This window comes from Mycobacterium sp. AT1, from assembly GCF_002043095.1.
In the GTDB taxonomy this organism is placed as follows: domain Bacteria; phylum Actinomycetota; class Actinomycetes; order Mycobacteriales; family Mycobacteriaceae; genus Mycobacterium.
The window spans coordinates 1-56765 of the sequence record NZ_MVOC01000065.1 but is presented as its reverse complement, the minus strand read 5'-3'; the positions used below and the strand labels follow the sequence as shown (position 1 = coordinate 56765).

The window sequence follows — 56765 nt, the reverse complement described above, 5'->3', positions numbered from 1 at the left end:
GTGCCGTCTCAGGTGCGAATCCTGCCGCCGTTCCTCTCGCGCAAGCATCTGCCGTCCCGGTTGGCGAAGCTTCGCGAGCTCGACGGCGCCATCCCCGTTCTGATCCGCGGCCAGGGCACCGAGTTCGACTCGCTGCGCGAATACGTCGTCGGCGACGACGTCCGGTCCATCGACTGGCGCGCCACGGCCCGGCGAGCCGACGTCGTGGTCCGCACCTGGCGCCCGGAGCGGGACCGTCGGGTGGTCATCGTGTTGGACACCGGCCGGACGTCCGCTGGGCGTGTCGGCGTCGACCCCACGTCGGGGGACCCGAGCGGCTGGCCGCGCCTGGACTGGTCGATGGACGCGGCACTGTTGTTGGCGGCGTTGGCATCCCGGGCCGGCGATCACGTCGACTTCATCGCGCACGATCGGGTGCCGCGGGCCGGGGTATACGGCGCGACGCGCTCCCAGCTGCTGCCTCAGCTCGTCGAGGCGATGGCGCCGCTTCAACCCGCGCTGGTCGAGTCGGACGCCGCGGCGACGGTCGCGACGGTGCAGCGGCGAATCCGGCGGCGCGCGCTGGTGGTGCTGTTGACCGATCTGAACTCCTCGGCGCTCGACGAGGGCCTGATGGGGGTGTTGCCGCAGCTGGCCGCCAAACACCAGGTGGTGCTCGCCGCGGTCGGTGATCCGCGCGTCGACCGCCTCGCGGCAGGGCGGGCCGACGCCGCCCAGGTGTACGACGCGGCCGCCGCAGAGCGGTCCCGCAACGACCGCGGCGCCTTGGCGGCACGGCTGCGGCGACACGGCGTCGACGTCGTGGACGCGATGCCGGAGGAGTTGGCGCCCGCGTTGGCGGACCGCTATCTGGCGATGAAGGCCTCCGGCAAGCTCTAGCGCGCCCCACCCCTCCCGCGAGCAGACGCAAACGGCCCTGAATTCGGGCGAATGAGGGCCGTTTGCGTCTGCTCACCGAGGCAGCGTCAGGACGTCGGCAGCAGATCCGGGGCGTCGTCGACGTCGCCCGTCTCGCCAGCCCGCACGGCCTTGCGGCCGAAGTGGACCACGTACGACAGGAACGCGAGCTCGGCGGCGACGCCGATCGCGATGCGCACGAACGTCGGCAACGGGGACGGCGTGACCAACGCCTCGATGAGACCCGACACCAGCAGCACGACGACCAGCCCGACGGCCACCGAGACGACGGCACGCCCCTGCTCGGCCAACACCTGACCGCGCGGCCGGTCGCCGGGTGACACCACCGACCATCCGAGCCGCATCCCCACCGCCGCGGCGAGGAATACAGCCGTCAGCTCGAGCAACCCGTGCGGGGTCAGCAGGCCGAGGAACACGTCGCCCTTGCCTGCGTCGAACATCAGCCCGCCGACGACTCCGACGTTCGCGGCGTTCTGGAACAGCACGTACGGGATCGGCAGGCCAAGGACCACGGCGTAGCCGATGCACTGCGCCGCCACCCACGAGTTGTTGATCCACACCCGCAGCGCGAACGAACCCGCTGGGTTCTCGCTGTAGTAGGAGGCGAAGTCGTGGTTGACCAGTTCTGCTACGTCGGAGGGGGTTCCGACGGCGGCCTGCACCTCGGGGTTGCCCGCCACCCAGCTCCCGATCAGAACCGCCACGACGAGGGATGCGACCGCCGCACCCAGCCACCATCGCCACGCGCGGTACGCCACGACGGGGAACGACACCGTCCAAAAGCGGGCGAACTCGCTCCACACCGGGGCGTGGGCGCCGGTGACCGCCGACCGCGCCGAGGCGACCAGGCCCGACAGCCTGCCGACGAGCACCGAGTCATTCGACGCGGTGCGCACCATCGACAGATGGGTCGAGACGCGTTGGTAGAGGTCCACCAGCTCGTCGACCTCGGCACCGGTTAGTTTGCGGCGACGTCTGACCAGAGTCTCCAGCCTGTCCCACGCGGGCCGGTGGGCCAGCACGAATGCGTCCACGTCCACACGGGCGAGCCTAGTAGCGTGGGGCGGCATGGTGGCCAAGCCCGAGCCGATGGTCACGGGTGACGCCGTCGTCCTCGACGTTCAGATCGCCCAATTGCCGGTGCGTGCCCTGGCCGCGCTGATCGACCTGACGGTGGTCTTCATCGCCTACATCCTTGGGTTCACACTATGGGCCGTCGCCGATCTCGACGACGCGCTGTCGGCGGCGGTGCTCATCGTCTTCACAGTGCTGAGCATCGTCGGCTATCCCGTCATCTTCGAGGTTGCCACCAGGGGCCGGTCATTGGGGAAGATGGCGCTCGGCCTGCGCGTCGTCTCTGACGACGGCGGCCCGGAACGCTTCCGCCAGGCCCTCTTTCGAGCGCTGTCGGGGTTCATCGAGATCTGGATGTTCGCGGGGGCACCCGCGGTCGTCTGCAGCATGCTGTCGACCAAGGGCAAGCGGATCGGCGACGTGTTCGCGGGCACCATGGTGGTCAGCGAGCGAGGGCCGAAGATGCCGCCGCCCGTTCCGATGCCGCCGGCCCTGGCGTGGTGGGCGTCGTCGCTGCAGCTTTCCGGGTTGCGACCCGAGCAGGCGGAGCTGGCCCGCCAGTTCCTCGTGAGGGCGAATCAGCTCGAGCCCGTGATGCGCGATCAGATGGCGCATCGCATCTACGCCGAGGTGGTCGCCCAAATTTCGCCGCCACCGCCGGCGTCGGCTCCCCCACCGCTGGTGTTGGCAGCGGTGCTGGCCGAGCGCCACCGCCGGGAGCTCGACAGGCTGCGTCCGCAGGCCCCCACCGCGTGGCCGCCCCATCCCCCCGGGCCGGCTGCGCCACCTCCGACCGTCTACTCGAGGCCGCCGGGGGGATTCACCAACCCCGACTAGTGGGACACTTATGTCCCACTATGGGGCAGGTGTGCTAATTTAGGTACATGACTGCGTCGCTGTCGGCCATCGGTGGCCCACGTTCGAGAACCCGCAAGGCGATTCTCGACGCGGCGATGGACGTGCTCGGCGCCAATCCGATCGCCTCGCTCGGTGACGTCGCCGCGGCGGCCGATGTGGGCCGCAGCACCCTGCACAGGTATTTCGCCGAGCGCACCGACCTGTTGCGGGCCCTTGCCCTGCACGTGCACGAGCTGAGCAAGTCGGCCATCGAGCGCGCGGAGCCCAACTGTGGGCCGCCGATCGAGGCGTTGCGCCGCGTGGTCGAGTGTCAGTTGGACCTGGGTCCGATCGCGTCGTTCATCTACTGCGACTCGTCGATCGTTCGCGACGAGGAGCTGACCGCCGAACTCGACACCGGCGACGAACTGATCGTCGAGGTACTCGACCGGGTGGCCACCAAGGGCACCGCCGGGCCGCCGGGGTGGCCCCGGCTCGTCTTCTGGGCGCTCCTGGATGCCGGCCACGACGCCGCACGTCAGGGCGCCCCCCGCGTGCAAGTGGTCGACGCCATCATGGCCAGCTTGACCCAGGGCACCATCAACCCGAATCAGTCTTAGCGTCAGGGGTTTTCACCCCGACCACGTTTCAGTAGTTCTCAGGAGCAGACCAATGTCCATCCGAATGGACGCCACCCCGACGTCCATCCCCACACCGCGGCGCGCCTGGTTCGCGCTCGGGGTTCTCATGCTGCCGGTGCTCCTCATCGCCGTCGACAACACCGTGCTCGCCTTCGCGCTGCCCAGCATCGCCCAGGACTTCCGCCCGCCCGCCACCACCCAGCTGTGGATCGTGGACGTCTACTCCCTGGTGCTTGCCGCTCTTCTGGTGACGATGGGCAGCCTCGGCGACCGGGTTGGCAGGCGTCGGCTGCTCATGATCGGTGCCGCAGGCTTCGCGGTCGTGTCGGCCGCCGCGGCATTCGCGCCAAGCGCGGAATACCTGGTCGCCGCGCGCGCACTCCTCGGCGTCTTCGGCGCGATGCTGATGCCGTCGACGCTGTCGCTGATCCGGAACATCTTCATCGACGCGTCCGCACGGCGGCTCGCCATCGCCCTGTGGGCGTCCTGCTTCACCGCCGGCTCCGCCCTCGGCCCCATCGTCGGCGGTGCGCTGCTGCAGCACTTCCACTGGGGCGCAGTGTTCTTGGTCGCCGTGCCGATCCTCTTGCCGCTTCTGGTCTTGGCGCCGCGACTGGTGCCGGAATCGCGGGATCCGAATCCGGGCCCGGTGGATCCGTTCAGCGTGCTGCTGACGCTGACCACGATGCTTCCGATCGTCTGGGCCATCAAGTCCGCCGCCCACGACGGGGTGTCGGGGCTGGTCGTCGCCGCGCTGGTGATCGGAGTCGGGTCCGGACTGGTGTTCATCCGCCGTCAGCGCCGCACCACAACCCCGATGCTCGACGTCGGGCTGTTCGCCAATCGCGCGTTCACGTCCTCGATCCTGGCGAACTTCCTGTCGATCGTCGGCCTGATCGGGTTCATCTTCTTCATCTCGCAGCACCTTCAGCTGGTGCTCGGGTTGAGCCCCTTGGCCGCCGGACTGGTCACCCTGCCCGGTGCCGTACTGTCGATGATTGCGGGCGTCGCGGTGGTGCCGATCGCGAAACGCATTGCGCCGCATGTCTTGATGATCATCGGACTGATCTTGGTGGCCGCTGGCTTCCTCGCCATCCTGCTGTTCCGGCACGACCTCACCGTGGTCGCCGTCATCGTCTCGTTCATCATCCTGGAGATCGGCGTCGGGATGTCCCAGACCATCTCCAACGACACCATCGTGGCGTCGGTCGAGCCCGCCAAGTCCGGTGCCGCGTCTGCGGTTTCGGAGACGGCCTACGAGTTGGGTGCCGTCGTCGGCACCGCGACACTCGGCACCATCTTCACGGCGTACTACCGCGCCAGCGTCGAGCTGCCGGGCGGTCTCACCGAGCTGCAGACCGCCGACGCCAGGGAGAGCATCGCAGGCGCCGCCTCGGTGTCGCAGACCCTGCCACCGGCGCTGAGCACGAGGCTGATGGACTCGGCGCGGGTGGCGTTCGACGCCGGGATCGCGCCGACGGCGACCATCGCCGCGGTACTGGTGTTGATCGCCGCGGGCGTGGTCGCCCTCGCCTTTCGCGGGGTCAGCGGCCGCGTAGCCCGACCAGCATCAGTACCGAGCCCAACAGTGGAGCCGCGGTCCGCACGTGATTCCACGCCGTCCACGGCCCCAGATACGCGTGCCATTCCCTCGTCGCGTCCGCTGCGGACAGACCCGACGAATCCACCGCGTCCAGGTGATCGTTCAGCGGAACGTTGAACGCCATCGTCACGACGAAGGCCACCAGCGCGAGTACGGCACCAGCCAGTACGTAACCGGCGCCCGGTTGCGACAGCCGGAACGCCGCGGCGACGCCGACGCCGAGGGCAAGCACCGCCGACCCGGCGAACATCACCAGGAACGGGACGTTGGCCTGCGCCTCGGCGTTGACGCCGCGCATCGCCGCGATCGCCTCGACGGGTCGTGCGCGGTCGAGTCCCGACATCACGAAGGTGGAGAACGGGTAGAAGATGCCGCCGACGACGGCGCTCGTCACGGCGGCTGCGGCGGTGGCGACCAGATACGGGCTGAAGGACATGAGCCCAGTCAAACGGTCGACGCCTAGACGATCCATCGCCAAGACTCCCGAATGCATACGCAGGCGTCTACATTCGAGGGCATGGACGCGCTCGGCGGACTACTCGACGGGGTGCGGGCCCGGGGAGCGTTCGTGCTGCGCCTCTCCCTGAACCCGCCGTGGTCGATGCGCATCCAGGACGACGCTCCGCTGACCCTGATCTGCATGACGCAGGGCAACGCGGTCATCGTGACGGATTCCGGCGGGTCGTTCGATCTCGGGCCCGGGGACGTCGCCATCGCGCGCGGCGTTGAGCACTACCTGTTCGCCGACCGCGCGCTCACCGCACCGCAGGTGGTCGTCCACCCCGGAAACCGCTGCACGACGCTGCACGGGGAGGATCTGCGCTTCGAGATGTCGGTCGGGGTGCGGACGTGGGGAAACACCACATCGGGGGACGACCGCGCCGTCGTGTGCGCCTATGAGGGGCACAGCGAGGTGAGTTCCCGGCTGCTGCAAGCACTTCCGACGGTGCTGGTGCTTCGATCCGACGAATGGCAGACCCCGCTGGTGGCGCTGCTCGCCGGCGAAGCGGGGCGCGACGGGCCTGGCCAGGCGGCCTACCTCGACCGACTGCTCGACCTGCTGTTGATGGACGTGCTGCGCACCTGGTTCGACCGCGACGAGCGGGCGCCCACCTGGTGGCATGCCGAGCACGATCCCGTCGTCGGTCCCGCATTGCGACTGATGTACGACAACCCGGCACACCCGTGGACGGTCGCCAATCTCGCTGCGGCCGTTGGCTGCTCACGCGCGGCCTTCGCCCGCAGGTTCGCCGAGCAGGTCGGCGAGCCACCGATAGCGTTCCTGACGGGATGGCGACTGGCGCTGGCCGCCGACCTGCTGCGGGCCGACTGTGCAACGATCGCGTCAGTCGCCCGCCACGTCGGGTACGGCACGCCGTTCGCGTTGAGCAGCGCCTTCAAACGCACCTACGGCGTCAGCCCGACTGTGCACCGGGCTGGGGCGTCGACCGGCTAGTTCGCGCGGCGATCACCCCGGCGGCCGAGGTGGCCGCGATGGTGATGAGCGCCCCCAACACCAGTGCCGCGGGCTCGCCGGGAAGCAGCAGGTGCCCCTCGGTGCCGACCGTCGCCGCCGCGACCGGGACGCCGAGCTGCGCCGCCGACAACACCGCCAGCGTCATGGACTGTTTGAGGATCCGCCCGACGGCGTGGGCGAGGATCGCGCCGACCCCAAGGGCCACGCCGAGCAGGATGAACTGCGGATCGTCGACGAGGTCGCGGACCTGCAGCGAGGCGCCCAGCCAGACGAAGAACAGCGGCCCGAAGAACCCCTCGGTGATGCCGAACAGCTGCCGTGTCAACCGCCGTGGTTCGCCGATCGACGCGACCACCAGACCCAGTGCGAAGCCTGCCAACATGATCGAGACGTGGGTGCTGATGGCCAGCGCTGCCAACCCGAACAGGATTGCCAGATTCACGCGCAGCTCGAGGGCGAACTTCTGCTTCTCCGAGTATTTGTGCAGCCGTTTGCGCAATCCCCTGTCGTTGGCCCACCGCAGCGCGAGGTAAAGAATCGCCGCACACGCCGCGATCGCCAGGGCACCGAGTGCCGCCCGCGGCGCCCGGGCCGGGTCGATGACCAAGGGCAGCAACACGATGCACGCGGTGTCGGCCACCGCGATCTGGGCGGTGAGCGACAGGATGGGAGGACCCGTCAGCTTGAGGTCGCCGATGATGGGCAACGCGAGCGCCGCGGACGACGACGCCATCAACACGGCGTAGAGAGCGGCGTGCCCCGTGCCGAAGATCTGCGCGAGGCCGACACCGAGGCAGGCGGCGACCGCACCCACCAGAATGGCGCGGACCAGCGCCGCAGGCACCGCCGAGCGTTGCGCACGGTCGCGGATGGGCACGTGCGTTCCGACCACGAACATCACCAGGGCGAAGCCGACGTTGGCCAGCAGTTCGAACGTCGGCTCGGTGTGGTCGACGACCCCAAAACCTGTCTTCCCCAACACGATTCCCACAGCAAGCTCGCCGATCACCACGGGGAGACGCAGCCGCGGCACCGACGCCAGCAGCGGACCCGCCAACCCGGCGACGACGAGTAGGGCCAGCGTGCCGAACCCCATGTGCGTCATCTCAGTTCGTGGCTTGCCAGGACACCAGACGACACGGGATGGGGGTGTTCTCGTCGGTCAGGTAGCTGGCGCAGACCCGGTGGTACCCGTCGGCGATCTGCAACGCCACGCCGTCGAGAACCCGTCCGCGGACCAGCAATACCGGTGAAAGTTTCTTTCCCGCATCGATCTTCGCGAGGTCGGTCGTGACGCGTGGATTCGTCGCGGGCAGCAGATCGAGGTGGGCGGCCCGAAGGACGTCCTTGGCCTTGCGCAGTGTGGTGTCCGCGGCCCGGAGCGCGTCGACCGTCGCGGCGATCGCCTCGGGCTCGCTGATCAGGCTCAGATAGTCGGCGGCCGCCTCGTAGTCGTGGTCCTCTGGATCGTCGAGCCACTTGACAGCCATCGGGACACCCTAAACCGAAGGGTTTTCCCCGATTCGCCGGACGCCGTCCCCCGTTAGCGTGAGGATGGATGCGTCTGGGGAGACGCAAGTGTTCGGGGGGATGTATGTACACATCTGGAGACGTGTTGTCGGCCGATGCGCACGTCGAGGCCGTGCTCGTCGGCATGACCCTCGACGAACTGAGCCACCTGCAGGACGCCTTGCTCGAAGAGCTCAGGACCGGTATGCCGTCCGCCGAGCAGATCGCAAAGGCCCTCGAAGGTCAGAGCGTCGAGGTGGCGGCCTGGTTTCGCTTTCGCCAGTCCACGGGTGAGGCCGTCAAGATCGTGATGCTGCTCGGGGCGCTCGCCGTCGCGATCGCCTGGATGACACACCGTCACGTGCCCGCGCCGGCCCACCGGCTGCAGGATGCGATGGCACGCGTCCGCGAGGACCACGTGTACATGCTGCCCATCCCCCGCAGCGACCCGTGCTTCTGCGGCAGTGGCAGCCGCTTCCGGTCGTGCCACGGCCGCCCGCCAATGGCTGCCCCTGCGGTTTGAGGTCAGGCGCCTATCCAGTTGCCGTGGAAGCCGAACGGCACCCGCTGCGGCAGCTTGATCGTCGCGACCGGAGCTCCGGCGAAGTCCGAGGCATCCAGGATCACCAGGTCGCTGCCGTCGCGCGCGGCGTCGTAGACGTAGCCGAGGTAGTAGCCGTTGGCCTCGTCGGCCGGCCCGCTGCCGGGGACGAAGACCGCCTCGCCGGGGACGCCGGGCGAGGCCGCCGTGCCGAACGGGTGCTCGATCGCGCTGCCGGTGGTGAGGTCGTGCCGGACGAGCCTGTCCTTGCCGACGGAGACGGAGTACCGAGCCGCAAGGCCCGCGAGGCGGTCGTCGATGCGGGGGAACTCCACGGCACGGTCGTCGAGCTGTTGCTCGCTGACGGTGCCCTTCGCCAGGTCGATCGTCCAGGTCCACATCATCGCGTCCTGGTCGAATCCGGCGTGTCCACGCCACAGCTCGGGGTACCGAACTGCCTGTAGCACAATCGAATTGCCGACGTCGTAGGAGTTCGCGACGTGGAACACGTAGCACGGGTCGACGTCGAACCAGCGGATCGGACCGAACGGGTCGTCGCGGCGCATGACGCCGAGGCGAGCCCCGTAGCCGTCGTCCCAGCGGAACGGCATGTCCCCGGCGCCAGCCGCCTCGGCGTTGAACACGATGGGCAGGTCCATGAATATGACGTGCTCGGCGGTGAGCGCGAAGTCGTGCATCATCGTCAGCGCCTTGACGTCAACCGGCCGGTTGACGGTGAGCGTCCCGTCCGCGTCGACGCGGTGGTAGGTGACGTAGGGCTCGAACAGGTTGCCGTAGCCGAAGAAGTGCATCTCACCGGTGGTCGGGCAGATCTTGGGGTGCGCGGTCATCGAGTCGACCAGCTGGCCACCAAAGTCGTAGGCGCCGACCGTCTCCAGGTCGTTGGTGACCTCATATGGAAGGGACGACTCCACCAGCGCCAGTGTCTTGCCCGCGTGGTTGACGACGTGGGTGTTGGACACCGCCGACCGCAGATTGCGGGTGCCGTCGGTGTTGTAGAGCGGGAAGTCGTTCTCGAAGCTGTCGGTGCGGACCCAGCGGTTGCGGTACCAGGCGGCACGTCCGTTCTCGACGCGGATGCCGTGGATCATGCCGTCGCCGCTGAACCAGTGCCCGGCGGGCTTTCGCGGGTTGGGTCCGTTGCGGAGGTACCAGCCGTCCAGTTCCGGAGGGATCGACCCCTCGACCGTCAGATCGAATTCGGTGAGTTCGTCGGCTACCGGCGCATAGTTGCCGCGCTGGAAGAACGTGCCGGTGCCGAACATTTCGGCCTGCTCGGCGTCCGTCGTCTCGGTGTGGGTGTCGGTCATGTCGAGTGCTCCCTGGGCTGCGGGTGGGACCTTTCCACCATGACACTCCATTACTGACATGTCAATAGTGGAATGTGGTTGCGTCGCCACCCAGCCGAAACCGGGGCAGGATGAAGCGATGTCGGTCCGCCGCCACTCCGCCTGGGCGCTGCCGCTCGCGGTCACCCGGGCCGGGTTCTCCCAACAGGGAATCGTCGACGAACTTCGTCGCGTCATCCTCGACGGCGCGGTGCCGCCCGGCACCCCGATCCCCGTCAGCGAGGTCGCCGAACTCTTCGGCGTCAGCCACATCCCCATCAGGGAGAGCCTGAAGACGCTGACGGGCGAAGGGCTCGTCGCGCATCAGACCAACGTCGGCTACGCCGTCGCACAGTTGACCGCCAGCGAGCTCGCCGAAATGTACATCGTCCGTGAGACATTGGAGTCCGCAGCGTTGGCGGCTGCCGTCGTCCGCGCGACCGACGCCGAGCGCGCGCACGTCACCCACGCCAATCAACTGCTCGAAGATGCCGTGACCGTGGACGATCCGCAGGCCTACCACCGCCAGAGCCGCATCTTCCACATGGGCCTGACCCGACCGTCGGGGATGCTCCGCCTCATTCACATGCTCGAATCAGCTTGGAACATCACCGAACCCGTCCAGGTGATGGTGCACGTCGAACACTCCCAACGCGCGCGGCTGCACGAAGACCACGGCGAGATGCTCGACGCCTTCCTCGCCCGCGACGTCGACCGGTTGTTGACCACCAGCGCCGCCCATCACCGACGACTCAACGAGGTGGTCGCGACGCTGCCGGTGGACACCGGTCTCGTCGCCGACGAGGGCTGACCAGAATATATTTTTGGCGCAACGGCACCGCAACAACTCGCCGCTAGCTTTTCCCAATCGCATTGCAACACGTGCACACGATCAGGAGCTAGCAATGACAGAGGTAAAGGAACCACCGCCAAGCGCGGTGATCGCCGTCGGCGACATCGTCGAGGCCGCAGGCCATCCGGTCGGCGGCGGAGTGATCAAGGACGGCTACGACCCCCAACTGACCAACGAGGATCTCGCGCCGCTCGGCAAGCAAACCTGGTCGTCGTACAACATCTTCGCCTTCTGGATGTCCGACGTGCACAGCGTCGGCGGATACGTCACCGCGGGCAGCCTGTTCGCCCTCGGCCTGGCCAGCTGGCAGGTGCTGATCGCCCTGTTGGTCGGCATCGTGATCGTCTACTTCCTGTGCAACCTGGTCGCCAAGCCGAGCCAGCAGGCCGGCGTGCCGTACCCGGTGGTGTGCCGCAGCTCGTTCGGCGTGCTCGGGGCCAACATCCCGGCCATCATCCGCGGACTGATCGCGGTGGCCTGGTACGGAATTCAGACCTACCTTGCCTCCGCGGCGCTGGACGTCGTGCTGCTCAAGCTGTTCCCGGGCCTCGCGCCGTACGCCGACGTCGACCAGTACGGCTTCACCGGCCTGTCGCTGCTCGGCTGGGGCAGCTTCACGCTGCTGTGGATCCTGCAGGCGGCCGTGTTCTGGCGCGGCATGGAGTCCATCCGCAAGTTCATCGACTTCTGCGGCCCCGCCGTATACGTGGTGATGTTCATCCTCTGCGGCTACCTGCTGTGGAAGTCGGGGTGGCACGTCAGCCTGAACCTCGGCGGTGAGAAGAAGGGCAACACTCTCGTCGTCATGCTCGGCGCGATCGCGCTGGTGGTGTCCTACTTCTCCGGCCCGATGCTCAACTTCGGCGACTTCGCCCGCTACGGCAAGAGCTACTCGGCGGTGAAGAAGGGCAACTTCCTCGGCCTGCCCGTCAACTTCCTGGTGTTCTCGTTGCTCGTCGTCGTCACGGCGGCCGCGACGGTGCCGGTGTTCGGCGAGCTGCTCACCGACCCGGTCGCCACCGTCGCCCGGATCGACAGTGTGACCGCAATCGTGTTGGGCGCCTTGACGTTCACCATCGCCACCATCGGCATCAACATCGTGGCCAACTTCATCTCGCCCGCATTCGACTTCTCCAACGTCAGCCCGCAGAAGATCAGCTGGCGGATGGGCGGCATGATCGCCGCCGTCGGTTCGGTGCTGCTGACGCCGTGGAACCTCTACAACAATCCCGAGGTCATCCACTACACGCTCGAGACCCTTGGCGCGTTCATCGGTCCGCTGTTCGGTGTGCTGATCGCCGACTTCTACCTGATCCGCAAGCAGAAGATCGTCGTCGACGACCTGTTCACCATGTCCAAGACGGCGAACTACTGGTACTCGAAGGGCTACAACCTGGCCGCCGTCACGGCGACCGTCGTCGGCGCGGTCCTGGCGATGGCGCCAGTGTTGCTCGGCGGCATCGTGTTTGGGATGGCGGGTGCCGCGCAGTACAGCTGGTTCATCGGCTGTGGCGTGGCCTTCGTCCTGTACTACCTGCTGGCCACCCGCGGCCCGTGGCGGTCGACGGCGCTGCGGGTTGCCGAAGGCGCCACGCTCGTCGACGCGGAGGGCACCCCCTAACCGCCAAACCGCACCGAGCGTGACGCCACTGCGAAGATCCGGCCCGGATTTCGCACTGGCGTCACGTTCGGCAGACCCGACACACCGTACGGCCCGACATTCCACAACTGGAACGTCGGGCCGTACGCTCGTTATGTGAGCCTCCGCTTCGCCGCCCTCGGCCTTCTCGCCCAACACCCGGGCAGCGGCTACGACCTTCTCCGCCGCTTCGAGCAGTCGATGGCCAACGTGTGGCCCGCCACGCAGAGCCAGCTCTACGGGGAGCTCAACAAACTCGCCGCAGACGGGCTCATCGAGGTCTCCGACGTCGGCCCCCGCGGCCGCAAGGAGTACCAGGTCACCGGCGCCGGCCGGACAGAACTCATCAGGTGGGTGACCAACCCCCGCGACGACCCGCCCCATCGCAGCGCCGCCCTGCTGCGCGTGTTCCTCCTCGGCGAAATCCCTCACGAGCAGGCCCGCGAGTACATGGTGAGCGTGGCCAGCCATGCCGATTCCGAGCTGAACCGACTGACCGCACTCCGCGACGAACTCGCGCCCTGGGGCGACAGCGACGCCGAGTTCTACGGCGGCGCGGCCCTCGAATACGGCCTCCGGGCGGCGGCCATGGAGGGCGACTGGGCGCGGGCCCAGGTCAAGGCCATCGACGGGCGTACCGCCAACTAACCGACTCCAAATGGTTGCATCGCGATAGTTTCCGATATATCGTCAACGTATCGGAAGCGCATTCGGCGTTTCCCGGCCAAGGAGACACACACATGAACACCCCATTCACACCCCCCAACGGCGGCTTCGGCTTTGGTTTCGGCCCCGGCTTCTCACCCGTCGACCGGCGTGCCATGCACGAGCGCCGACATGCCGCCCGACGCGGCTTCCGCGAAGCGATCCTCGAACACGACGCAGGCACCGACGGTGGCTTCGGCCCCGGCTTCGGTCGTGGCTTCGGACGCGGTTTCGGCGGCCCCGGATTTGGTCCCGGCTTCGGCGGTCCCGGCTTCGGCGGCGCACGTGGCGGAGGCCGCGGTCGCGGTCGCGGCAAGCGTGGCGACGTTCGCGCCGCCATCCTGTCGCTGCTGGTCGAACGGCCCATGCACGGCTACGAGATGATCCAGGAGATCGCCGAGCGCAGTCAGGACCTGTGGAAGCCCAGCCCCGGCTCGGTGTACCCCACCCTTCAGCTGCTGGTCGACGAAGACCTGATCAAGAGCGCACCCGGCGAGGGCAGCAAGAAGCTCTTCGAGCTCACCGACGCCGGCCGCGAGACCGCCGAGAAGATCGAAACCCCGCCGTGGGAGGAGATCACCGACGGCGCCGATCCCGGTCACGCAAACCTGCGTGGTGCCGTCGGCCAGCTGATGGGTGCGGTCGCGCAGTCCGCGCACGCCGCGTCCGCCGAGCAGCAGCAGCGCATCGTCGACGTCGTCAACAATGCCCGCCGAGAGATCTACGGCATCCTCGGCGAAACCGAGTAACAAGCGATTCGGGGGGCGTATTCGGACTGAATGCGCCCCCTTCGCTGTTGGATGGGGACATGACGACTTTTCAGCTCGGCAGCTTCACCGTCAACCGAGTCGGCTTCGGAGCGATGCAACTACCCGGACCCGGCGTCTTCGGACCACCGCGCGATCACGATCAGGCGATCGCCGTGCTCCGGCGCGCCGTCGAGCTCGGGGTCAACCACGTCGACACCGCGCAGTTCTACGGCCCGGACGTGGCCAACCAGCTGATCCGTGAGGCGTTGCACCCGTACTCCGACCAACTGGCACTGGTCAGCAAGGTCGGCGCCCGCCGCGACGGGGAGGGCAACTGGGTCCCGGCGGCCGAACCCGACGACCTGCGCGCCGACATCGAACTGAACCTCCGCGAGTTGGGCGTCGACCAGCTCGCCGCGGTCAACTTGCGCATCCACTCCGGTGACCCGAACACTCCCGGCGTCGTCGACCACGAGCTGTTCGACCGGCAGCTCACCGCGATGATCGCCGCCCGCGACGAGGGCCTGATCGGCGGTATCGGCCTGTCCAGCGTCAACGAGGACGACCTGCGCCGCGCGCTCGACCGGACCGAGATCGTCACGGTGCAGAACGCCTACAACCTGGTCGACCGGACGTCGCAACCCGTCCTCGACCTGTGCACCGAACGCGGCATCTCCTTCGTCCCGTTCTTCCCGCTCGGCTCGGCGTTCAACGACGACAATCCGGTGCTGGGCAACCCGGCGGTGAAGAAGGCGGCCGCCGACCTGGGCTACACGCCGGCCCAGATCGCGTTGGCGTGGACCCTGTCGGTCGCCCCCAACGTGCTGTTGATTCCCGGCACCTCGTCGGTCGCCCACCTGGAGGAGAACCTCGCCGTCGCCGACATCGAACTGCCCGACGACTTCAACCCCTAGCCTCGGGGCCACGACGGCCTGGTGGCGAACGCCCGCGATCGCCCGAACCCGACGACGTCGTACCGACCCACCGCTACAGTGACGTCGTCGGGTCATCACCGCGAGACCGAAAGGTGCCGTTGATCAACGCCTCTGCGATTGCGCGCGGCCGTCGTGTCGCAGCGCTGGCCGCGGCGTGCGCCGTTGGCCCGTTACTTCTGTGCGGAATTGCCCGCGCCGAGCCTGATCCCGTTGCGCCTGCGCCCGACCCGCAGGCGATGTGCGAGGCGCCCGGCTTCGATGGCGTGTTCGTCACCGGGCCCGCTTCGCAGGACGGGACGACGCACGATCAGTGCCAGTACATCGTCGAGGGTCACTTCTATTACGACAACTACGACAACGGCACCTATACCGGCACGCTCGTCTACCGCGACGGCGCGAGGGTGCCCACTGAGCGCCCGGTGATGCCGGAGACGTTGCAGGTCCCGGGCGGGCGCTCGCCCCTCATCCCGTTCCCCGGACAGTTCTGACTCGACGTCGGCCATGATGGAGGGGTGACGCACCCGGTGACTGACGTCTCCGACATGCCCCGCGGAGGGTTCGACGCGTCCTGCCTGGACCGGCTCCTGGAGACCGACCGGCTGGAGTACCTCGACAGAGAAGACGTCGACCCGGGGGTCAAACGCAGCGTGGTCCGGGCGCTCGAGCTGACCGGCGAATGGTTCGGCAATCACGAGAAGTTCGCCCACATCGCCCTCGACGAGGTTGCCGACGTGCCCGATCCTCGAGTCCTCGAGCTCGGGGCCGGGCACGGCGGCCTGTCGGCCAAGCTGCTGGAGATGCACCCGACCGCGCACGTCACGGTCACCGACGTCGAACCGGAGTCGGTGGCCGCGATGGCGGCGGGACCGCTGGGCTCCGACGAGCGCGCCACCGTCCGCCTCGCGGACGCCACCGAAATCGACGCCGCAGACGGCTCTTTCGACCTCGCCGTCTTTGCGCTGTCGTTTCACCACCTGCCGCCAGCCAAGGCGGTCCGCGTGATCGCCGAGGGCACCCGCGTCGCCGACAAGCTGGTGATCGTCGACCTGCCAAGGCCGCCTGCGCCGCTGCACCTCGTCAGGCTGGCGACCATGCTGCCGTTCGCGCCGTTCATCCCGTTCGTCCACGACGGCGTCATCAGTTCGCTGCGCAGTTACAGCCCGTCGGCGTTGCGCACGCTGGCAGCCCTGGCCGATCCGGCCGTCACCCTAGAACTTCGCGGCGGTCTTCTCAGTCCGCAGGTGGCAGTGGCCTCGCGTCGATAGGCTCGGCCCATGGGTGACGAGGTCCGGCAGACCGAGTACAGCCGCGAACACCGGCTTCAGTACCGGCGGAAGGTCCAACTCAGCCTGGACGTGTTCGAGACGATGCTCGCCCAGGCGAGCTTCGAGTGCGAACGCCCGCTGACCGGCATGGAGATCGAGTGCAACCTCGTCGACGCCGCCTATCAGCCGGCGATGACCAACCGCGAGGTGCTCGCCGCGATCGCCGATCCGGCGTTCCAGACCGAGTTGGGCGCCTACAACATCGAATTCAACGTGCCGCCGCGGCCACTCGGCGGCAACTCGAGCCTCGAACTCGAAGACGAGGTGCGCGCCAGCCTCAACGCCGCGGAGTCCAAGGCCAACTCCGACGGTTCGCACATCGTGATGATCGGCATCCTGCCCACGCTGATGCCCGAGCATCTCGCGGCGGACTGGATGAGCGAGTCGACGCGGTACCAGGCGCTCAACGACTCCATCTTCACCGCCCGCGGCGAGGACATCATGATCGACATCGGCGGGGCCGAACGGCTGACCCTGCAGGCGGCGTCGATCGCCCCCGAATCTGCTTGCACCAGCATGCAATTGCATCTGCAGGTGTCACCGGCGGAATTCGCGCAGAACTGGAACGCCGCGCAGGTGCTGGCCGCGCCACAGCTGGCCCTCGGCGCCAACTCCCCCTACTTCTTCGGCCACGAGCTGTGGTCCGAGACCCGCATCGAGCTGTTCGCCCAGGCCACCGACACCCGGCCCGAGGAACTCAAGACCCAGGGCGTGCGGCCCCGAGTGTGGTTCGGGGAGCGGTGGATCACGTCGATCTTCGACCTGTTCGAGGAGAACGTCAGGTACTTCCCGTCGCTGCTGCCGGAGGTGTCCGACGAGGATCCGGTCGCCGAGCTGGCGGCGGGCCGGACGCCGACGCTTCCCGAGCTGCGCCTGCACAACGGCACCGTCTACCGATGGAATCGGCCCGTGTACGACGTCGTCGACGGACGGCCACACCTGCGGGTCGAGAACCGGGTACTGCCCGCCGGGCCGACGGTGGTGGACATGCTCGCCAACGCGGCCTTCTACTACGGTGCGTTGCGCGCGTTGTCCGACGACGACCGCCCGATCTGGACGCAGCTGAGTTTCGCTGCGGCAGAACGCAACTTCACCTCCGCCGCGCGCAGCGGGATGGCCGCACGGCTGTACTGGCCCGGGCTCGGCGAGGTCACACCCGACGAGTTGGTGCTCCGCGAACTCCTCCCCCTCGCCCACGAGGGACTCGAACGGTGGGGTGTCACCGCGGAGGTCAGGGACCGCTACCTCGGCGTCATCGAAGGCCGGGCCAAGTCCGGCCGCAACGGCGCGACCTGGCAGGTCGACACCGTCCGGGCGCTTCAGAACCGTGGCATGGCCCGTCCGCAGGCCCTGGCGGAGATGCTGCACCTGTACTGCGAGCGCATGCACGGCAACCAGCCCGTGCACACCTGGGACGGGCCGTCGTGATCAAGGCGTGGTTGCCTGCGCTTGCGGCGGTGAGCCTCTTGGCTGCGGAGTGCCAGGTCGCCTCGGCCGATCCCGTCACCGTTGGCCTCGACCGGGACTTCACGCTCGGCGGCGGGCAGGAGGCCTCGGTCGACGGTCTCCGCGTGCGTTTCGCCGACGTGCTCGAGGATTCCCGCTGCCCCGCCAGCGTCGCCTGCTTCTGGAGCGGACAGTCCCGCGTGACGGTCGTCGCACAGGCCGAGGGCGAGCCGCCGACGACGGTGGAGTTCAACACCAATCCCGCCCCTGGCCAAGGTGTTTCGTCCGGCCGGGCCGGCGAGTACACGGTCACGATGCGCTCGCTGGAGCCGTACCCGCAGACACCCGAGGACTCGACACCGCTCGAGGACTACCGGCTGACGCTGTCGGTCGCGAAGGGCTGAGCCCCACGGGGTCCCGAGGCGTACGTTGGATTTCGTGACTGATTCCTCTGACTCCAACGCCATCGACTGGGACGACGCCTACCGCGGCGATGGCGGATTCGACGGGGCACCGCCGTGGAACATCGGCGAACCACAGCCGGAGCTGGCCGCCCTCATCGCCGCAGGCAAGGTGCGCGGCGAGGTACTGGACGCGGGCAGCGGACACGCCGAACTGTCACTGGCGCTGGCCGCTCGGGGCTACACCGTGGTGGGCATCGAACTGACCCCGACCGCCGTCGCCGCCGCCACGAAGGCCGCGCAGGAGCGCGACCTGCCCAACGCCACCTTCGTGCAGGACGACATCACCACGTTCACCGGCTTCGACGGCCGTTTCGACACCGTCATCGACTCGACGCTGTTCCATTCGTTGCCCGTCGAGGGACGCGACGGCTACCAGCGGTCGGTGTACCGGGCGGCCGCACCGGGCGCCGACTACTACGTTCTGGTCTTCGCCAAGGGTGCGTTCCCTGCCGAGCTGCAGGAGAAGCCCAACGAGGTCGACGAGGCCGAACTGCGTGCGGCAGTTGGCAAGTACTGGGAGGTCGACGAGATCCGCCCCGCCTTCATCCACGCGAACATGCCGTCGGGGCCGGACGCGCCGTTCCAACTGCCACCTCATGACAAGGACGACAAGGGCCGGACGAAGATGCCCGCGTTCCTTCTCACGGCGCACAAGGCGAGTTGACGGTCAGTCACTCATTCCGAGGTCGCGCCGGAACCCGCTCGGGATGATCAGATCGGCCGGGCTGAGGTCGTGCACCGACGAGTGGCCAAGACCCAGCAGAGCCGAATCGATGCCACCCCGCATGATGTCGAGGACGTTCTCCACGCCGGTCTGACCGCCTGCCGCAAGACCCCATAGGTAGGCCCGGCCAAGCATCACGGCACGCGCCCCGAGCGCCAGCGCCTTGACGACGTCGCTGCCCCGCCGGATTCCGCCGTCCAGCACCACCTCGACCTCGCCGCCGACCGCGTCGACGATCGCAGGCAGGGCGCGGATCGGTGCTGGCGTCCCGTCGAGATTGTTGCCGCCGTGGTTGGACACCGAGATGGCTGTGACTCCGGAATCGACTGCACGCCTTGCATCGTCGCCCCGCATCACGCCCTTGAGCATGAACGGCCCGCCCCACTGCTCCCGGAGCCACGCGATGTCGTCCCACGTCGGCAGGGGGGTGCCCATCCACTCGCCGTAGGCCCCGAAGAAGGTCGGGGCGGGTCCGCCGTCCTGGGACAGGTTCGGCGCGGTCAGGTCGGGCACCCGTCCGGTCTTGGCGAAGTCGAGTAACCATCGTGGGCGGGCGATCCCCTCCGGCGCGAACCGGATCATGGCCCGCAGGTCCATCCGCTCAGGGATGGACGGGCTGCCCCAGTCGCGCCCGTTCGAGAACGACCAGTCCGAGGTGACGATCAGACCCACCGCGCCCGCGGCGCGGGCCCGCTCCATGCGCGCCACCAGCTTGTCCCGGCTGCCCGTCCAGTACATCTGGAAGAAGGTTTGCGGGTTGGCGGCGGCGACGTCCTCGACCGGCTTGCTCGCGAACGACGACAAACTCATGACGGTGCCGCGCGCGGCCGCTGCCCTGGCGACGGCCACCTCCCCGTCGGGATGGACGGCCTGCACGCCGGTCGGCGAGATGAACACCGGAAGCGAGATCGCCTGCCCCATCACCGTCGTCGAGGTGTCGCGCTTGGCCGAGAGGCCGGCGACGTGCGGCGCGAAGCCCAGTTCGGCGAACGCCGCGGTGTTGTCGTCGGCGGAGACACCGCGTTCGGACCCCGCGACCAGCGCGCTGTAGACGCTCTTGGGCAGGCGTTTGGCCGCGCGCCGTTGCGCCTCGGCCACCGTCTCGAACCAACCGGTCTTGGCCATCATCGAACTCCTCGGGTCGTCAACGGGTTCTCGTCGCACACCCGTTGGGGTTGACGGGCGATCACGGTCAGCGGTATCGCCCGGGAATGGTCGACCGCCGACTTGGGGACCTTGCGGTCGGCCGCCAGCGCCGTCTCGCCGTAGCCCTTGACGCACTCTGGATCCGGACCGTCCAGCGGCAGACCGGTGAAGAACTTGGCGGCCATGCAGCCTCCGCGGCAGGTGTCGAAGAACGAGCACTTCGCGCACGCGCCACCGGTGGTTGGCGAGCGCAGTTCCTCGAACAGGTCGGAATCACGCCAAACGGTGCGGAATCCGCCGTCGCGCAGGATGTTTCCCGCGAGGAAGGAATCGTGGATGGCGAACGGACAGGCGTAGACGTCACCAACGGGATCGATCAGGCACACCACGCGTCCGGCGCCGCACAGGTTCAATCCCGGCAGCGCCTCCCCGTAGGCCGACAGGTGAAAGAAGGAATCACCAGTGAGGACGCCGTCACCGCGGGCCACCAACCAGTCGTAGAGCTCGCGCTGTTGGACTGCGGTCGGGTGCAGTTCGTCCCAGACGTCGGCGCCTCGGCCCGACGGACGCAGTCGGGTGATGCGCAGCGTGGCGCGGTAGCTGTCGGCCAACGCCTTGAACTCGTCGAGCTGGCCGACGTTGTGCCGGGTCATCACCACCGAGATCTTCGCGTCGCGAAATCCGGCCTCCGACAAGTTCTCCAGCGCGCGGATCGCCATGGCGAAGGACCCGGGTCCACGCACCGCGTCGTTGACCTCGGCCGTGGCGCCGTCCAGGGAGATCTGAACGTCGACGTAGTCACTGGCCGCCAGCTTGGCCGCGACGGCCTTGTCGATGCGGACGCCGTTGGTGGAGAACTTCACGCCGACGTGGTGCTCGGTGGCGTAGTCGACCAGCTCCCAGAAGTCCGACCGCACCGTCGGTTCGCCGCCGCCGATGTTGACGTAGAAGACCTGCATGCGTTCGAGCTCGTCGATGACGTTCTTGCACTGCTGCGTGCTCAGCTCGCGCGGGTCGCGCTTGCCGGAGGACGACAAGCAATGCACGCAGGACAGATTGCACGCGTAGGTCAGTTCCCAGGTCAGGCAGATCGGAGCGTCCAGCCCGTGCTCGAACTGCTCGACCAACTTCGGAACCGGCGCGGCGGAAAGAGTCGTGCTCATGTGTTCTCCTCGCGGACCAGCATCTTGGATGTGACCAGCACGCCGAGGGCGTGCAGGTAGGGCGCCAGCCCGGCGTCGTCGATCCCCGCAGCGCGGCAGGCCGACCTGGCATCGGGGTGAGCGTCGAGCGACTTGACCACCTCGACGATCTTGGTGTTCTTCAGGAACGAAAGCTTGCGCGTGCCAAAGTGATACAGCAGCGCGCCGAACGGCTCGGGCCGCACCGCCACCTGGGGGTGCAGCCGCCAGCGGACGTCGGGATCGAACACCGGTACGTCCGCCGGCGCCTCCGAAGAAGCGGCCACCGTCAGTAGACGCCGCACATGCCGTCGATCGAGACCTCTTCGACGAGGCTCTCGGTGACGAGCTCGGATTCGGCCTCGGTCTGCTGAGTCGGCTCCATGGTTTCGCCCTTTCGATGGGTGGGGGTCTCGACAAATGTGATCGAGATCGCAAGAATATGGCATCGAGTGCCGAAACGGAAGGGCGGATCTCGATGAGTCGTCAACCCGCGGCCCGTGTGGGCAGACGCCGGTCCACCACCGGCGACCACATCACCAACGTCGCACTCGAATTGTTCGCCAGTCGCGGCTTCGACGACGTCAGCGTCGACGACGTCGCCCGCGCCGCTGGAATCGCCCGCCGCACCCTCTTCCGCTATTACCCGTCGAAGAACGCCATTCCGTGGGGTGACTTCGACGCGCACCTCGACCACATGCGCGCATTGCTCGGCGACGTCCCCACCGACGCACCGATCACCGCCGCGTTGCGCTCGGCCCTGTTGGCGTTCAACAGCTTCGACGAAGCCGAGACCGCCCATCACCGCCAGCGCATGCGCGTCATCCTCGAGACCGACGCCCTTCAGGCCCACTCGATGACGATGTACGCGGGCTGGCGGGCCGTCGTCGCGGACTTCGTCGCCGAGCGGCTCGGACTCGATCCTGGCGACCTCATCCCCCAGACCACGGCGTGGTCGATGCTCGGAGTCGCGCTCTCGGCCTACGGACACTGGCTCGCCGACGAGTCGGTGTCGCTGCCATGGTCACTCGGCGAGGCGTTCGACACCGTAAGCGCCGGCCTCGCCGCACTCGACCCCTAGCCCCCCTCGCGATTTGTGTGCGATTGGGAGCGCTCACCGCTCCTGAGGCTCCACGAATCGCGAGAATGGGCGTCGGAGTTCGGGCCGCAACGGCGACGATGAGGGTGTGAGAGCCGAATCGCACTCCCAAGACGCGCCCCGGGCGCTGCTTGCGCTGTACGACGAGGCCCTGCCCGCCGTCTACGGGTACTTCATTCGCCGCTGCGGTGACCGCGGCGCCGCCGAGGACCTGACGTCGGAGACCTTTCTCGCGGCGATGGACGCCGCGAGACGCGACTCGCCACCGCCCATGACGGTCGCGTGGCTGATCGGCGTCGCGCGCCACAAGCTCGCCGACTACTACCGGCGGCGGCACGATCGGTTCACCGTTCCGGTGGCCGACCTGCCCGAGCCCGTCGATCCGGCCGACGACTGGGACGCCGAACTGGACCGCATCGTGGCCGAGAGCGTGCTGGCCAGGCTTCCCGAACACCATCGGGTGGTGCTGACCCTGCGCTATCTGGACGACCGGTCGGTGCCCGAGTGCGCCGAGCTGATCGGCCGGACGGTGCACGCCACGGAAGCGCTGCTGGTGCGGGCCCGCCGAGCGTTCAGAACCCACTACCCGGAAGGAGGAATGCCGTGAACGGTGAGCGCAACAACCACGATCCGTTGAGCGTGCTGCGCGGCGACGACCTTCCGGTGGCGCCCGATCCGTCGTTCGCGGCACGACTGCGGGCGCGTCTGGAATCGGCGCTGGCCCTGCCCAATCGAACCGAAGGAGTCACCATGAGCGGCACCGATACCGCCATCGCCGAGTTGAACGCGACCGCCGTCGCCCCAGCTGCGCCCCGGTCCGCGGCACTTCCCTACCTCGCCGTCGCAGGCGCCACGGAGGCGATCACGTGGTATGCCGACGCGTTCGGCGCCGTCCTGGTGGGCGATCCGATCGTGATGGACGACGGCCGCGTCGGCCACGCCGAGCTGTCGATCGCCGGTGGCACGTTGTACCTGGCCGACGAGTTCCCCGAGCTTGGCCTCAAAGCGCCTGCCCCGCAAGCTGTCTCGGTGAGTCTGATGCTGCACGTCGCCGACACCGACGCTGCGCTGGAGCGGGCGCGCGAACACGGTGCCGACGTCGTGCGCGAGGTCTACGAAGGCCACGGTTCCCGCAGTGCCACCGTCGTCGACCCGTTCGGCCATCGGTGGATGTTGAGCGGGCCGGTCGCGGGAGCGGTCAGCCCAATCCGTCACGGTGACATCGGCTACGTGTCGGTGTGGACCAACGATCCGGAGCGGTCGGCAGCGTTCTACGGCCAGGTGCTTGGCTGGCGGTGCGACCCCACGTCGCGCCGCGTGACCAACACCGATCAGCCCATCGGCATCGTCGCCATGCCCGGCTCGCCGACGTTGTTCTGCTGCTACGCGGTGACCGACGTGGCGGCGGCGCGGCAGGCGATCCTCGACGAGGGCGGACAGGCCGGGGAGATCTCGCAAACCCCGCACGGCCCGACCGTCGACGCCGTCGACCCGGCCGGCACGGCGTTCGCGGTGTATCAACCCACCGGCAGCGACCCTCGACCCGCACTGAATGGCACTGGGCCGGGAGAACTCTCGTACGTCACCTTCATGGTCACCGACTCGGCTACCTTCCGTCGGTTCTACGGACGAGTGCTGGGCTGGACATTCGAACCGGGCCGCATCGACGACGGTTGGGAGCCCAGGTCGGTGCACCCAATGGCGGGCGTCGCAGGCGGGAACGCCGAGCCGGTGACCGTGCCGATGTGGACCGTCGCCGACATCGAATCCGCGGTGCAGCGGGTTCGAGAGGTGGGCGGCACCGTGATCGAGGAGCCGTCGGCGCAGTCCTACGGCAGCTCGGCGCTGTGCGCCGACGACCAGGGCGTGCGCTTCTACCTCGGCCAGCACTAGCTCTTTGCGATTTCGGGGTGATCAGCGGCGGTGACCGCCGCTGATCACGCCGAAATCGCTAGAGGACGTCGGCGATCGGGGCGCCAGCGGCGATCTTGGCGCGGGCCTTCATCACCTTGCCCGGCATGCCGCCACCCACCACGCCGACGACCGCACCGTCCCGCTCGTAGTAGGCGAGGAACTTGCGGCCGTCGTCGGCGACGAGGTGCACGACGTCGTCGGCCTCCGGCTCGCCGAGGCACTGGATCTTGACGTCGTACTGGTCGCTCCAGAAGTAGGGCACCGTCACCGCCGAGGCGGCGTCGACGCCGAGCATCGCGGGCACGATGACCCGGGCTTGTTCGGCGACGTTGCTCCAATGCTCAACGCGCACTTGATCACCCAGCGCATCACGCCAGGAGGCGACGTCGCCGATGGCCCACACCTTCGGTGCGCTAGTGCGGCCGGCGACGTCGCAGACCACGCCGTTGTCGACCGCGACGCCACTACCCTCGAGCCAATCCGTCGACGGCCGTGACCCGACGCCGACCACGACGATGTCGGCGTCCAGCTCGGCGCCGTCCGACAGCACGACCTTCTCGACGTGGCCGGTGCCCTTGATCTCGGTGACGCCGACGCCGCAGCGCACGTCCACTCCCTCGGCCCGGTGCAGCCGTGCGACCAGCTGGCCGATCTGCTCGCCGAGCACCGAGGCCAACGGCGTGGGCTGTGGTTCGACGAGCACGACGGCGACGCCGAGCGAGCGCAGGCTCGCGGCGACCTCGCATCCGATGAACCCGGCTCCGATGACGACGGCGTTGCGCGCCGTGCCTGCGTGATCGCGCAGCGCCAAGCTTTCGCCGAGAGTCCGCAGCACGCGGATGCCCTCGAGGTCGGGGAAGGACGGAATCCTCTTGGGCACCAATCCCGTTGCGATCACCAGTTCGTCGTAGGACACCACCTCGCCGTTGGCGAGGGTCACCGTCTGCGCGTCGGTGTCCAGGCTCGTCGCGGCAGATCCGAGCCGGACGGTGATGTCCTTCTCGTCGTAGAACGCGGCGGGCTTGAGCGTGACGTCGTCGGTCTCGGCCCGCAGCACTTCCTTCGACAGCGGTGGCCGGTCGTAGGGCAGGTGGTCCTCGTCGCTGATCAGCGTGATGGGGCCGGTGTACTCGGCGCGGCGCAGTTGCTCGGCAGTGCGCGACGCGGCCAGTCCCCCACCGACGATGACGATGCCGCCAGTTGTAGTCACGGGGCTTTTCTTACACGATGGGGCCGGTCCGCAGTGCATCACCCATGGCGGACGACGGTCAGACGGGCGCCCGCTCGATGATGTTGGACAGCACGACGATGCTTTCGCTGCGCTCGATGTCGGCGCTGGCCCTGATGCGTTCGAGCGCTTCCTCGAGGTGACGCATGTCCCGTGCGAGCACGTGCAGGATGGCGTCGGCGGTGCCCGTCACCGTGGCAGCGCTCACCACTTCGGGGATGCCGATCCACGCCTTGCGAAGCTCCGCGGGCGCGATCGTGCCGTGGCAGAACACCTGCACGTAAGCCTCGGTGTTCCAACCGATTGCGTTGCGGTCGACGACGGTGGTGAAGCTGCGGATCACCCCGTCGTCGAGCATCCTGTCGACGCGTCGTTTCACCGCGGGCGCGGACAGATTGACCCGCTGCCCGATCTCGGCGAAGGTGGCGCGCGCATGGTCGGCCAACTCGGCGAGAATGCGTTCATCGGTCTGGTCCAGACGGTCCACGGTGCCCCATTTCCGATCGTGAACAACAGATCGTCACAATTCTAGCTTTCACACAACGAAGTGCGCACCATTACGCAATGAGTGGCGATTGATTGCGTACAGGCCGCCCCATATCGTTTGTTTCATGACGATTGCAGACTTCGCCGGTGGTCCGGCGGCCGACATCGCCGCCGCGACACCTCGAGCCCGTACCCCGAGCCTCCGCCGATACGCCATGACGGCGCCGACGTTCTTCACCGTCGAGTACGCCATCAACCCGTGGATGGACACCTCCACCCCCGTCGACGCCGCGCTGGCGGTTCGGCAGTGGGAGCATCTGCTTTCGACCTATCGCACGCTCGGGCACACCGTCGAGATGGTCGAGCCCGTCGCAGGCCTCCCCGACATGGTCTACGCCGCCAACGGCGGACTGGTCGTCGACGGCACGGCGATCGTCGCCAGGTTCGCCTACCCGCAGCGCGCCGGTGAGGCCGTCGCCTACGCCGAGTGGATGAGCAGTCGCGGGTTCGAGCCGCACCACACCCACCACGTCAACGAGGGCCAGGGCGACCTTCTGGTGGTCGGCTCGACGATATTGGCGGGCTACGGTTTTCGCACCGATCGGCGGGCCCACGCCGAGGTGGCCGACCTCACCGGCCTTCCCGTCGTCAGCCTGGAATTGGTCGACCCCCGCTTCTACCACCTCGACACCGCACTGGCGGTGCTCGACGACACCACCATCGCGTACTACCCGCCCGCGTTCAGCGACGACGCCAGGGTGCAGTTGCAGCGACTGTTCCCCGACGCCGTCGAGGTCGGGTCGGCCGACGCCTACGTCCTCGGCCTCAACGTCGTCTCGGACGGCAAGCACGTGGTGTTGCCCGCCAACGCGACCGGCTTCGCCGCCCAGATCGCCGAGCTCGGCTTCGAACCGATCGGCGTCGACCTTTCGGAGTTGTTCAGGGGCGGCGGATCCGTCAAATGCTGCACGCTGGAGGTGTACTCGTGACCATTCTGGAGACCGTCATGACCGAACCCGGAGAACTCAGCCAGGCGGCGATCGCGCTCGACGACCACTACGCGGCGCACAACTACTCGCCGCTGCCCGTCGTCGCCGCGTCCGCCGAGGGCGCCTGGATCATCGACGTCGAAGGCCGCCGCTATCTGGATTGCCTGGCCGCCTATTCGGCGGTCAACTTCGGCCACCGCAACCCCGAGGTGATCGCCACCGCGCACGCCCAGCTCGACACCGTCACCCTGGTCAGCCGGGCCTTCCACTCCGACCGGCTCGGCCCGTTCTGCGCCGCGCTCGCCGACCTGTGCGGCAAGGACATGGTGCTGCCCATGAACAGCGGCGCCGAGGCCGTCGAGAGCGGGATCAAGGTCGCCCGCAAGTGGGGTACCGACGTCAAGGGTGTGGCCACCGACCAATCGAACATCATCGTGGCGCACAACAACTTCCACGGTCGCACCACCACCATCATCAGCTTCTCCGACGACGAGACCGCGCGCCGCGGCTTCGGTCCCTACACACCGGGATTCCGCGCCGTGCCCTTCGGGGACGTCGACGCCATGGCCGCCGCGATCGACGAGAACACCGTCGCCGTGCTGTTGGAGCCCATCCAGGGCGAGGCGGGCATCATCGTGCCCGCCGACGACTACCTGCCGCGGGTGCGTGCCCTGTGCACCGAACGCAACGTCCTGATGATCGCCGACGAGATCCAGGCCGGTCTCGCCCGCACCGGTCGCACGTTCGCGTGCGACCACTGGGGCGTCGTGCCCGACGTCTACCTCCTCGGCAAGGCGCTCGGCGGCGGTGTCGTCGCACTGTCGGCGGTCGTGGCCAACCGCGACGTGCTCGGCGTGCTGCACCCCGGTGAGCACGGCTCGACGTTCGGGGGCAATCCGTTGGCCGCGGCCATCGGCACCACCGTGGTCTCGATGTTGCAGCGCGGCGAATATCAGGCTCGCTCAGCCGAACTCGGCGAGCGCCTGCATGCTCGCCTGCGCGGCCTCGTCGGCCACGGTGTCCTCGCCGTCCGCGGTATGGGCCTGTGGGCGGGCGTCGACGTCGACCCACGAATCGGCACCGGCAAGCACGTCAGCTTGCGCTTGGCCGCGCGCGGTGTTCTCGTAAAGGACACGCACGGTTCCACCCTGAGGTTTGCCCCGCCCATCGTCATCACCGAAGAGGAGATCGACTGGGCCGTCGACCAGTTCGCCGCCGTACTGACCGACGCCCTCGCATCACGAACGACCGCCACCGTTTGAACCCTGCCGAGGAGGCCCCATGGCATCACCTTCACCAACGGTCAGCCTGACCGAACAGATGCTGCGGCGCCGCCCGATCATGGGTGCCCCCGTCGCGCATGGCGCCGCCCAGGAACTCAAACGCACCATCGGCGTGTTCCAGCTGACGATGTTCGGCGTCGGCGCCACCGTCGGCACCGGCATCTTCTTCGTCCTGTCGGAGGCGGTCCCCGAGGCGGGACCCGCGGTGCTCCTGTCCTTCGTGCTGGCCGGTATCGCAGCCGGCCTTGCCGCCATCTGCTACGCCGAGATGGCCTCGGCGGTACCGGTTTCCGGGTCGACGTACTCCTACGCCTACACGACGCTCGGTGAATTCGTCGCGATGGGCGTGGCGGCCTGCCTGCTGCTTGAGTACGGGGTGTCGACCGCCGCGGTCGCCGTCGGCTGGAGTCAGTATCTGAACAAGCTGCTGCAGAACCTCTTCGGCGTCAGCCTGCCGCACGCGATCACGGCGGCACCGTGGGACGACGACCCCGGGATCGTCAACCTGCCCGCCATCGTGCTCGTCGTGATGTGCATGCTGCTGCTCATCAGAGGCGCCTCGGAGTCGGCGAGAGCCAACACCATCATGGTTCTCATCAAGCTCGGCGTGCTGGCGATGTTCTCCGTCATCGCGTTCACCGGCTTCACCACCAACCACTTCGCAGACTTCGCCCCGATGGGCGGCGCCGCCGTCGGCCTCGCGGCAGGCACCATCTTCTTCTCCTACATCGGCCTCGACGCCGTGTCGACCGCTGGTGACGAAGTCAAGGATCCGCAGAAGACCATGCCTCGCGCCATCATCGCCGCGCTACTGATCGTCACCAGCATCTATCTGCTGGTGACGTTCGCGGCGCTGGGCGCACAGGACTGGACGGGGTTCGAGGGCCAGGAGGCCGGACTGGCGCAGATCCTCGACGACGTCACCGGGCTGAGCTTCTGGAGCACCGTCCTCGCCGCGGGTGCGGTCATCTCGATCTTCTCGGTCACCCTCGTCACGATGTACGGCCAGACGCGCATCCTGTTCGCGATGGGCCGCGACGGGCTGCTGCCGTCGATGTTCGCCAAGGTCAACCCAAAGAGCATGACGCCGGTCAACAACACCATCGTCGTGGCGATCGTGGTGTCGATCCTGGCCGGCTTCATCCCCTTGGACAAGCTCGCCGACATGGTGTCGATCGGCACCCTGACCGCGTTCATCGTGGTGTCCCTCGGCGTGATCATCCTGCGCCGCCGTGAGCCCGATCTGCCGCGCGGCTTCAAGGTGCCGCTGTACCCGGTGACGCCGATCCTTTCGATCCTGGCGTGCGGGTACATCCTGTACAGCCTGCATTGGTACACGTGGATCGCGTTCAGTGCCTGGGTGATCGTCGTCTGGGCGTACTACCTGCTGTGGGGTCGGCACCACAGCGCACTCAACGACGGTGGGGACGGCGTCATCGCGACGGCGGCACCCGGGGTGGACGACGTGGACATCGTGGGGCCGAGGGACAAGGACGTTCCATGACTGTCGTCGTCGGTTACCTCGCCGGAAAGGCCGGAACGTCCGCACTCAACCTCGGCGTGGAGGCGGCCAGGACGCTCAAGACGTCACTGTCGGTCGTCACCGTGGTGCCCAAGCCGTGGACCACGCCGTCGCCCGCGCGCATCGACGCCGAGTACGCGCAGTACGCCGACAAGCTGGCCGCCGACTCGGCGACTCAGGCCAGACAGTGCGTCGCCTCGCTCGACGACACGCTCGAGGTCAGCTTCCACAAGTATGCGCACCGGTCGGCGCCCGGCGGACTGCTGCAGGCGGTCGCGGACCTGAAAGCCGAAGCGCTGGTGCTGGGTTCGGCGTCGGACGGCAGCCTCGGGCAGGTCGTGGTCGGGTCGACGGCAGACCGGTTGCTGCACTCGTCGCCGGTGCCGTTGGCGATCTGCCCGCGCGGCTACCGCGGCTCCAAGTCGCACCGGTTGACCCGGATCACCGCGGCGTACCCGGGCACCGCCGACTCGTTGCACGTCGTCGAGCGCTGCGCCGCCCTTGCCAAGCAGCTTCAGATTCCGTTGCGCGTCATCACCTTTGCGGTACGGGGTCGCACGATGTATCCGCCGGAGGTGGGGCTGGACGCCGAGACGTCCATCCTGCAGTCCTGGGCGTTGGCGTCGCGAGAGGCGTTGGCGGCGTTGAAGACCAACGGCATCGTCGGCGACGACGTCCAACTTCAGGTCGCCACGGGCAACGGCTGGGATCAGGCGTTGGACGCACCGGACTGGGACGACGGCGACCTACTCGCCATCGGCACGTCGCCGCAGGGTCCGATCGCGCGGGTGTTCCTGGGGTCCAAGGGCACGAAGATCGTGCGCCACAGCCCGGTTCCGGTGCTGGTCCTGCCGAACTAGTACTTCATGGTTCCTCGGTCGACCGCGATCTGCGATCCGGAGATCGTCGCGGACGCGTCACTCGCCAACCAGGTCACCACGTCCGAAACCTCTTCGGCCGTCATGAATTCCTGAAGCCCCTTCTTCCCCTCGTGGTTGACGGGGTGGAACGGCATCGGCGAGAAGCTGTGGATGTAGGTCGGGTACTTGCCGAAGATCTCCATCATGGCGTCGGGCTCCACCATCGGGGTGTCGATGGAGTACGGGTGGATCGAGTTCACCCGGATGCCGTACTCCCCCACCTCGAGTGCCAGGGAGTTGGTGATGGCGACGAGGCCGTGCTTGGAGGCCGCGTAGTGACTGTTGCCCGGGGTGGCCTTCAGTCCGGCCGACGAGCTGACGACGATGATCGACCCGCCGTTGCCCGCCTCGATCATCGCGGGCACGGTCGCGCGCAGGGTGCGCCACGTGCCGTTGAGGTTGACGTCGATGACGCTGTCCCACTGCTCTTCCGACATCTCGAACATCCGGCCCCAGCTGAGCACGCCTGCGTTGGCCACCACGACGTCGAGCCTGCCGAACTGTTCGATCGTGTCGGCGACCAGCTGCTGCTGAGCGGCGAGGTCGCGGATGTCGACCTCACGGGCCAGCACCTTGCGGCCGGTCGCCTCGACGGCGCTTGCGGTCTCCGCCAGCTCCTCGGAGGTGGCGGCCGGATAGGTGATCGTGTCGGAGACGGGTCCGCACACGTCGACCGCGACGATGTCGGCACCCTCGCTGGCCAGTCGGACGGCGTGGGCGCGGCCCTGCCCCCGCGCCGCTCCGGTCACGAATGCGACGCGTCCCTCGAGTGTTGCAGCCATCAACCGCCCTTTCGTCGACCATTTCCGGTGCCACGAGCAGGCTAGCAGCCAAACTGGAACGTGTTCTAGAAGCGGTCAGAGTTCGGAGATGATCTGCTGCCGCTTGGTGGTGTACTCGGAGTCGGAGATGGTGCCCATGGCACGCAAGGTCTCCAGTTCCTGCAGACGCTGTGCGGTCGACGGCCCGGCGGGAGCGGGCATGGGCGGCGGAACGTACGGGGCCGCGGGGTCGACGGTCGGTGCCGCCATGTGCGCGGCCGGGGGAACCCGTTGCGCGGCCGCCCTCCTCACCACGTTCATCACCTGTTGGCGGACCGCCGGGTTGGAGCGGATGTCGATGGTGCCGTCCATCGCCACCCCGTTGGCCTTGAGGATCTGCATGATCTCCATCAACGGCCCGGCCTGCCCGGACAGGTCGTAGGTCCGGTCGCCGTCCTCGGCAAGGGTGAACTGGGCTGGCATCATGCCGCCCACCAAAGCGCTTCGGTTCCAGTCGATTTGGTACTGATTGGTGGCGGGGTCCACGAGCACCACCAACTTCCGGCCGGTGATCAGCGGCAGCCGCGTCACCGAGGCGATCACCCTGTCCTGGACGTCGAACGGGCTCAGGCCGGGCGCTTCGACGTGCAGCCCAATCGTCACCACCGGTTGGTCGTTGATCCGGGTACCGGTCTCGCCGATGGCCGTCACCTGCGCGAGGGCCAAAACGCCGTTGGCCTCCAGCATTTGGGTCTTCGCGGCGGACTTGGCGCCGTAGTTGGCCAGCGCGATGGCGACGAGCACGTCTACCGCGGTGATCAGCAGACCGGTCCAGAACATCCACCGCATGGAGTCGGCGAACATGCCCTGGCCGACCGTGAAGTACACCCCGAGGAAGATCGGGCCGACGACTCCGCCGCACAGCAGCACCATCAGCTGTGCCTTCACGTATCGACCCAACATTGCCACGCTCCTTAACAGCTGGCCGTTTTGCAGGTCAGACTAGCCCTCGGACGACAATTCCGGAATCTCCACGATGAGGAAGGAGAAGTTGTCGTGAGCGCCGTTGCGACGGGTGGTTTCGATGATCGTGGCGGCGACGTCGTCGAGGTCGGGTTGCTTGACGGCCTCCCGCAGTTCCTCGGGTGACATCACCCCGCTGACACCGTCGGAGCACAGCAGGTACGTACCTGCCTCGAGCGGACGCACCTCGAGGTGTGGTTGCACCGGCGGGAACTGACCGAGGGACTGCGTGATGATGTTGGTCGGCCGGCCGTTGGTGTCGAACACCGAGTCGTCGATCGAGATCTGGGCCAGGACGCCGTCGGTGATCGAGAAGACCGGGCTGTCCCCGACGTTGAAGATCACCAGGCCCTCGTCGAGCAGGCACAGCCCGGCCACCGTCGTACCCAGCCCCTGCAGGTCGGCGTCGACGCCGACGGCGCGCACCTGCTCGCTGGTCTCGACGAGGGTGTCGGCAATGTTGGCCGGGGTACGCCAGTCCACCGATCGTTCGGAGATGACGGTCAGGGCCACCCGACTGGCGAGATCGCCACCGGCGTGGCCGCCCATGCCGTCGGCCACGGCGCACGTGAACGGCGCGGCGGGCGCGAAATCCATTGTGACGAGCGACCCTTCGCGCGTCTGACTGAGCCACCCGGCAACCAGGATGGCGTCTTCGTTGCGCTTGCGCACCAGACCAAGATCGGTGAACGCACGCACGTTGATCACGGACAACCCGCACCACCCTTTTCGTTTGACCAGCTCAGCACGCTCATCGTGCCAGATCGTGGCGCAATCGCAGCGCATGCCACGACTTCCATGCGCCGTGTGCGAATACGAAAGCGGCGCCCACCCTTTCGGGTGAGCGCCGCTTTGCGACTAAATTCAGATCACTTGATGATCTTGGTAACGCGTCCCGCGCCGACGGTCTTGCCGCCCTCGCGGATCGCGAAACGCAGACCCTCGTCCATGGCGACCGGCTGGATCAGCTTCACGCCGATGTCGACGTTGTCGCCGGGCATGACGATGTCGGTGCCCTCGGGGAGGGTGACGACGCCGGTCACGTCCGTGGTGCGGAAGTAGAACTGCGGACGGTAGTTCGACAGGAACGGCTTGTGACGGCCGCCTTCTTCCTTGGACAGGATGTAGACGCTGCCCTCGAACTCGGTGTGCGGCGTGGTGGTGCCGGGCTTGACCACGACCTGGCCACGCTCGACGTCTTCACGCTTGACACCACGGACCAGCAGGCCGACGTTGTCGCCCGCCATGCCCTGGTCCAGCAGCTTGCGGAACATCTCGACGCCGGTGACGGTGGTCTTGGTGACCGTCGGCTTGATGCCGACGATCTCGACCTCTTCGTTGACGTTGATCACGCCACGCTCGACGCGACCGGTCACGACGGTGCCACGACCGGTGATCGTGAAGACGTCCTCGACGGGCATGAGGAACGGCTTCTCGGTCTCACGAACCGGGTCCGGGATGGACTCGTCGACGGCTTCCATGAGCTTCTCGACGGACTCGACCCACTTCGGGTCGCCTTCGAGCGCCTTGAGAGCCGAGACCTGGATGACCGGGGCTTCCTCGTCGAAGTCCTGGGCGGCCAGCAGTTCGCGGACCTCCATCTCGACGAGCTCGAGGAGCTCCTCGTCTTCGACCATGTCGGCCTTGTTCAGCGCGACCAGGATGTAGGGCACGCCGACCTGACGAGCGAGCAGCACGTGCTCCTTCGTCTGGGGCATGGGGCCGTCGGTCGCGGCGACCACGAGGATCGCTCCGTCCATCTGGGCGGCACCGGTGATCATGTTCTTGATGTAGTCAGCGTGACCGGGGGCATCGACGTGGGCGTAGTGACGCTTCTCCGTCTGGTACTCAACATGCGAGATGTTGATGGTGATGCCGCGCTCACGCTCTTCGGGTGCATTGTCGATCTGATCGAATGCACGCGATTCGTTCAACGTCGGGTACTTGTCGTGCAGAACCTTGGTGATTGCTGCCGTCAACGTGGTCTTGCCGTGGTCAACGTGACCGATGGTCCCGATGTTGACGTGCGGCTTCGTCCGCTCGAACTTCGCCTTCGCCACTTCTGTGTCCTCCTGGACTTCGATGATGCTTGTTTAAAGGTAGGTCTGTTTTCAGTTGTGTGGTCCGCCGCGAGGCTACCGGTTGTTACCAGATGGCTACTGGCCGGTGGCCTTCGCGATGATCTCCTTCGACACGTTCGCCGGAACTTCGGCGTAGGAGTCGAACACCATGGAGTAGTTCGCCCGGCCCTGAGTCTTCGACCGGAGGTCTCCGACGTAACCGAACATTTCGGACAGCGGCACCGTCGCCCGCACTACGCGGGCACCGCTGCGCTCCTCCATGGCTTGAATCTGACCACGGCGGGAGTTCAAGTCGCCAATCACTTCACCCATGTAATCCTCTGGGGTGGTGACCTCGACGGCCATGACGGGCTCGAGAATGGTCGGCTGCGCTTGCGCCGCAGCCTTCTTGAGCACCTGGGATCCGGCAATCTTGAACGCCATTTCCGAGGAGTCCACGTCGTGGTAGGCACCGTCGAGCAGGATCAGCTTGACGTTCACCAGCGGGTAGCCGGCGAGCACGCCGTACTGCATTGCGTCCTGCGCACCGGCATCCACCGATGGGATGTACTCGCGCGGGATGCGTCCGCCGCTGACCTTGTTCTCGAACTCGTAGGTCGCGCCGTCTTCGCCGGTGAACGGCTCGATGCTGACGAGAACCTTCGCGAACTGGCCGGAGCCACCGGTCTGCTTCTTGTGCGTGAACTCGACCTTGTCGACGGCGCGCTTGATGGTCTCCTTGTAGGCGACCTGCGGCTTGCCGACGTTGGCCTCGACCTTGAACTCACGACGCATGCGGTCGACGAGGATGTCGAGGTGGAGCTCGCCCATGCCACCGATGATGGTCTGGCCGGTCTCGTGGTCCTGGTTGACCTTGAACGTCGGGTCTTCCTCGGCCAGCTTCTGGATGGCCAGGGACAGCTTTTCCTGGTCGCTCTTGGTCTTGGGCTCGATGGCGACCTGGATGACTGGATCCGGGAACGTCATCGACTCGAGGACGACCTGGTGCTGCGGGTCGGACAAGGTATCACCGGTGGTGGTGTCCTTGAGGCCGATCACGGCGTAGATGTGGCCGGCAGCGGCCGTCTCGACCGGGTTCTCCTTGTTGGAGTGCATCTGGAAGAGCTTGCCCAGACGCTCCTTCTTGCCCTTGGTCGCGTTGATGACCTGGGCGCCGGAGTCGACCTTGCCGGAGTACACCCGGACGTAGGTGAGCTTGCCGAAGAACGGGTGCGTCGCAACCTTGAACGCCAGCGCCGAGAACGGCTCGCTGGTGGACGGCTTGCGGGTGACCAGTTCCTCTTCCTTGCCGGGAATGTGGCCGGTCACGGACTCGACGTCCAGGGGCGACGGCAGGTAGTCGATGACGGCGTCGAGCATGGGCTGCACGCCCTTGTTCTTGAACGCACTGCCACACAGCACCGGGTAGATCTCGGAGTTGACGACCATCTTGCGGATCGCGCCCTTGATCTCGGCGACCGTGAGGTCTTCGCCACCGAAGTACTTGTCGAGCAGCGCTTCGTCGGTCTCGGCGACCGTCTCGAGCAGCTTGGTGCGGTATTCCGCAGCCTGCTCCTTGAGCTCTTCGGGGATCTCGATGGTCTCGTAGGTCTCACCGAGCTTGGTCTCGCCACGCCACACCTTGGCGTTCATCTCGACCAGGTCGACGATGCCCTCGAAGCCACCCTCGGAACCGATGGGGAGCTGGATCGGCAGCGCGCGGGCGCCGAGGCGCTCCTCGATGGTGCGGACGGTGAAGTAGAAGTCCGCGCCGATCTTGTCCATCTTGTTGACGAAGCAGATGCGCGGCACGTCGTACTTGTCGGCCTGACGCCAAACCTGCTCGGACTGCGGCTCCACACCCTCTTTGCCGTCGAAGACGGCGACGGCGCCGTCGAGAACGCGGAGCGAACGCTCCACCTCGACGGTGAAGTCGACGTGCCCGGGGGTGTCGATGATGTTGATCTGGTTGCCGTCCCAGAAGCAGGTGGTAGCGGCCGAGGTAATGGTGATACCCCGCTCCTGCTCCTGCTCCATCCAGTCCATCGTGGCGGCACCGTCGTGCACCTCACCGATCTTGTAGCTGATACCGGTGTAGTAGAGGATGCGCTCGGTCGTCGTCGTCTTACCGGCATCGATGTGCGCCATGATGCCGATATTGCGGACCTTGGTGAGGTCGGTGAGCACGTCCTGTGCCACGGCGTCTTCCCACTCTTTCTTGCTTGTTGGTTGTTGATGTTCGACCGACGAAGGGCTAGCGCCCGCCGCCGGTGGCGATCACCAGCGGTAGTGCGCGAATGCCCGGTTTGCTTCGGCCATCTTGTGGGTGTCCTCGCGTCGCTTGACGGCGGCACCCAGGCCATTGCTCGCGTCGAGCAATTCGTTGGCCAGACGTTCGACCATGGTCTTCTCGCGGCGCTGCTTGGAGAAGCTCACCAGCCAGCGCAGGGCCAGCGTGGTGGACCGCTCGGGGCGGACCTCGACGGGCACCTGGTAGGTGGCGCCACCAACGCGACGGCTGCGGACCTCGAGGGCCGGCTTCACGTTGTCGAGTGCGCGCTTGAGGGTGACGACCGGGTCGGTGCCGGTCTTGTCACGAGCCTGTTCGAGCGCTCCATAAACAATGCGTTCTGCGAGGGATTTCTTCCCGTCCAGCAGAACCTTGTTGACGAGCTGCGTGACCAGCTGCGAACCGTAGACCGGATCGTTGACCAGCGGCCGCTTGGGTGCGGGCCCCTTGCGCGGCATTAGCTCTTCTCCTTCTTGGCGCCGTAGCGGCTCCGTGCCTGCTTGCGGCTCTTGACACCCTGCGTGTCGAGCGAACCGCGAATGATCTTGTAGCGCACACCGGGAAGGTCCTTCACACGGCCTCCACGAACCAGCACCATCGAGTGCTCCTGAAGGTTGTGGCCTTCGCCCGGGATGTAGGCGGTGACCTCAACCCCGGTGGTCAGCTTGACGCGCGCGACCTTTCGAAGTGCCGAGTTCGGCTTCTTCGGGGTGGTCGTGTAGACGCGGGTGCAAACGCCGCGGCGCTGCGGGCTGCCCTTGAGGGCCGCGGTCTTGACCTTGGCGATCTTGTCCCGGCGACCCTTGCGGACCAGCTGGTTGATGGTTGGCATGTACCGGCTTCCTGTGTTGCTTCGTGTAACTGCTCTGCTGTTTCTAGGTCATTCTCAAGACTGTGTACTGCGGTTACGCCCTGCCGTGCTACCCCGCGGCCGGGTGTGTCGCACACGCTCGCGCACCGAATTCTCGTCGTTGCGTCGTGGACATGCGAATTTGCCCGGCGTGCAGGCTCGCTTGCAGGCGTCACAGCCCCAAGCGCCCTAACGGCCAGGCACGATCGACCACGATACCTGTTCGCGAGGGCTTGGGTCAAAGCGCGCCAACCCTGCCGCTCACCTGGGCCGTTCGGGACGATTCTAGAGCCTCATCGCTGCCGTCTGCTCTTCGCGCAAGCGCTCATCGCCGCTGTCTGCTCTTCGCGCAAGCGCTCATCGCCTCTCCATGCCGACCGCCAGCCTCAGCACCATGTCCGTGAAGACGGCGTCGGTGTCGATCGCGTCCATCACTCCCGTCATCTCCAGGAGGACGAACCCGTGAAGCGCCGACCAGAACTCCAGCGCCGCGAAGAAGCCGTCCTCCCCCTCGAGTCCAAAGGAGGCCAGCACGGCGATCACCGGCTCCGCCGCGGCACGGGTCGCCGCGGTGTACTCCGGGTCGTCACCACCCAAGGGCATCCTGGTGAACGCCGAGTACCGGCCGGGATGGTGGTGGGCATAGCTGCGGTAGGCGCTGGCCATCGCGACCACGGCGTCGTCCCTGGTGCGCCCGTCCCCCACGGTGTTGAGCATCCCGATGATGTCTTCGATGACGCGCATCCGGACGGTCCGGCGCAGGTCCTCGAGACTGTCGACGTGGTTGTACAGCGACGGGCCCTTGGTGCCGAGTTGCATGGCCAGGGCGTTGATGGTGAGCGCATCCCAGCCTTCGCGGTCCAGGAACGTCAGCGCCGCGTTCACGATGGCGTTCCGGCTGAGCTTGGTGGTCCGGCCCGGCGAGCGCGTCCTGCCCGTGCCGGATGTCGACTCCGACCGAGCTGTCATGGGGTTGCGTCCTTCGGATCGACGGATAGACATCGCGCGTCCTGCAATCCAGGACTGCTGACTGTAACCCGCCTGCCGTGGCGAGTCAGTTCACTCTGTCCTGGCTGAGCTGGGCGAGTGTCCCGGTGATCGAGCACAGATCGGGCAGCTTGCCGGGGTTGACGGTTTGCACCGACCAGGTGATGACGTCACCGCCCTTGGCGACGTAGACGCTGCAGGCGTTGCCGTCGCTGGCCTGGAAACCCTTGTTGCCGTTGACCTCGAGTTCGGTGATGGTGCGGCCCGTGTCGCGTTCGAGCGATCGCTCGGCGTCGAGGTCGCTGCCGCGGTACCACCACGTCGAGAGGCCCATCCCGAGTTCGACGTCGCCGATCGCGGTGTTCTCCTGCCAGAAGCAGCCTGCGTCGTTGACCACCACCCTGGTGAACAGGGTTCCGCCGACGGCCCTGGTCACGTCGGCGTCGGCGACGCCGTTGCACTCGGCGCTTCGGAACGTCTGGCCGGAACCCGGTGAGGGCGCGGACGTCGTCGGCGACCCGCAGGCCACGACCGAGCAACCGGTGGCCAGCAACAGCAGGATCCTGGTCACGAGTCGGCCGACAGGGTGGCCGTCAGCAACGTCTCGGCGTCTGCGCAGGCATCGCCGGCGCTCTGCCGAAACTGCACCCACCACGTCAGCACTCCCGACCCGGCGGCCGCGGTGGCAGAACACGCGTTGGGGGTGTCGGGGCGCTGGGCCAGGAACGCCGGGTGCCGCACCACCGTCTTCTCCGTCAGACGTGCGTTGCGACCGACGGCGACCTCGCGCTCGCGGTCGATGCTGCCCTTGTCGAACCAGGTGAAGACGACGTCGACGACCCCCGAGTCGGTCGAGAGGACGTATTGGCACACGGCACCGCTGAAGGGCTTGACCATGCTGCTGGCACCCAGCAGTTCCTCGAGCGAATCGTCCTGCAGCAGTCCGCATCGATCGTCGACGTATCCATAGCTGCGGTCCGGGTCCGGCACGGTGGGGCTGGCCCGTTCGGCGACGCCGCCGACGGTGTGCGTGCACGCCGTCACGGCCGTCATGGCGATGATCGCCGTGACGCTCCGTGCCATCCGCCCACGCATAGTGAGCACACGCTACCCAGCGACAACGACCGAAGTGCTGCCGCGGGCGGCACTCGGCGACGTAGAGTCGGCGAAGGCCGATCGGGGCCGCGTCGCGAAGGGGGCCACCGTGGGTTGGAGAGCGTCGAGCACGTCGCTGGGGTTGAGCGTGGCCGTCATTCTCGGAACGCTGGTTGCGGCAGCACCGGCCGCCCAGGCCAAGAACGGCGACACCCACATCACGGGTCAGGGCGTCGTCCAGACGCTGGACTGCAACGACTCCACGCTCATCGTCGTGGGCACCGGAAACAACATCACCGCCGTCGGCACGTGCTGGGGCGTGTCGGTCCAGGGTTCGGCCAACGTCATCGTGGTGGACAACGTCGTCAACGACATCACCGTCTACGGATTCGACCAGACGGTCCTCTATCACCAGGGCGAGCCGCTGGTCTGGGACCGCGGTCGCGAATTGGGCATGACCAACCGCATCGACCGGGTACCCGTCTAGGCATGCCCGCACGGTCCCTTCGATTCGTCCCCGCGCTGGCCGCATTGGCAATCGGCCTCGTCGGCTGCGGTTCGGACTCGGGCACCTCGCCGACGATGACGGCGGGATCGTCAGGTGTGCAGGTCGAGATCGCCAACACCATCAACTATGGCTCGGTCGGCACGACCGCCGAGATCGACTGCGCCGACGGCAAGTCACTGACCGTCGGCGGCTCCAACAACTCGCTCACCGTGAAGGGCACGTGCTCGAACGTGAACGTCGGCGGCGCCGACAACAGGTTGACCTTCGAGAAGATCGTCGACGGCCTCAGCGTCGTGGGCCTCAACAACACCGTCACCTACTCCGACGGCGACCCGAAGGTGAACGACACGGGCTCGGGAAATTCGATCAGGAAGGGCTAGCGAGTCCGTGCCGACCCGCACCGTCGGCGAATTTCTTTGCCCCGGAAAGTGATTCGGCGGCCACCCGGGACATGCTGCCGAATTCGACGTCCATCGCCTCGGCCTCCGACATGCCCCACTGGTTGAGCGCGGAGAGCCGGTCGGCCCGCAGGCACCGTTGCGGAAGCGCGGCCAGCTCGGTTGCCAGCGTCTCGGCGGCCTCACGCGCCGCACCGGGTGGCACGACGCGGTTGGCCAGTCCGATCGCGAACGCCTCACTCGCGTCGACGCTTCGGCCCGTGAGGATGAGGTCCATCGCCCGGCTGTGCCCGATGAGCCGCGGCAGCCGGACCGTGCCACCGTCGATCAGCGGTACGCCCCAGCGGCGGCAGTAGACGCCGAAGACGGCGTCCTCCTCGACCACCCGCAGGTCGCACCACAGCGCGAGTTCGAGTCCCCCGGCCACCGCGAACCCGCTGACCGCGGCGATGACGGGCTTGGACAGCGTCATGCGTGACGGCCCCATCGGGCCGGGGCCGGTGCGGTGTACCGGGTTCGCGTCGGGCGTCCCGAAAGCCTTGAGATCCGCTCCGGCACAAAATGTTCCGTTGTCACCCCACAGCACCGCGACGGCCGCGTCGTCGTCTGCGTCGAAGTCTTCGAACGCGGCGTGAAGGCCGGCCGCGGCGGGTCCGTTGACGGCGTTGCGGGCTTCGGGCCGATTCATGATCACCGTCGTGACGGGACCGTTGCGTTCCACTCGTACGCCGCCTGGATAGTCGGTCACGTGGCCTCCATCAGTGTCGTGTCGTCGCGTCGCGCCACCAGTTCGGCGGCGAAGTCGTGGTAGGCCTGCCGCAGTGCGGCCCCCGGCCAGTCGTCGGGCAGCAGTTCGGCTGGCAGCACGGGGTCGGCCAACAGGTGCCGAACCGTGGCCGCGGCGGCCACGAATCTGGCAGGCACGTCCGAGGCGCCGGACAGGTCGTCGAGCAGGCGGCGCCCGGCGTCAACCCAGGTGGGCACGTCCCACAGCGCGTCGACGAGGCCGGCCGGGTCGTCGTCGCGGGCACTCAGCACCCGCACCCGCCCCAGGAGTCCGCCGGCCAACTGCAGGTCGAGATTGGCCGGTCGCATCCACACGCCCTCGCGCAGCTCGCCGAATCGCTTGGCCTGCAGAGTCGTTCGCAGGGTCGCCCTGGTTTTCGCGTCGGTTCCGACGCTGGTGATCACCAGGGTCGACCACGTTCCGTCCCACGGCCGGAGCTTCGGGTCGAGGGCGTCGTCTTGACGGCGTTGCCTGGCGAGCAAGCGGTCCGAGAGGCGGTAGCCGTCCGCGGAGCGCACCAGATCACCGGCGCCGACCATTCGGGTCAGAGCCACCCGCAGCGTCGGCTCCCTGATCCCGAAATCGGCAGTGAGCCTGATCAATTCGGCCGCGGTGGCCCACGCGGGATGGGCCCCGAGCAGAACGCTCAGCACGACGGACCTGGCCGTCAGCCGAGTGAGCACGGGCTAGACGCCCGAGGTCTTGCGGCCGGCGTCCCCAAACGGTTCGTCGCGCGACTTCACGGCGTCGCGGAACCCGCGGGCGGTGGCCTCGGCGACGAAGGCGTGCCCCTCTGGCGTGTGCCGCGCGACGCCGTCGAACACCGTGCTGACCATGCTGCTGGTGGCGACGCCCTGGTTGAACAGGGCGGTGTTGAGCGCCAGCTTGGCCATGATGAGCTGGTTGACGGGCATGGCCGCGATGCGTCCGACGAGGTTCTCGGTGCGCTCGTCGAGGTCCTCGGGTTCGGGCGCCTCGACGGCGAGTCCCCATTCCGCGGCCTGGGCGCCGGTGAGGCAATCACCGGTGAAGAGAAGGCGTTTCGCACGTTGGTCGCCGAGGCGGTGCGCCCAGAGGCCGGCCGCGGGCACCCCCCAGACGCGCATCGGCGGGTAGCCGATCTTCGCGTCGGCGGCGACGATCACCTGGTCGGCGTGCAGGGCGATGTCGGTGCCGCCGGCCACGCAGTAGCCGTGAATCTTGACCACCGTCGGCTTGTCGGCGTGCATCAGGCTGGCGAAGCCGCGGACGAACCGGCTCATCATCTGGTAGTCGACCATCGGGTCCCACGGCTGATCGGGCAGATGGTTGACCGCCTGGGTCTTGCCGTCGAGCACCGTGCCCTTGTAGCCGCCGGTGCCGCCTGCCGACGACGTGCGGTCGGCGTAGGCAGACAGGTCGAAGCCGGAGCAGAAGCCCGCACCGCGGCCGGAGATCAGCATGACGTGGACGTTCGGGTCGAGGTCGGCCCGCTCGACCAACGCGGACAGCTCCAGTGGGGTGTCGGCGACGATGGCGTTGCCCTTGTCGGGGCGGTTGAACGTGATTCGGGCGACGCGGTCGGTGACCTCATAGGTCATGGTCTTGAGGTTGTCGAAGTCGACGGGTCGGATGGCGTGGGTCATTTGCCGATCACCTCTCCCCGCGAGCAGTCACAAAGGGCCCTGAAATGTGCCCCATGAGGGCCTTTTGCGACTGCTCGCGCACGGATGGGGGTCATCCCTTGACCATTGCACGCTCGATGATCGGCGCCAGGTCGAGGCCCGTCGGCAGCGTGCCAAACGCTCCGCCCCACTGGCCGCCGAGCCGGCTGGCCAGGAACGCCTCCGCCACCGCGGGGTGGCCGTACCTCGCCAGTAGCGAGCCCTGCAGGGCGAGCGAGATGTCCTCGGCGATCTTGCGGCCGCGGTACTGGATGGTCTCCAGATCGCCGAGCTCCGCGCGCAAGGACTTCACGTGCGCGTCCAGCCGCAGATCGTGCCCCGCCGTGCGACCCAGCTCGTCGAACAGCACCTCGACGCACGCGGGCCGGGTTGCCATGGCGCGCAACGTGTCCAGGGCGCTGACGTTGCCGGAGCCTTCCCAGATGCCCATCAGCGGTGCCTCCCGGTACAGCCGGGGCATGCCCGACTCCTCGACGTATCCATTGCCGCCAAGGCACTCCATCGCCTCCGCCGCATGCGGGGTGGCGCGCTTGCACACCCAGTACTTGCCTGCGGCGAGACCGATTCGCCGCAGCAGGGTCTCACGCTCGTCGCCGCGGTTGGCCGCATCGGTGGCGCCGGCCATCCGCATCGCCAGCATGGTGGCGGCTTCGGCCTCGACGGCGAGGTCGGCGAGCACGTTGCGCATCAGCGGTTGGTCGATCAGGTACTCCCCGAACGCCTTTCGGTGCTGGGCGTGGTGGATGGCCCTGGTCAGGCCGGTACGCATGCTGGTCGCGCTGCCGAGCGTGCAGTCCAGCCGCGTCAGGTTGACCATCTCGATGATGGTCGGCACCCCGCGACCCTCTTCGCCGACGAGCCATGCCGTGGCGCCGTCGTACTCGACCTCGCTGGACGCGTTGGCGTGGTTGCCGAGCTTGTCCTTGAGCCGCTGCAGGAACATCCGGTTGCGCGTCCCGTCGGGCAGCACCCGCGGCAGGAAGAAGCAGCTCAAGCCGTTGGGCGCTTGCGCCAGCACCAGGAATACGTCCGACATCGGGGCGGAGGTGAACCACTTGTGGCCCCGCAGCGAGTACGTGCCGTCTCCGTTCGGCGTCGCCTGCGTGGTGCCGGCGCGGACGTCGGAGCCGCCCTGCTTCTCGGTCATCGACATGCCCGCGGTGAGGCCGGCCTTCGCGGTGGGCACCGCCAACTCGGGGTCGTACACCCGGCTGCTCAACAGGGGCTCGTAGACCGCGGACAGTTCGGGGTTGTGCCGCAGCGCGGGCACGACGGCGTAGGTCATCGAGATCGGGCAGACGTGGCCCGCCTCCGGTGTCCAGACCGACGTCTTGGCGGCGCGGACGACGTGCGCGCCCGGCCGGTCGTCGGCCCACGGGGCCGCATGCAAGCCGTGACCGACGGCGACCCTCATCAGTTCGTGATAGGCGGGGTCGTACTCGACCTCGTCGACGCGATGTCCGTAGCGGTCGTGGGTCCGCAGTGTCGGCTGATGACGATCGGCGAGCTCACCCCACCGCTGCGCTTGAGCGCCTCCCGCGAGCGCGCCGACCTCGAAGACCTCGTCGGCACCCCACTGGCCGCCCTCGCGCATCAGCGCCTCGGCGAGCACGGGTGACGTCGCGGGGTTGTAACCCTCCAGCGTGGGGACCTGATTGGTGACGACGTGCGTGTCCGGCATGCCGTTCACTGTTACATTTCACCGACAGTTGCACAAGGTTCGTAATGAGGCGACGTCCACGCATACTGATCCGATGACGCCGAACACCGTCGTACACGCCGCGACACTCGAACTCGACCACGAGCCGGTCCCTGCCGAACAGTCGGTGCGCGGCGAGCCCACGACGGGCGCGATGGCAGTCGACCAGTTCGGCGGCCTCGAGGTCGGGGTGTGGGAAATGACGCCGGGCGTGATGAACGACGTCGAGACCGACGAGGTGTTCGTCGTGCTTTCCGGCGCGGCCACCGTCGAATTCGTCACCGGCACGGAGACCATGCACCTCGGACCCGGCGACATGGTGCGGTTCGCCGCTGGCGCCGAGACGGTGTGGACGGTCACCGAGACCCTGCGGAAGGTCTACCTCACCGCCAGCTGAGCGGAGCCCTCATCGTCGCGCCTCGTAGCGGCGCAGGGCCGTCAAGACGACCGCCGCGAGCGCCCACCCGAGCAGGATGTCGACGACGTAGTGCTCGGCGGTGTACACCAGCGTGAACGCCATGATCAACGGATACGCCACCAGCAGGGGGCGCCACCCGGGGCGCACCCGTGTCCAGATGAAGGCCGACACCGCGGCGCTCATCCCGGCGTGGAGCGACGGGATCGCCGCAACCAGATTGACGCTGGCCTGCCCCTGATCGATCAGCGCGCTCGCCGTGTGCAGGTTTAGGTTGTCCCAGCCCCGGCCAACGATTCGCTGCACCCAGGGGTTGGCGCCGTCGTGGTGGGGTGTCACGGCCCCGAGCAGTCCGCCGCCGGGGACGCCACGGCCGGAGCCGAACATGCACTGCGGGTTCGACGGCCCGGCGGCGACGTCGTCGGGCGTACACCTGGCAGCCGCCCACGGCGGCGCAGCGGGAAGCAGCGCATAGATGACCAGCCCGGCGAGATTCAGTCCGACGAACAATCGGACGAACGCCTTCCATTCGTCACGATTGCGAAGCCAGAGGACCGCCGCCACGACGTACGGAAGGATGAAGAACGACATGTAGACGGTGCTGAGCGCTACCTCCCACCAGGGCGGCTGCAGTTGCTTCAACCGCTCCTGCAGCCACACCGTCGGCATGGTTCCGAAGAACATCAGGCGATCCATGTCCGCCTGCCAGAGCCACATCGTCGGTCGGCCGATCAGCGTCGCCGCTCCCCTGCTGAGGTCGTAGGCGATCAGGAGGAGCGCAAACGGCAGCCAGTCGCGAATGACGTAGAGGACGCGGCGGCCCTGGCCGATGCTGGCGGTTGCGAGGCCGGTACAGATGTAGACGAGCAACAGCTCTCGGTTGAACGCGAAGCCACGGGTCACGGTCAGATAGCCCACGACGCAGGCCCAGACGGCCACCCCAAGCAGACGCGCGATGCGGAGTCGTCGCTCGCGGACGCCGGCCACTGGCTTGGCATGGGCCAGTACTTCTGGGGATGACTGGTCGAGTACGGGCACAGGAGCCTTTCGCGATCGGAAAGTGCAGTGTTCCCGTGGTGACGTTAGTCAACCCTCCGTACATTCGCCGTTCATGTGAGCGTCAGACGTCGTCGCGAAGGAACGCGATGCCGTCCTTGCGTCCCTCCTCGTGATTTCAGGGGCGGCGACCGTCGCATTCACCAGCGGCAGTCAGAGGTAGGAGCCGTGACCCAGCGACGTGGCGCGACTTGTCGCCGGCGCCGAGACGGTGTGGTCGGTCACCGTTCACCACCGCGGTTTCATCGGCGCACGCACGGCACGACGTCGCACTTGGCGCCGGTTCACTCGCGCGCGCCCGTCAGCCCCCGCCGCCCCGCGAGGCGACAGCAAGTTGCAGTGATCTTGATGACGTAGCCTGGCTAATTTCATTGGACACCTCTAGGAAAGTCTTTACAAGCTACTTGAACTGGCATAAGTATGCCCTCAGGCATTCCTAGCAAACATCACATACGCCTATGCAGCAACGTCCACGGCAAGCTAAACTGACCCCGACGTCAAACAGTTTCAATCCATATAGCCGACCCGCGGCTCGCAGTCGCCGCAGGGCGCTGATTGCTGACATTTGGGGTCTCGTAGCATGAAACACAGTAGGTACGTCGGTCGGATCGGCGCCTTGGCAGTTGCCCTGGGGATTGGGTCAGCCATCGCTGCCCCGGCGGGCATCGCGTGGGCCGACTCGGAGACGGCGAGCGACAGCCCCGACAAGTCGACGCCCCCAAGCAGCAACAGCACGCCGGATACCACCGGGCCGTCGGGGGTCGACACCTCCCCGCAGCCGACCAACAATCCGCCTGCGACCGGCAACCCGTCTGGCCCCACCACACCGGTGAGTGGCGGCGGCACGGGGACGTCACAAACCGTCGACGCGGTCGCGCCGGGAGTGACGGTGTCCTCCTCCGGTGGCGCGCACACCTCGACACACGGAAACAAGTCCGCGGACGACCCAAAGCCGAAACCGGCCACCAAGACCCGAACCAAACCGGCCACGTCCACATCGGCGCAGACCACCCGCGTCACCAAGACGGTCGACGACGCGGCTTCGTCGACCCAGACGTCGACGCAAACCGCCAAGACCCCGGTCACCACTGCCGCATCGGCCATGCAAGTCACGACGGCACCCGCGGTCGCAGCACCGCCGGTCATGGTGAGCCCGGTCCAGGCGGTCATCACGTCGGCTCTCCACAATGCCGTCGGGGTCGCGCTGTCGTCGTTCTTGAAGGCCCTGGAGCGCGGTGTTGCCGAGTCGCCGATGTCATGGATGCTCCTCGCCGCGGCCCGCCGCGAAGTGGGTGTGACCACGACCGCGACCACCGCGGCCAAGGTGTCGCAAACCGCCACCGCGCTGACGACGACGGCGGTCAACGCACCCCCGACCGCCCAGGCGGTGTTCGGCACCGCCAACCCGACGACCGGCGCGATCACGGGTCAGCTCGTCGGCACCGACGATCAGGGCAAGAAGGTCACCTTCGCGGTGACGGGCAAGCCGACCACGGGAACGTTGGTCTACAACAGCAAAACCGCGTCCTTTACCTACACCCCGACGACGGCTCAGCGGGTACTTGCCGCCCTGACGACGACGGTCGACACCGTCGCCATGACGGTCACCGCCTCCGACGGCGTCAACAAGGTGGCCGTCCAGATCGACATACCCATCGGAGCCATTCCGCTGTCCGTGCGCACCGACGTGGCCTCAGGAGGGGCAGGCGCCGCCGCCGCCACGAATACGCGGGCGTACGTCACGAACCGCGGCGCAGGCACCGTCACGGTGATCGACACCGTGACCGGCACCGTGGTGGGCACCTTCGCCGCAGGCGCAGAACCCGACGGCGTCGCGGTCAAACCGGACGGCACCAGGCTGTACGTGTCGAGTTCGACCAAGAACACCGTGACCGTCATCGACACCGCCACCGGTGTGGTGAAGGCGTCCATCGCCGTGAACGCGCCCACCGCGATCACGGTCAGCCCGACCGGGGGCTCTGTCTTCCTCACCAATGACGTCAACGGCACTGTCACGCGTATCAGCACCTCTACCAACAAGATTGCCACCGTCACGAAGCTGCCGGTCGGCTCACGCCCGACCGAGGTGGTCGTCAGCCCCGACTCGAAGTACGTCTACGTCACCGCCACGACTGCCACCGGCTCATCCACGGTGCTGAGGTTCGCCCCCACCTCGACGACTGCGACCAAGATCGCCGAATTGTCAGGCCCCGCAACGGGTGTGGTGGTCAGTGCGGACAACGCCAAGATCTTCGTGAGCCAGGTCGACGGCACCGTCACCGTGATCGACGCGAAGACGCAAGCCGTCGTGAAGTCCATTCAGACCGGTGCGGTCGCCACGGGACTGGCGGTCACCAGGGACGGCAGCACCGTCCTGGTGACTGACGACGCGGGTCGGGTGAGGGCATTCGGCGTAGCCAACGGAGAGCTGCTCAACGAGGTGAGCACCCGACCGTCGACCACTCCGCTGTCCCAAGGACCGGCAACGATCATCAGCCCGGACGGTACCGAGCTGTACGTGACGGACTACGACGCGGGCACGGTTCACGTCGTCTCGCTCACACCGCCAAACGCACGTCCGACGGCAGGAACCCCGACCACGGGAACGCCGAGCACGTCGACGGGAGCGACCACCGGAACCATCGGGGTGACCGACCCCGACGGAGACCCGTTGAGCTACGTCGTGTCCGGCGCACCAGGCAAGGGGAAGGTCGTCGTCAACGCGAACGGCACCTTCACCTACACGCCGACGGCAGCGGCCAGGCACGCCGCCTCGACGCTGAACGCACCGTCCAGCGTCACCACCGACTCGTTCACCGTGACGGTGTACGACGGTCGCCGAGGCGTCGTCACGACCACGATCACCGTCGCGATCAGCCCAACCAACAAGGTGCCAACTGTCAAGAAGACGGTTGGCAGTCCCAATGCCAGCGGCGTCGTCACGGGCAGCGTCAAGGGAACTGATCCCGAGAAGGACCTCGTCACCTACTCACAGGCGAGCGGGCCCACCAAGGGCATCGTGACGCTAACGGCGACAGGCGCTTTCACCTACACGCCGACTGCGGAAGCTCGCCACGCCGCGATGAAGATCGGTGCCACTGCCGCAGACAAGAAGGACACGTTCACCGTCGCGGTAGCCGACGGGCACGGCGGTGTCGTCAACGTCGTGGTGAGCGTGACGATCAAGCCCGCGAACGTCGCCCCCACCGGCGGCGGTAGCACCCCGGTCCAGACCGATCCCCGGACCGGGGTCGTCACAGGAACGCTCACGACAGTCGACGCCGACGGGGATCCGCTGACGTACAGCGTCACCGGCCCCAAGAAGGGGTCGATCGTCGTCCGGCCCGACGGCACCTTCACCTACACGCCGACGACCGCGGCACGCGATGCCGCCTCCGCCGCCAACGCGACCGCGGCGACGAAGTCGGAGGCCATCGCCATCACGGTGACCGACGGTTACGGCGGCACGGCGAAGTTCACCCTCACCGTCCCGATCGAGCCCTATCCCCCGGGCAACCGGCCACCGTCGAACGGTCAGGTGGTGGTCACCAGCACGTCCTCGGCGCTCGGCACCGTCACGGGCACGGTGACGTCCGTCGATCCCGAGGGCGACCCACTGAAGTACACGGTCACCGGCGGACCGACCAAGGGCGTCGTGAAGGTCGATCCCCTCACGGGCGCCTTCACCTACACCCCAAGCGTGGACGCCCGATACACCGCGCTGGCCACCCCCGGCGAGGACGTCGACAAGTTCACCGTCACCGTCAGCGACGGCCTGGGCGGCGTCACGACGACCACGGTGAGCGTCACCGTCGTCACGCCGGCCGCGAGCGCAGTGGATCAGAGGCCGACGGGCATCGCCGTGCACGTTCCCGACATGCTGTTCTACACGCAGGCCCAGATCAACGACGCGTTCGACGCGTTGCAGGCCAACGGGATCGACACGGTCAGGGTTCTCATCCCGTGGGCTGCGATCGAGACCTTCCCGGGCGTCTACAGCTGGACCGCCGTCGACCGCGTGGTGAACACTGCGGCACTGCGCGGCATCAAGGTGCTCGGCGTGCTCAACTCGACGCCGTTGTGGGCGGCCGCGCCGAACACCCTTCCGCTCGCCGGAATGCCCAAGGACAACGCGCAATTCGCGAAGTTCGCGAAGGCCGTCGCCACTCGATACAAGGGCAAGGTCGGCAGCTACGAGGTGTGGAACGAGCCCAACGGCATTCAGTTCTGGCAGCCGTCTCCCAACGCGGCGCAATACACCGAACTGCTCAAGGCTGCCTACACGGCGATCAAGTCCGCCGACCCCAACGCGGTGGTCGTCGCAGCGGCCGTCGGCGCGGTGGTCGACTTCGGCAACTTCTCGGTCAACCCGGTGCGGTTCATCTCCGAGATGTACGACGCTGGCGCGGCGGGCTACTTCGACGCTCTCTCGTTTCACCCGTACCTCTACAACCAGGCGTTCTCCCAGCAGGGGGCGTACCCCGAGTCGCCGCTCAACCAGGCGAAGCGGATCTACGCACTGATGGTGGCCAACGGCGACGGTGACAAGAAGATCTGGGCGACGGAGTACGGGCAGCCGTCGTCGCTGGTGTCCCAGGCAAGCCAGGCGCTGTTCTTGGGCGACTTCCTGAGGACGTGGCGCACCCTGCCGTTCGCCGGGCCCACGTTCATTCACCAACTGGTCGACACGAACGACGCAAGCGCGACCGAGGCGTCGTTCGGCCTGTTCGACACGAACTGGGTCCCGAAGCTCGCGCTGTTCACCGTCAAGCTGGTCCTCGCGGAGAACAAGCTGATCGAGGCGGCAAAGAACGCCACGGCGTTGTAGGCGTCGGGGTCAGACGTTGTCGCGCAGGAACGCGATGTCGTCCTTGCGTCCCTCGTCGGAGGTCTCGCAGATGACGGGGCGTCGGCGGCCTTGACCACGGCGACCAGCAGCTGGGGGTCGATCTGCCCGGTGCCGAAGTTGGCGTGCCGGTCGGCGCCCGAACCCGCGGCGTCGCGTGAGTCGTTGCAATGCACGAGGTCGATGCGGCCGGTGATGGACTTGATTCGCTCGACGGCGTCGATCAACGCCTCGCCGGCCGCCCACGCGTGGCACGTGTCGAGGCAGAAGCCAATTCCCTTGTCGCCGATGTGATCCCACAGTCGGGCGATGGTGTCGAAATGGCGGGCCATCGCGTGGTCACCGCCCGCGGTGTTCTCCAGGTACACCGGGACGTCGGTCGTCAGGGAGTCCAGTGCCTTGACCCACCGCTCGAACCCGGCGTCCATGTCGTTGTCGTCGGCGTGCCCGCCGTGGACGATGACGGCCGTGGCGCCGACGTCCGCGGCAGCGTCACACGTGTCCTGGAGGATCTTCCGCGACGGGATGCGCACGCGGTTGTTCGCCGACGCCACGTTGATCAGATAGGGGGCGTGCACGTAGAGCGGCACGCTGGCGGCACGTAGCGCCTCGGCGTCCTCGCGCGGCTTCGGCTTCTTCCAGCTCTGTGGGTTTCCAAGGAAGAACTGCACCACCTCGGCGCCTTCTGCAGCAGCGGAGGCCAGTGGGTCGTCGTCGTGGACATGCGAACCGATCAGCACGCGGCCAGTCTAGGTCGGCCGTCCGACAGCTCAGGTCAGAGGTGTGTCGGCCCTGGCCGGGCCGATGTGCACCGACCGCCGGGGGTCTGGCACGCCGAGCAGCGTGCCGTCGTGTTCGACGGCGGTTGCCCCGAAGCGCAGCGCACTGGCCAGCGCCTCGGCTCCACCGTCGGGTTCGGCCAGGTAGCCGGCCAGGAAGGCGTCCCCCGCCCCGACGGTGTTGACGACGCGTCGGACCGGGGCGGCCCCGTGCAGCGCCTCCGGAAGGCCTGCGTCCACCAACAGGGCGCCTGCGCCGCCGAGGCTCACCAACACGGTCCGGACGCCGCGGCCGAGCAGCGTGCGCGCGGCCGCCTCGACGTCGCCGACGGTGTGCAGCTCGACGCCGAGCACCTCGGCCAGCTCGTCGGCGTTGGGCTTGACCAGATGCGGCAACCCGCCTCGGTCGTTGTCCAGCACCGCCGCCAGCACGGGGCCCGACGCGTCGACCGCCACCCACCGGCCCGCCGCGCGCGCCTCGGCGACCGCCCTAGCCAGGCGGCTCGGGGCGAATCCGGCGGGCAGGCTGCCCGCCCACAGCACCCGGTCGCCGGCGCGGGCCGCAGCGCACAGCGCGTCGACCTCGTCGCCCGACAACGCGGGGCCCGGCTCGTTGACCTTCGTGCTGCGACCGTCGGCTTCGACGATGGAGACGTTGCTGCGGACGTCGCCCGCGATCGGCACGCCGACGACGTCTAGTCCCAAGAGCGTTAGAGCCGAACGTATTTCACGTCCGGTGCCGCCGCCGACGGGAAGTACTGCGCACACCTCGACGCCGACCCCATGCAGGGCAAGGGCGACGTTGACCCCCTTGCCACTCGGCTCGGTCATGGTGGTGGTGGCGCGGTTGACGGCTCCCGGTTCCAGCCGGGGAAGGTGCAGCGTGCGATCGAGGCTCGGGTTTGGCGTGACGGTCACGATCATCGGTCGGCCACCTCGACGGTGACGCCGGCCGCCCGCAGCCGTTTGCGGTGTGCCGCGGTCGCCTCGGCGTCGGTGATCAGCACGTCGACGTCGTCGAGAGTGGCGTGTCTGGCGTGACTGACGCGTTCGAACTTGCTGGAGTCGACCAGGAACACCCGCTGACTGGCCGCGGCCAGCATCTGGTGTTTGACGTCGGCTTCGTCGGCGTCGGGGGTGGTGAGGCCGCGGTCGAACGACAGTGCGTTGGTTCCGAGGAACGCGACGTCGACGTTGACTCCTGCCAGCGCCTGGCCGGTGAGCGGTCCGACGGAGGCCATCGTCGCCGGTCGGATTCGGCCACCGAGTGCGACCACGTCGATCCCCCGCTCGTGCAGGGCCGCGCCGACGGGCCAGGAGTTGGTGTAGACGACGAGTCCGCGGTCGGTGGGCAGCATCTCGGCCAACCGCAGGGTCGTGGAGCCCGCGTCGAGCAGCAGTGAACCGCCGTCGGGGACGAACCGCAGCGCCCGGCGGGCGATCGACGACTTCTGGGTCAGGCGTACGTCGCGGTCGGCGACGGGTGGTTCGGCGCGGCTTGGCTCACACGGCACGGCGCCGCCGTGGACCCGGCGCAACAGCCCGCGCTCCTCGAGGAGGGCGAGGTCCTTGCGGACGCTCTCGGCGCTGACGTCGAATCGCTGTGCGAGGAGCGAACTTTCGACGCGTCGATCAACGGTCAGCAGCCGAAGCACCTCGGCGTGGCGTTCGTCGGCGAACCACGTCCTGCTCACGGGGCACCCAGGTGGTCGTTCGCGCCGATGTCGCCGCAGGTCCTGGCGGCGAGGGTGGCCGCACCGAGTGCGCCTGCCTCCTCGACGCTCGACACCTCGAGCGGGCCAAACCGGGCAACCTTGGCGCGCATAACTTCTGCGCTGTGCCGCCATCCTCCTGTGACGACGACTCGGGCGGCCGGGCCGACGACCTGGTCCATGGCGTGGTGAAGTGCCAACGCCTCGTCGGCGGCCGCGGCGACCACGGATCGCCACTCGACGCCAGGGCCGCTGCCTGCCTCGGCGGCGGCGTCCAACTGCGCCACGTTGGCACCGAGGCGCTCCATGGCGCGCAACTGCGCCAGCCCGCCCTCGGTGCCGCCGAGCAGACTCCAGTGGCCGGCCTCGACGCTCGGGTCGGTGGTGATGCCCGCGTTGGCGAGTCGCGCGACGTCGGCGCGAGACGGAATCGGAGTGATGGTGCGGACCAGCGCTTCGGCGGTGCCGGACGAATCCAGTTCGTGCCCTTGGCCGGTGGCGCGGGCGCCGAGTGCGGAGGCTTGATGATCGTGGCCTGCCAAGGTCAGGACCGCGCCGCGGAGCAGCGGGCTGACCTCGTCGGAGGACACGACGCCGACCGGCACTCCGGCGGCCACCAATGGCGGCATCAGCGCGCGGCGGGCGCCCGACCAGTCCAGCGCCGCATCCCACCAATCGCACGTCGTGACGTCGAGCCATCCGGTGCGGCCGGCCAAGGAGAGTTCGAGAACGGCGTCGCCGCCGAGTCGACGCACCACCCAGCCGCCGACGTCGAACCGGGTCGTCGCGTCGCGCGTGGCCGGTGCGTGGCGCAGCAGCCAGCGGTGCTTGGTCAGCGAGAATTGGCCTCGCAGAGGCTTTCCCGCGATGCCACCGAAAGTCTCGGCGCCGATGGTCGCCGCCAGGTCGGCCACTTCGTCGCCGTCGCGGTCGTCGTGCCAGGCGATGACGGGGGCGAGCGGGCGTTCGCGCGCGTCGACGAGGACGCCGGACTCCCCCATGCAGGTCACGCCGACGGCGCGCACCTCGACCCCGGCGTCGACCGCCGCGGCGTTGAGGGCATCGAAGGCACTGCGGCACAACGCTTCCGGGCTGATCTCGGTGCCGTCGGGCGTGGTCTCCCACGTCGTGGCGGCACGTCCAGTGCCGAGGACCAACCCGTCGGCGTCGTAGACCACGGCCTTGCTCGAGGTGGTGCCGACGTCCAGCCCGGCGAACGCCGCCATCGCTCTCCTGCCCATTGCCCAATTGGAGGTACCTGGATATGGTTGCGTTTGATTGGATGTCAGTCAAGCCCCGACAGGAGCCGTCATGCCGCTGGTCCCCACGGCTGAACTACTGCGTACGGCCGCCGCGAACGGCAACGGCGTCGCCGCCTTCAACGTGGTGACCCTCGAGCACGGGGAGGGCATCGTCGCGGGCGCCCAGCACGCCGCCGCTCCGGTGATCCTGCAGGTCAGCGAGAACACCGTGGCCTTCCACGGCTCGCTGCGACCAATCAGCGCCGCGCTGGCAGCCTTGGCAGCCGATGCCGGCGTGCCGGTCGGCCTGCACCTCGATCACGTCGAGGCGCCGCACCTATGGGAGCAGGCAGCCGCCGCCGGGTATTCGTCGGTGATGGTCGACGGTGGCGCCCTGCCGTACGACCGCAACGTCGCCGTCACCGCCGCGGCCACCGTGTTGCTGCACGGACGGGGCTTGGCCGTCGAGGCCGAACTGGGTTACGTCGGCGGCAAGGACAGTCAGGTCAGCAACGCCCACGCCCCCGGCGTCCGCACCGATCCCCGGCAAGCGGCCGAATTCGTCGGCGCCACAGGCGTTGACGCGCTTGCCGTCGCGGTGGGCAGCTCACACGCCATGACCACTCGCACCGCCGAACTCGACCTCGACCTCATCGCCGCCCTGCGGGACGCGTTGTCGGTGCCCCTGGTGCTGCACGGCTCGTCCGGCGTGCCCGACGACGCGCTGCGCGCCGCCGTGCGGGCCGGCATCGTCAAGGTCAACGTGGGAACGGCGTTGAACGTCGCCTACACCGGCGCGGTGCGATCGGCGCTGGGGGCCGACGACGCCGTCGACCCGCGCAAGGCCCTGCGCTCCGCGCGCGCGGCGATCGGCGACACCGTCGCCCACCTGCTAGACGTCATCAGCCGCTGACCCGAACTTCCCGCCCCCTCGCCGAATGTGGACTTCTGCCACGCAAAGCCGCCGCTCCGCGTGACGAAAGTCCACACTCGGCGAGGGGGACGGTCAGCACTCCGACTTGTACGCCGCCGCCCCGCCCTCGCCGTCGAGGTTCTCCTTGGTGATGATCGTGAACCCGGTTTGCACGTTGGGGGTGTTCTGGCCGCCGTCGAGTGCTGTCACCGCTTCGTCGACGCCGAACCTGCCGATGGCGCCGGGATCCTGCGCGACGAGCGCCTGCACGGTGCCCTCACGCAACGCTTGAATTTGGTTGGGGCCTGCGTCGAATCCGACGACCTGCACCTGACCGCTCTTGCCCGCCTGCTTGATGCCGGTGGCCGACCCTTCGGCGGAGAACAGGTTGACAGCGAAGACGCCGACCAGGTCGGGATCCCGCTGCAATTGCGCACCGATCAGCTGCGCGGCGGTCGCGGGGTCGTTGTGGCTGTACTGCACGCCGACGTAGTTGAACTTCGGGTCGGCCTTGACGGCGTCCTCGAACCCCTTGGCGCGCGCGTCGGTCGTCGAGACGCCGGGCTCCAGACCCATCACCATGACCTTGCCGCCCTCGGGGTGTAGTTGCTTGATGGCGTCGAACGCCGCCGCACCGCCACCTTCGTTGTCACTTGAGATCGCCGACGTAGCGAAGGACGGATCGGCGGTCGTGGTGTCGACCAGGACGACCTTGATACCCGCCGCGGCGGCCTGCTGCAGCGGTTGCTGCAAAGCCTGGACGTCGGTCGGCGCCACCAACAGCGCGTCGGGCTTGCTCGCCACGATGGAGTCGAGGATCGGCTTCTGCAGGGTGGGGTCGAACTTCTGCGGCCCCTGCGTGTTCACCTTGACGCCCAGCTTGGCGGCTTCCTCTTGGGCGCCACACTGCATGGTGATGTAGAACTGGTCGCCCACCACACCCTGCAGGAGCGCAATGTCGTACTCCTTGCTGGCCTTTGGCGGCGCGGTCACGGTGGTGACCGCCGCCTGCGGGGCGGCCGAGGACGACGACGCCGCGCCGCCAGTCGACGTGCCGCTCGGTTCGGACTGGGGCTTGGACGACGTGCAGGCGACCATCGGCAACGCGAGCGTCATGACGCTCG

The 56765-nt window shown here is 67.7% G+C and carries 57 protein-coding genes and 2 pseudogenes (1 of these 59 running past the window's edge); 28 read left to right on the top strand and 31 right to left on the bottom strand.

Features of this window, described 5'->3' with window-relative positions; genetic code table 11:
- Nucleotides 1–879: the 3' portion of a DUF58 domain-containing protein gene (locus B1790_RS27805; RefSeq protein WP_079926515.1), read on the top strand. The gene continues 444 nt to the left of window position 1, outside the view; the window shows 879 of its 1323 coding nt (coding positions 445–1323); its start codon lies beyond the left edge, outside the window; the stop codon is at nt 877–879.
- A gap of 86 nt (nt 880–965) precedes the next feature.
- Here the strand turns inward: B1790_RS27805 and B1790_RS27800 are convergent, their stop codons facing one another.
- Nucleotides 966–1958, bottom strand: a complete 993-nt coding sequence (locus B1790_RS27800) for a stage II sporulation protein M (protein ID WP_079926514.1) — start codon at nt 1956–1958, stop codon at nt 966–968.
- Nucleotides 1959–1986: 28 nt separating this feature from the next.
- On the opposite strand from B1790_RS27800, the gene B1790_RS27795 reads away from it, so the two are divergent.
- From B1790_RS27795 to lfrA, 3 genes are read left to right on the top strand one after another with little or no spacing between them, the layout of a single operon-like run.
- Nucleotides 1987–2829, top strand: coding sequence for an RDD family protein (locus tag B1790_RS27795; RefSeq protein WP_079926513.1), 843 nt, complete (start codon nt 1987–1989; stop codon nt 2827–2829).
- A 47-nt stretch (nt 2830–2876) separates the two neighbouring features.
- Nucleotides 2877–3449 (top strand): TetR/AcrR family transcriptional regulator, encoded by a 573-nt coding sequence (locus B1790_RS27790; protein ID WP_079926512.1) that lies wholly within the window; start codon nt 2877–2879, stop codon nt 3447–3449.
- A gap of 52 nt (nt 3450–3501) precedes the next feature.
- Nucleotides 3502–5190, top strand: a complete 1689-nt coding sequence (gene lfrA / locus B1790_RS27785) for an efflux MFS transporter LfrA (RefSeq protein WP_079926511.1) — start codon at nt 3502–3504, stop codon at nt 5188–5190.
- Here the strand turns inward: lfrA and B1790_RS35460 are convergent.
- Nucleotides 5102–5323, bottom strand: a pseudogene (locus tag B1790_RS35460) (anthrone oxygenase family protein); the annotation flags it as partial. The gene lfrA and the pseudogene B1790_RS35460 overlap by 89 nt on opposite strands.
- A 267-nt stretch (nt 5324–5590) precedes the next feature.
- On the opposite strand from B1790_RS35460, the gene B1790_RS27775 reads away from it, so the two are divergent.
- Nucleotides 5591–6529: an AraC family transcriptional regulator gene (locus tag B1790_RS27775; protein ID WP_079926509.1), complete on the top strand. Its 939-nt coding sequence runs from the start codon at nt 5591–5593 to the stop codon at nt 6527–6529.
- Here the strand turns inward: B1790_RS27775 and B1790_RS27770 are convergent.
- Together B1790_RS27770 and B1790_RS27765 are read right to left on the bottom strand one after the other, a co-directional pair.
- The gene (locus B1790_RS27770) at nt 6489–7655 is read right to left on the bottom strand and encodes a cation:proton antiporter (protein WP_079926508.1); all 1167 of its coding nucleotides are present in this window, start codon (nt 7653–7655) and stop codon (nt 6489–6491) included. The two genes, B1790_RS27775 and B1790_RS27770, sit on opposite strands and share 41 nt — an antisense overlap.
- Before the next feature lies 1 nt (nt 7656).
- Nucleotides 7657–8040 (bottom strand): hypothetical protein, encoded by a 384-nt coding sequence (locus B1790_RS27765; protein WP_079926507.1) that lies wholly within the window; start codon nt 8038–8040, stop codon nt 7657–7659.
- Between the two features lie 104 nt (nt 8041–8144).
- On the opposite strand from B1790_RS27765, the gene B1790_RS27760 reads away from it, so the two are divergent.
- Nucleotides 8145–8582 (top strand): SEC-C domain-containing protein, encoded by a 438-nt coding sequence (locus tag B1790_RS27760; RefSeq protein WP_142271535.1) that lies wholly within the window; start codon nt 8145–8147, stop codon nt 8580–8582.
- Between the two features lie 2 nt (nt 8583–8584).
- Here the strand turns inward: B1790_RS27760 and B1790_RS27755 are convergent, their stop codons facing one another.
- Nucleotides 8585–9931, bottom strand: a complete 1347-nt coding sequence (locus B1790_RS27755) for a carotenoid oxygenase family protein (protein ID WP_079926505.1) — start codon at nt 9929–9931, stop codon at nt 8585–8587.
- A gap of 118 nt (nt 9932–10049) precedes the next feature.
- On the opposite strand from B1790_RS27755, the gene B1790_RS27750 reads away from it, so the two are divergent.
- The 10 genes from B1790_RS27750 to B1790_RS27705 all read left to right on the top strand — a co-directional run bounded on the left by B1790_RS27750 (nt 10050) and on the right by B1790_RS27705 (nt 18729).
- Nucleotides 10050–10760: a GntR family transcriptional regulator gene (locus tag B1790_RS27750; RefSeq protein ID WP_079926504.1), complete on the top strand. Its 711-nt coding sequence runs from the start codon at nt 10050–10052 to the stop codon at nt 10758–10760.
- Between the two features lie 94 nt (nt 10761–10854).
- Nucleotides 10855–12423, top strand: coding sequence for an NCS1 family nucleobase:cation symporter-1 (locus B1790_RS27745; protein ID WP_079926503.1), 1569 nt, complete (start codon nt 10855–10857; stop codon nt 12421–12423).
- A 135-nt stretch (nt 12424–12558) separates the two neighbouring features.
- Nucleotides 12559–13089 carry a PadR family transcriptional regulator gene (locus B1790_RS27740; protein ID WP_079926502.1) on the top strand — a complete coding sequence of 177 codons (531 nt, stop codon included), beginning with the start codon at nt 12559–12561 and terminating at the stop codon, nt 13087–13089.
- A gap of 92 nt (nt 13090–13181) precedes the next feature.
- On the top strand, nt 13182–13895 hold the full coding sequence (locus B1790_RS27735) for a PadR family transcriptional regulator (protein WP_079926501.1): 714 nt from the start codon (nt 13182–13184) through the stop codon (nt 13893–13895).
- A 59-nt stretch (nt 13896–13954) separates the two neighbouring features.
- Nucleotides 13955–14809, top strand: a complete 855-nt coding sequence (locus B1790_RS27730; protein ID WP_079926500.1) for an oxidoreductase — start codon at nt 13955–13957, stop codon at nt 14807–14809.
- A gap of 113 nt (nt 14810–14922) precedes the next feature.
- Complete coding sequence (locus B1790_RS27725) at nt 14923–15318, top strand: hypothetical protein (RefSeq protein WP_079926499.1); 396 nt, start codon at nt 14923–14925, stop codon at nt 15316–15318.
- A gap of 54 nt (nt 15319–15372) precedes the next feature.
- Nucleotides 15373–16095, top strand: coding sequence for a class I SAM-dependent methyltransferase (locus tag B1790_RS27720; protein WP_079926523.1), 723 nt, complete (start codon nt 15373–15375; stop codon nt 16093–16095).
- 9 nt (nt 16096–16104) lie between these two features.
- The gene (locus tag B1790_RS27715; protein WP_079926498.1) at nt 16105–17583 is read left to right on the top strand and encodes a glutamate--cysteine ligase; all 1479 of its coding nucleotides are present in this window, start codon (nt 16105–16107) and stop codon (nt 17581–17583) included.
- The gene (locus B1790_RS27710) at nt 17580–18005 is read left to right on the top strand and encodes a hypothetical protein (protein ID WP_233165348.1); all 426 of its coding nucleotides are present in this window, start codon (nt 17580–17582) and stop codon (nt 18003–18005) included. Before B1790_RS27715 ends, B1790_RS27710 begins: the two co-directional genes overlap by 4 nt.
- Nucleotides 18006–18066: 61 nt before the next feature.
- Entirely contained in the window at nt 18067–18729 is a 663-nt protein-coding gene (locus tag B1790_RS27705) for a class I SAM-dependent methyltransferase (RefSeq protein WP_079926521.1), read from the top strand.
- Nucleotides 18730–18732: 3 nt separating this feature from the next.
- On the opposite strand, the gene mftD is transcribed toward B1790_RS27705, so the two are convergent.
- The 4 genes from mftD to mftA are packed head-to-tail and all read right to left on the bottom strand — an operon-like array spanning nt 18733 to nt 21501.
- Nucleotides 18733–19914: a pre-mycofactocin synthase MftD gene (mftD, locus tag B1790_RS27700; RefSeq protein ID WP_079926497.1), complete on the bottom strand. Its 1182-nt coding sequence runs from the start codon at nt 19912–19914 to the stop codon at nt 18733–18735.
- A complete protein-coding gene (gene mftC, locus B1790_RS27695; RefSeq protein ID WP_079926496.1) occupies nt 19914–21098 on the bottom strand; it encodes a mycofactocin radical SAM maturase in 1185 nt (394 codons plus the stop codon). The genes mftD and mftC overlap by 1 nt, the downstream gene beginning before the upstream one ends.
- Nucleotides 21095–21403: a mycofactocin biosynthesis chaperone MftB gene (gene mftB / locus B1790_RS27690; RefSeq protein WP_079926495.1), complete on the bottom strand. Its 309-nt coding sequence runs from the start codon at nt 21401–21403 to the stop codon at nt 21095–21097. The genes mftC and mftB overlap by 4 nt, the downstream gene beginning before the upstream one ends.
- Nucleotides 21404–21405: 2 nt before the next feature.
- The gene (gene mftA / locus B1790_RS27685; protein WP_056557303.1) at nt 21406–21501 is read right to left on the bottom strand and encodes a mycofactocin precursor MftA; all 96 of its coding nucleotides are present in this window, start codon (nt 21499–21501) and stop codon (nt 21406–21408) included.
- A 93-nt stretch (nt 21502–21594) separates the two neighbouring features.
- Between mftA and mftR the strand changes: the two genes are divergently transcribed.
- From mftR to B1790_RS27670, 3 genes are all read left to right on the top strand, one after another.
- Nucleotides 21595–22197 carry a mycofactocin system transcriptional regulator gene (mftR, locus tag B1790_RS27680; RefSeq protein WP_079926520.1) on the top strand — a complete coding sequence of 201 codons (603 nt, stop codon included), beginning with the start codon at nt 21595–21597 and terminating at the stop codon, nt 22195–22197.
- Nucleotides 22198–22303: 106 nt separating this feature from the next.
- Nucleotides 22304–22822, top strand: coding sequence for an RNA polymerase sigma factor (locus B1790_RS27675; RefSeq protein ID WP_079926494.1), 519 nt, complete (start codon nt 22304–22306; stop codon nt 22820–22822).
- Nucleotides 22819–24108, top strand: coding sequence for a VOC family protein (locus B1790_RS27670; RefSeq protein ID WP_079926493.1), 1290 nt, complete (start codon nt 22819–22821; stop codon nt 24106–24108). Before B1790_RS27675 ends, B1790_RS27670 begins: the two co-directional genes overlap by 4 nt.
- Nucleotides 24109–24166: 58 nt before the next feature.
- Here B1790_RS27670 and B1790_RS27665 read toward each other — a convergent pair whose 3' ends face one another.
- Together B1790_RS27665 and B1790_RS27660 are read right to left on the bottom strand one after the other, a co-directional pair.
- Nucleotides 24167–25378, bottom strand: coding sequence for an NAD(P)/FAD-dependent oxidoreductase (locus tag B1790_RS27665; RefSeq protein ID WP_198952140.1), 1212 nt, complete (start codon nt 25376–25378; stop codon nt 24167–24169).
- 19 nt (nt 25379–25397) lie between these two features.
- A complete protein-coding gene (locus B1790_RS27660) occupies nt 25398–25844 on the bottom strand; it encodes an Lrp/AsnC family transcriptional regulator (protein ID WP_056557311.1) in 447 nt (148 codons plus the stop codon).
- 124 nt (nt 25845–25968) lie between these two features.
- Here B1790_RS27660 and ddaH point away from each other — a divergent pair, with 124 nt between their 5' ends.
- Genes ddaH through B1790_RS27640 form a run of 4 tightly spaced genes read left to right on the top strand, consistent with a single transcriptional unit; the run spans nt 25969 to nt 30497 of the window.
- Nucleotides 25969–26832, top strand: a complete 864-nt coding sequence (gene ddaH, locus B1790_RS27655) for a dimethylargininase (RefSeq protein ID WP_079926491.1) — start codon at nt 25969–25971, stop codon at nt 26830–26832.
- A 17-nt stretch (nt 26833–26849) separates the two neighbouring features.
- On the top strand, nt 26850–28094 hold the full coding sequence (gene rocD / locus B1790_RS27650; RefSeq protein WP_198952139.1) for an ornithine--oxo-acid transaminase: 1245 nt from the start codon (nt 26850–26852) through the stop codon (nt 28092–28094).
- A gap of 19 nt (nt 28095–28113) precedes the next feature.
- Nucleotides 28114–29619, top strand: a complete 1506-nt coding sequence (locus B1790_RS27645; protein ID WP_079926489.1) for an amino acid permease — start codon at nt 28114–28116, stop codon at nt 29617–29619.
- Nucleotides 29616–30497 carry a universal stress protein gene (locus B1790_RS27640; RefSeq protein ID WP_079926488.1) on the top strand — a complete coding sequence of 294 codons (882 nt, stop codon included), beginning with the start codon at nt 29616–29618 and terminating at the stop codon, nt 30495–30497. The genes B1790_RS27645 and B1790_RS27640 overlap by 4 nt, the downstream gene beginning before the upstream one ends.
- Here the strand turns inward: B1790_RS27640 and B1790_RS27635 are convergent.
- From B1790_RS27635 to B1790_RS34445, 10 genes are all read right to left on the bottom strand, one after another.
- Nucleotides 30494–31339 (bottom strand): mycofactocin-coupled SDR family oxidoreductase, encoded by an 846-nt coding sequence (locus tag B1790_RS27635; protein ID WP_079926487.1) that lies wholly within the window; start codon nt 31337–31339, stop codon nt 30494–30496. The genes B1790_RS27640 and B1790_RS27635 overlap by 4 nt on opposite strands.
- Nucleotides 31340–31414: 75 nt before the next feature.
- Nucleotides 31415–32281: an SHOCT domain-containing protein gene (locus B1790_RS27630; RefSeq protein WP_079926486.1), complete on the bottom strand. Its 867-nt coding sequence runs from the start codon at nt 32279–32281 to the stop codon at nt 31415–31417.
- Nucleotides 32282–32320: 39 nt separating this feature from the next.
- Complete coding sequence (locus B1790_RS27625; RefSeq protein WP_233165354.1) at nt 32321–33049, bottom strand: PP2C family serine/threonine-protein phosphatase; 729 nt, start codon at nt 33047–33049, stop codon at nt 32321–32323.
- Between the two features lie 161 nt (nt 33050–33210).
- The gene (tuf, locus tag B1790_RS27620) at nt 33211–34401 is read right to left on the bottom strand and encodes an elongation factor Tu (protein ID WP_056557330.1); all 1191 of its coding nucleotides are present in this window, start codon (nt 34399–34401) and stop codon (nt 33211–33213) included.
- Between the two features lie 96 nt (nt 34402–34497).
- Complete coding sequence (gene fusA / locus B1790_RS27615) at nt 34498–36600, bottom strand: elongation factor G (protein ID WP_079926484.1); 2103 nt, start codon at nt 36598–36600, stop codon at nt 34498–34500.
- Between the two features lie 78 nt (nt 36601–36678).
- On the bottom strand, nt 36679–37149 hold the full coding sequence (rpsG, locus tag B1790_RS27610; RefSeq protein ID WP_056557334.1) for a 30S ribosomal protein S7: 471 nt from the start codon (nt 37147–37149) through the stop codon (nt 36679–36681).
- Nucleotides 37149–37523 carry a 30S ribosomal protein S12 gene (gene rpsL, locus B1790_RS27605; RefSeq protein ID WP_056557336.1) on the bottom strand — a complete coding sequence of 125 codons (375 nt, stop codon included), beginning with the start codon at nt 37521–37523 and terminating at the stop codon, nt 37149–37151. Before rpsL ends, rpsG begins: the two co-directional genes overlap by 1 nt.
- Nucleotides 37524–37898: 375 nt before the next feature.
- Nucleotides 37899–38510 carry a TetR/AcrR family transcriptional regulator gene (locus B1790_RS27600; protein WP_079926483.1) on the bottom strand — a complete coding sequence of 204 codons (612 nt, stop codon included), beginning with the start codon at nt 38508–38510 and terminating at the stop codon, nt 37899–37901.
- Between the two features lie 85 nt (nt 38511–38595).
- Nucleotides 38596–39099, bottom strand: coding sequence for a DUF3558 domain-containing protein (locus B1790_RS34450; protein ID WP_369832441.1), 504 nt, complete (start codon nt 39097–39099; stop codon nt 38596–38598).
- Nucleotides 39096–39611 carry a DUF3558 domain-containing protein gene (locus B1790_RS34445; RefSeq protein WP_233165347.1) on the bottom strand — a complete coding sequence of 172 codons (516 nt, stop codon included), beginning with the start codon at nt 39609–39611 and terminating at the stop codon, nt 39096–39098. The genes B1790_RS34450 and B1790_RS34445 overlap by 4 nt, the downstream gene beginning before the upstream one ends.
- 121 nt (nt 39612–39732) lie before the next feature.
- Between B1790_RS34445 and B1790_RS27590 the strand changes: the two genes are divergently transcribed.
- Nucleotides 39733–40110: a DUF3060 domain-containing protein gene (locus tag B1790_RS27590; protein WP_369832440.1), complete on the top strand. Its 378-nt coding sequence runs from the start codon at nt 39733–39735 to the stop codon at nt 40108–40110.
- Nucleotides 40111–40112: 2 nt separating this feature from the next.
- Nucleotides 40113–40511 carry a DUF3060 domain-containing protein gene (locus tag B1790_RS27585; RefSeq protein ID WP_079926481.1) on the top strand — a complete coding sequence of 133 codons (399 nt, stop codon included), beginning with the start codon at nt 40113–40115 and terminating at the stop codon, nt 40509–40511.
- On the opposite strand, the gene B1790_RS27580 is transcribed toward B1790_RS27585, so the two are convergent.
- The 4 genes from B1790_RS27580 to B1790_RS27565 all read right to left on the bottom strand — a co-directional run bounded on the left by B1790_RS27580 (nt 40498) and on the right by B1790_RS27565 (nt 44661).
- Nucleotides 40498–41277 (bottom strand): crotonase/enoyl-CoA hydratase family protein, encoded by a 780-nt coding sequence (locus tag B1790_RS27580; RefSeq protein WP_079926480.1) that lies wholly within the window; start codon nt 41275–41277, stop codon nt 40498–40500. The genes B1790_RS27585 and B1790_RS27580 overlap by 14 nt on opposite strands.
- Entirely contained in the window at nt 41274–41987 is a 714-nt protein-coding gene (locus B1790_RS27575; RefSeq protein WP_079926518.1) for a PaaX family transcriptional regulator C-terminal domain-containing protein, read from the bottom strand. Before B1790_RS27575 ends, B1790_RS27580 begins: the two co-directional genes overlap by 4 nt.
- Nucleotides 41988–42002: 15 nt before the next feature.
- On the bottom strand, nt 42003–42941 hold the full coding sequence (locus B1790_RS27570) for a crotonase/enoyl-CoA hydratase family protein (protein ID WP_079926479.1): 939 nt from the start codon (nt 42939–42941) through the stop codon (nt 42003–42005).
- A 91-nt stretch (nt 42942–43032) separates the two neighbouring features.
- The gene (locus B1790_RS27565; protein WP_079926517.1) at nt 43033–44661 is read right to left on the bottom strand and encodes an acyl-CoA dehydrogenase family protein; all 1629 of its coding nucleotides are present in this window, start codon (nt 44659–44661) and stop codon (nt 43033–43035) included.
- Nucleotides 44662–44734: 73 nt separating this feature from the next.
- Here B1790_RS27565 and B1790_RS27560 point away from each other — a divergent pair, with 73 nt between their 5' ends.
- Complete coding sequence (locus tag B1790_RS27560) at nt 44735–45076, top strand: cupin domain-containing protein (RefSeq protein ID WP_079926478.1); 342 nt, start codon at nt 44735–44737, stop codon at nt 45074–45076.
- A gap of 9 nt (nt 45077–45085) precedes the next feature.
- Here B1790_RS27560 and B1790_RS27555 read toward each other — a convergent pair whose 3' ends face one another.
- Nucleotides 45086–46132: a phosphatase PAP2 family protein gene (locus B1790_RS27555; RefSeq protein ID WP_079926477.1), complete on the bottom strand. Its 1047-nt coding sequence runs from the start codon at nt 46130–46132 to the stop codon at nt 45086–45088.
- 598 nt (nt 46133–46730) lie between these two features.
- Between B1790_RS27555 and B1790_RS27545 the strand changes: the two genes are divergently transcribed.
- The gene (locus B1790_RS27545) at nt 46731–50978 is read left to right on the top strand and encodes an Ig-like domain-containing protein (RefSeq protein WP_142271533.1); all 4248 of its coding nucleotides are present in this window, start codon (nt 46731–46733) and stop codon (nt 50976–50978) included.
- 9 nt (nt 50979–50987) lie between these two features.
- Here B1790_RS27545 and B1790_RS27540 read toward each other — a convergent pair.
- The 4 genes and pseudogenes from B1790_RS27540 to B1790_RS27525 form a co-directional block, all read right to left on the bottom strand.
- Nucleotides 50988–51736: pseudogene (locus B1790_RS27540) on the bottom strand (deoxyribonuclease IV).
- A gap of 30 nt (nt 51737–51766) precedes the next feature.
- Entirely contained in the window at nt 51767–52699 is a 933-nt protein-coding gene (locus B1790_RS27535; RefSeq protein WP_079926474.1) for a 1-phosphofructokinase family hexose kinase, read from the bottom strand.
- Complete coding sequence (locus tag B1790_RS27530; protein WP_079926473.1) at nt 52696–53469, bottom strand: DeoR/GlpR family DNA-binding transcription regulator; 774 nt, start codon at nt 53467–53469, stop codon at nt 52696–52698. The genes B1790_RS27535 and B1790_RS27530 overlap by 4 nt, the downstream gene beginning before the upstream one ends.
- Nucleotides 53466–54728, bottom strand: coding sequence for an FGGY family carbohydrate kinase (locus B1790_RS27525; RefSeq protein WP_233165345.1), 1263 nt, complete (start codon nt 54726–54728; stop codon nt 53466–53468). The genes B1790_RS27530 and B1790_RS27525 overlap by 4 nt, the downstream gene beginning before the upstream one ends.
- Nucleotides 54729–54798: 70 nt before the next feature.
- On the opposite strand from B1790_RS27525, the gene B1790_RS27520 reads away from it, so the two are divergent.
- On the top strand, nt 54799–55641 hold the full coding sequence (locus tag B1790_RS27520; RefSeq protein ID WP_079926471.1) for a class II fructose-bisphosphate aldolase: 843 nt from the start codon (nt 54799–54801) through the stop codon (nt 55639–55641).
- Between the two features lie 93 nt (nt 55642–55734).
- On the opposite strand, the gene B1790_RS27515 is transcribed toward B1790_RS27520, so the two are convergent.
- Nucleotides 55735–56757 carry an ABC transporter substrate-binding protein gene (locus B1790_RS27515; protein WP_233165349.1) on the bottom strand — a complete coding sequence of 341 codons (1023 nt, stop codon included), beginning with the start codon at nt 56755–56757 and terminating at the stop codon, nt 55735–55737.
- Nucleotides 56758–56765 lie beyond the last annotated feature (8 nt).

Coding starts and splice junctions, on each gene's coding strand:
- B1790_RS27735 (WP_079926501.1), top strand. CDS start 13,182: ATGAACACCCCATTCACACCCCCCAACGGCGGCTTCGGCTTTGGTTTC.
- B1790_RS27635 (WP_079926487.1), bottom strand. CDS start 31,339: ATGGCTGCAACACTCGAGGGACGCGTCGCATTCGTGACCGGAGCGGCG.
- B1790_RS27515 (WP_233165349.1), bottom strand. CDS start 56,757: ATGACGCTCGCGTTGCCGATGGTCGCCTGCACGTCGTCCAAGCCCCAG.
- B1790_RS27525 (WP_233165345.1), bottom strand. CDS start 54,728: ATGGGCAGGAGAGCGATGGCGGCGTTCGCCGGGCTGGACGTCGGCACC.
- B1790_RS27600 (WP_079926483.1), bottom strand. CDS start 38,510: ATGACAGCTCGGTCGGAGTCGACATCCGGCACGGGCAGGACGCGCTCG.
- B1790_RS27665 (WP_198952140.1), bottom strand. CDS start 25,378: ATGCACTGCGGACCGGCCCCATCGTGTAAGAAAAGCCCCGTGACTACA.
- B1790_RS27730 (WP_079926500.1), top strand. CDS start 13,955: ATGACGACTTTTCAGCTCGGCAGCTTCACCGTCAACCGAGTCGGCTTC.
- B1790_RS27565 (WP_079926517.1), bottom strand. CDS start 44,661: ATGCCGGACACGCACGTCGTCACCAATCAGGTCCCCACGCTGGAGGGT.
- B1790_RS27760 (WP_142271535.1), top strand. CDS start 8,145: ATGTACACATCTGGAGACGTGTTGTCGGCCGATGCGCACGTCGAGGCC.
- mftR (WP_079926520.1), top strand. CDS start 21,595: ATGAGTCGTCAACCCGCGGCCCGTGTGGGCAGACGCCGGTCCACCACC.
- B1790_RS27545 (WP_142271533.1), top strand. CDS start 46,731: ATGAAACACAGTAGGTACGTCGGTCGGATCGGCGCCTTGGCAGTTGCC.
- B1790_RS27585 (WP_079926481.1), top strand. CDS start 40,113: ATGCCCGCACGGTCCCTTCGATTCGTCCCCGCGCTGGCCGCATTGGCA.
- B1790_RS27520 (WP_079926471.1), top strand. CDS start 54,799: ATGCCGCTGGTCCCCACGGCTGAACTACTGCGTACGGCCGCCGCGAAC.
- B1790_RS27745 (WP_079926503.1), top strand. CDS start 10,855: ATGACAGAGGTAAAGGAACCACCGCCAAGCGCGGTGATCGCCGTCGGC.
- rpsL (WP_056557336.1), bottom strand. CDS start 37,523: ATGCCAACCATCAACCAGCTGGTCCGCAAGGGTCGCCGGGACAAGATC.
- rpsG (WP_056557334.1), bottom strand. CDS start 37,149: ATGCCGCGCAAGGGGCCCGCACCCAAGCGGCCGCTGGTCAACGATCCG.
- B1790_RS27755 (WP_079926505.1), bottom strand. CDS start 9,931: ATGACCGACACCCACACCGAGACGACGGACGCCGAGCAGGCCGAAATG.
- lfrA (WP_079926511.1), top strand. CDS start 3,502: ATGTCCATCCGAATGGACGCCACCCCGACGTCCATCCCCACACCGCGG.
- B1790_RS27795 (WP_079926513.1), top strand. CDS start 1,987: ATGGTGGCCAAGCCCGAGCCGATGGTCACGGGTGACGCCGTCGTCCTC.
- B1790_RS27770 (WP_079926508.1), bottom strand. CDS start 7,655: ATGACGCACATGGGGTTCGGCACGCTGGCCCTACTCGTCGTCGCCGGG.
- B1790_RS27570 (WP_079926479.1), bottom strand. CDS start 42,941: ATGACCCACGCCATCCGACCCGTCGACTTCGACAACCTCAAGACCATG.
- rocD (WP_198952139.1), top strand. CDS start 26,850: ATGACCGAACCCGGAGAACTCAGCCAGGCGGCGATCGCGCTCGACGAC.
- ddaH (WP_079926491.1), top strand. CDS start 25,969: ATGACGATTGCAGACTTCGCCGGTGGTCCGGCGGCCGACATCGCCGCC.
- B1790_RS34445 (WP_233165347.1), bottom strand. CDS start 39,611: ATGGCACGGAGCGTCACGGCGATCATCGCCATGACGGCCGTGACGGCG.
- B1790_RS27720 (WP_079926523.1), top strand. CDS start 15,373: ATGCCCCGCGGAGGGTTCGACGCGTCCTGCCTGGACCGGCTCCTGGAG.
- B1790_RS27715 (WP_079926498.1), top strand. CDS start 16,105: ATGGGTGACGAGGTCCGGCAGACCGAGTACAGCCGCGAACACCGGCTT.
- B1790_RS27790 (WP_079926512.1), top strand. CDS start 2,877: ATGACTGCGTCGCTGTCGGCCATCGGTGGCCCACGTTCGAGAACCCGC.
- B1790_RS27645 (WP_079926489.1), top strand. CDS start 28,114: ATGGCATCACCTTCACCAACGGTCAGCCTGACCGAACAGATGCTGCGG.
- B1790_RS27640 (WP_079926488.1), top strand. CDS start 29,616: ATGACTGTCGTCGTCGGTTACCTCGCCGGAAAGGCCGGAACGTCCGCA.
- B1790_RS27765 (WP_079926507.1), bottom strand. CDS start 8,040: ATGGCTGTCAAGTGGCTCGACGATCCAGAGGACCACGACTACGAGGCG.
- B1790_RS27775 (WP_079926509.1), top strand. CDS start 5,591: ATGGACGCGCTCGGCGGACTACTCGACGGGGTGCGGGCCCGGGGAGCG.
- B1790_RS27750 (WP_079926504.1), top strand. CDS start 10,050: ATGTCGGTCCGCCGCCACTCCGCCTGGGCGCTGCCGCTCGCGGTCACC.
- B1790_RS27535 (WP_079926474.1), bottom strand. CDS start 52,699: ATGATCGTGACCGTCACGCCAAACCCGAGCCTCGATCGCACGCTGCAC.
- mftC (WP_079926496.1), bottom strand. CDS start 21,098: ATGAGCACGACTCTTTCCGCCGCGCCGGTTCCGAAGTTGGTCGAGCAG.
- mftA (WP_056557303.1), bottom strand. CDS start 21,501: ATGGAGCCGACTCAGCAGACCGAGGCCGAATCCGAGCTCGTCACCGAG.
- B1790_RS27560 (WP_079926478.1), top strand. CDS start 44,735: ATGACGCCGAACACCGTCGTACACGCCGCGACACTCGAACTCGACCAC.
- B1790_RS27630 (WP_079926486.1), bottom strand. CDS start 32,281: ATGTTGGGTCGATACGTGAAGGCACAGCTGATGGTGCTGCTGTGCGGC.
- mftD (WP_079926497.1), bottom strand. CDS start 19,914: ATGGCCAAGACCGGTTGGTTCGAGACGGTGGCCGAGGCGCAACGGCGC.